Annotated in this window: 53 protein-coding genes (2 of these 53 running past the window's edge); 35 read left to right on the top strand and 18 right to left on the bottom strand. The window is 74.0% G+C overall.

Features of this window, described 5'->3' with window-relative positions:
- Nucleotides 1–1,117 carry the 3' portion of an amino acid permease gene (locus tag ACFZCF_RS24240; RefSeq protein WP_391288700.1) on the top strand. The gene continues 407 nt to the left of window position 1, outside the view, so 1,117 of the gene's 1,524 nt are visible here — the last part of the coding sequence; its start codon lies off the left edge, out of view; its stop codon occupies nt 1,115–1,117.
- Nucleotides 1,118–1,142: 25 nt separating this feature from the next.
- On the top strand, nt 1,143–2,774 hold the full coding sequence (locus ACFZCF_RS24235; RefSeq protein WP_391288698.1) for an FAD-dependent oxidoreductase: 1,632 nt from the start codon (nt 1,143–1,145) through the stop codon (nt 2,772–2,774).
- A 3-nt stretch (nt 2,775–2,777) separates the two neighbouring features.
- On the opposite strand, the gene ACFZCF_RS24230 is transcribed toward ACFZCF_RS24235, so the two are convergent.
- Nucleotides 2,778–4,166, bottom strand: a complete 1,389-nt coding sequence (locus tag ACFZCF_RS24230) for an FAD-binding protein (RefSeq protein WP_391288696.1) — start codon at nt 4,164–4,166, stop codon at nt 2,778–2,780.
- 69 nt (nt 4,167–4,235) lie between these two features.
- On the bottom strand, nt 4,236–6,038 hold the full coding sequence (locus tag ACFZCF_RS24225; protein ID WP_388447325.1) for a glycoside hydrolase family 15 protein: 1,803 nt from the start codon (nt 6,036–6,038) through the stop codon (nt 4,236–4,238).
- A gap of 534 nt (nt 6,039–6,572) precedes the next feature.
- Between ACFZCF_RS24225 and ACFZCF_RS24220 the strand changes: the two genes are divergently transcribed.
- The 14 genes from ACFZCF_RS24220 to ACFZCF_RS24155 all read left to right on the top strand — a co-directional run bounded on the left by ACFZCF_RS24220 (nt 6,573) and on the right by ACFZCF_RS24155 (nt 21,631).
- Nucleotides 6,573–8,225 carry a CTP synthase gene (locus tag ACFZCF_RS24220; protein WP_388447323.1) on the top strand — a complete coding sequence of 551 codons (1,653 nt, stop codon included), beginning with the start codon at nt 6,573–6,575 and terminating at the stop codon, nt 8,223–8,225.
- An 85-nt stretch (nt 8,226–8,310) separates the two neighbouring features.
- Complete coding sequence (locus ACFZCF_RS24215; RefSeq protein ID WP_388447321.1) at nt 8,311–8,937, top strand: NUDIX domain-containing protein; 627 nt, start codon at nt 8,311–8,313, stop codon at nt 8,935–8,937.
- Nucleotides 8,938–9,200: 263 nt separating this feature from the next.
- Nucleotides 9,201–11,186 (top strand): NB-ARC domain-containing protein, encoded by a 1,986-nt coding sequence (locus ACFZCF_RS24210; RefSeq protein WP_391288692.1) that lies wholly within the window; start codon nt 9,201–9,203, stop codon nt 11,184–11,186.
- 146 nt (nt 11,187–11,332) lie between these two features.
- Nucleotides 11,333–12,448, top strand: coding sequence for an alanine dehydrogenase (ald, locus tag ACFZCF_RS24205; RefSeq protein WP_388447317.1), 1,116 nt, complete (start codon nt 11,333–11,335; stop codon nt 12,446–12,448).
- Nucleotides 12,449–12,900: 452 nt separating this feature from the next.
- The gene (locus ACFZCF_RS24200; RefSeq protein ID WP_226651714.1) at nt 12,901–13,944 is read left to right on the top strand and encodes a ParA family protein; all 1,044 of its coding nucleotides are present in this window, start codon (nt 12,901–12,903) and stop codon (nt 13,942–13,944) included.
- Entirely contained in the window at nt 13,929–14,438 is a 510-nt protein-coding gene (locus ACFZCF_RS24195; protein WP_391288689.1) for a hypothetical protein, read from the top strand. The genes ACFZCF_RS24200 and ACFZCF_RS24195 overlap by 16 nt, the downstream gene beginning before the upstream one ends.
- 49 nt (nt 14,439–14,487) lie before the next feature.
- The gene (locus ACFZCF_RS24190) at nt 14,488–15,468 is read left to right on the top strand and encodes a segregation/condensation protein A (protein ID WP_391288687.1); all 981 of its coding nucleotides are present in this window, start codon (nt 14,488–14,490) and stop codon (nt 15,466–15,468) included.
- Entirely contained in the window at nt 15,465–16,085 is a 621-nt protein-coding gene (gene scpB, locus ACFZCF_RS24185; protein WP_391288685.1) for an SMC-Scp complex subunit ScpB, read from the top strand. The genes ACFZCF_RS24190 and scpB overlap by 4 nt, the downstream gene beginning before the upstream one ends.
- On the top strand, nt 16,085–17,206 hold the full coding sequence (locus tag ACFZCF_RS24180; RefSeq protein ID WP_391288684.1) for a pseudouridine synthase: 1,122 nt from the start codon (nt 16,085–16,087) through the stop codon (nt 17,204–17,206). Before scpB ends, ACFZCF_RS24180 begins: the two co-directional genes overlap by 1 nt.
- Nucleotides 17,207–17,328: 122 nt before the next feature.
- Entirely contained in the window at nt 17,329–17,982 is a 654-nt protein-coding gene (gene pnuC / locus ACFZCF_RS24175) for a nicotinamide riboside transporter PnuC (protein WP_388447307.1), read from the top strand.
- The gene (locus ACFZCF_RS24170; RefSeq protein ID WP_388447305.1) at nt 17,979–19,088 is read left to right on the top strand and encodes an AAA family ATPase; all 1,110 of its coding nucleotides are present in this window, start codon (nt 17,979–17,981) and stop codon (nt 19,086–19,088) included. The genes pnuC and ACFZCF_RS24170 overlap by 4 nt, the downstream gene beginning before the upstream one ends.
- On the top strand, nt 19,085–19,819 hold the full coding sequence (locus ACFZCF_RS24165; protein WP_391288681.1) for an NUDIX domain-containing protein: 735 nt from the start codon (nt 19,085–19,087) through the stop codon (nt 19,817–19,819). The genes ACFZCF_RS24170 and ACFZCF_RS24165 overlap by 4 nt, the downstream gene beginning before the upstream one ends.
- On the top strand, nt 19,816–20,835 hold the full coding sequence (locus ACFZCF_RS24160) for an ADP-ribosylglycohydrolase family protein (protein ID WP_391288679.1): 1,020 nt from the start codon (nt 19,816–19,818) through the stop codon (nt 20,833–20,835). Before ACFZCF_RS24165 ends, ACFZCF_RS24160 begins: the two co-directional genes overlap by 4 nt.
- 25 nt (nt 20,836–20,860) lie before the next feature.
- On the top strand, nt 20,861–21,631 hold the full coding sequence (locus ACFZCF_RS24155; protein ID WP_391288677.1) for a DNA polymerase beta superfamily protein: 771 nt from the start codon (nt 20,861–20,863) through the stop codon (nt 21,629–21,631).
- On the opposite strand, the gene ACFZCF_RS24150 is transcribed toward ACFZCF_RS24155, so the two are convergent.
- The 3 genes from ACFZCF_RS24150 to ACFZCF_RS24140 are packed head-to-tail and all read right to left on the bottom strand — an operon-like array spanning nt 21,611 to nt 23,199.
- On the bottom strand, nt 21,611–22,300 hold the full coding sequence (locus ACFZCF_RS24150) for a DNA polymerase beta superfamily protein (protein ID WP_391288734.1): 690 nt from the start codon (nt 22,298–22,300) through the stop codon (nt 21,611–21,613). The two genes, ACFZCF_RS24155 and ACFZCF_RS24150, sit on opposite strands and share 21 nt — an antisense overlap.
- 25 nt (nt 22,301–22,325) lie before the next feature.
- The gene (locus ACFZCF_RS24145; protein ID WP_391288675.1) at nt 22,326–22,808 is read right to left on the bottom strand and encodes a Rieske 2Fe-2S domain-containing protein; all 483 of its coding nucleotides are present in this window, start codon (nt 22,806–22,808) and stop codon (nt 22,326–22,328) included.
- Between the two features lie 55 nt (nt 22,809–22,863).
- Nucleotides 22,864–23,199 (bottom strand): DUF952 domain-containing protein, encoded by a 336-nt coding sequence (locus ACFZCF_RS24140; protein ID WP_388447295.1) that lies wholly within the window; start codon nt 23,197–23,199, stop codon nt 22,864–22,866.
- Here ACFZCF_RS24140 and ACFZCF_RS24135 point away from each other — a divergent pair.
- From ACFZCF_RS24135 to der, 5 genes are all read left to right on the top strand, one after another.
- On the top strand, nt 23,188–23,391 hold the full coding sequence (locus tag ACFZCF_RS24135) for a hypothetical protein (protein ID WP_391288673.1): 204 nt from the start codon (nt 23,188–23,190) through the stop codon (nt 23,389–23,391). The genes ACFZCF_RS24140 and ACFZCF_RS24135 overlap by 12 nt on opposite strands.
- A 130-nt stretch (nt 23,392–23,521) precedes the next feature.
- Nucleotides 23,522–24,610: a prephenate dehydrogenase gene (locus ACFZCF_RS24130; RefSeq protein WP_388447291.1), complete on the top strand. Its 1,089-nt coding sequence runs from the start codon at nt 23,522–23,524 to the stop codon at nt 24,608–24,610.
- Nucleotides 24,611–24,774: 164 nt separating this feature from the next.
- A complete protein-coding gene (gene cmk / locus ACFZCF_RS24125; protein ID WP_388447289.1) occupies nt 24,775–25,449 on the top strand; it encodes a (d)CMP kinase in 675 nt (224 codons plus the stop codon).
- A 53-nt stretch (nt 25,450–25,502) separates the two neighbouring features.
- Nucleotides 25,503–26,090: a lysophospholipid acyltransferase family protein gene (locus ACFZCF_RS24120; protein WP_388447376.1), complete on the top strand. Its 588-nt coding sequence runs from the start codon at nt 25,503–25,505 to the stop codon at nt 26,088–26,090.
- 75 nt (nt 26,091–26,165) lie between these two features.
- Nucleotides 26,166–27,614 (top strand): ribosome biogenesis GTPase Der, encoded by a 1,449-nt coding sequence (gene der / locus ACFZCF_RS24115; protein ID WP_388447287.1) that lies wholly within the window; start codon nt 26,166–26,168, stop codon nt 27,612–27,614.
- A gap of 88 nt (nt 27,615–27,702) precedes the next feature.
- On the opposite strand, the gene ACFZCF_RS24110 is transcribed toward der, so the two are convergent.
- Together ACFZCF_RS24110 and ACFZCF_RS24105 are read right to left on the bottom strand one after the other, a co-directional pair.
- Complete coding sequence (locus ACFZCF_RS24110) at nt 27,703–27,993, bottom strand: hypothetical protein (protein ID WP_388447285.1); 291 nt, start codon at nt 27,991–27,993, stop codon at nt 27,703–27,705.
- 179 nt (nt 27,994–28,172) lie between these two features.
- Nucleotides 28,173–28,955, bottom strand: coding sequence for a hypothetical protein (locus ACFZCF_RS24105; RefSeq protein ID WP_189953283.1), 783 nt, complete (start codon nt 28,953–28,955; stop codon nt 28,173–28,175).
- Between the two features lie 271 nt (nt 28,956–29,226).
- Here ACFZCF_RS24105 and ACFZCF_RS24100 point away from each other — a divergent pair, with 271 nt between their 5' ends.
- Entirely contained in the window at nt 29,227–29,955 is a 729-nt protein-coding gene (locus tag ACFZCF_RS24100) for a transglycosylase family protein (RefSeq protein ID WP_391288670.1), read from the top strand.
- Between the two features lie 364 nt (nt 29,956–30,319).
- Nucleotides 30,320–31,603 (top strand): glycosyltransferase, encoded by a 1,284-nt coding sequence (locus ACFZCF_RS24095; RefSeq protein ID WP_391288669.1) that lies wholly within the window; start codon nt 30,320–30,322, stop codon nt 31,601–31,603.
- A 21-nt stretch (nt 31,604–31,624) separates the two neighbouring features.
- Here the strand turns inward: ACFZCF_RS24095 and ACFZCF_RS24090 are convergent, their stop codons facing one another.
- Nucleotides 31,625–31,801 (bottom strand): hypothetical protein, encoded by a 177-nt coding sequence (locus tag ACFZCF_RS24090; protein WP_391288736.1) that lies wholly within the window; start codon nt 31,799–31,801, stop codon nt 31,625–31,627.
- A gap of 262 nt (nt 31,802–32,063) precedes the next feature.
- Here ACFZCF_RS24090 and ACFZCF_RS24085 point away from each other — a divergent pair, with 262 nt between their 5' ends.
- A complete protein-coding gene (locus ACFZCF_RS24085) occupies nt 32,064–32,279 on the top strand; it encodes an I78 family peptidase inhibitor (protein WP_388447277.1) in 216 nt (71 codons plus the stop codon).
- 129 nt (nt 32,280–32,408) lie between these two features.
- Here the strand turns inward: ACFZCF_RS24085 and ACFZCF_RS24080 are convergent, their stop codons facing one another.
- A complete protein-coding gene (locus ACFZCF_RS24080) occupies nt 32,409–33,233 on the bottom strand; it encodes a phosphatase PAP2 family protein (RefSeq protein WP_391288668.1) in 825 nt (274 codons plus the stop codon).
- Nucleotides 33,234–33,707: 474 nt separating this feature from the next.
- Here ACFZCF_RS24080 and ACFZCF_RS24075 point away from each other — a divergent pair, with 474 nt between their 5' ends.
- The gene (locus ACFZCF_RS24075; protein ID WP_391288666.1) at nt 33,708–35,480 is read left to right on the top strand and encodes an MFS transporter; all 1,773 of its coding nucleotides are present in this window, start codon (nt 33,708–33,710) and stop codon (nt 35,478–35,480) included.
- 112 nt (nt 35,481–35,592) lie between these two features.
- Here ACFZCF_RS24075 and ACFZCF_RS24070 read toward each other — a convergent pair whose 3' ends face one another.
- Nucleotides 35,593–36,024 (bottom strand): cell division protein SepF, encoded by a 432-nt coding sequence (locus ACFZCF_RS24070; protein ID WP_388447271.1) that lies wholly within the window; start codon nt 36,022–36,024, stop codon nt 35,593–35,595.
- Between the two features lie 310 nt (nt 36,025–36,334).
- Between ACFZCF_RS24070 and ACFZCF_RS24065 the strand changes: the two genes are divergently transcribed.
- On the top strand, nt 36,335–37,630 hold the full coding sequence (locus ACFZCF_RS24065; protein WP_391288664.1) for a DUF5685 family protein: 1,296 nt from the start codon (nt 36,335–36,337) through the stop codon (nt 37,628–37,630).
- Nucleotides 37,631–38,182: 552 nt separating this feature from the next.
- On the top strand, nt 38,183–39,037 hold the full coding sequence (locus tag ACFZCF_RS24060) for a S1 family peptidase (protein ID WP_388447265.1): 855 nt from the start codon (nt 38,183–38,185) through the stop codon (nt 39,035–39,037).
- A gap of 98 nt (nt 39,038–39,135) precedes the next feature.
- On the opposite strand, the gene ACFZCF_RS24055 is transcribed toward ACFZCF_RS24060, so the two are convergent.
- On the bottom strand, nt 39,136–40,173 hold the full coding sequence (locus ACFZCF_RS24055) for a DUF3533 domain-containing protein (protein WP_388447263.1): 1,038 nt from the start codon (nt 40,171–40,173) through the stop codon (nt 39,136–39,138).
- 187 nt (nt 40,174–40,360) lie between these two features.
- On the opposite strand from ACFZCF_RS24055, the gene ACFZCF_RS24050 reads away from it, so the two are divergent.
- From ACFZCF_RS24050 to ACFZCF_RS24040, 3 genes are all read left to right on the top strand, one after another.
- Nucleotides 40,361–43,822, top strand: a complete 3,462-nt coding sequence (locus ACFZCF_RS24050; protein WP_391288661.1) for a DNA polymerase III subunit alpha — start codon at nt 40,361–40,363, stop codon at nt 43,820–43,822.
- Nucleotides 43,819–44,775, top strand: coding sequence for a hypothetical protein (locus ACFZCF_RS24045; RefSeq protein WP_391288659.1), 957 nt, complete (start codon nt 43,819–43,821; stop codon nt 44,773–44,775). The genes ACFZCF_RS24050 and ACFZCF_RS24045 overlap by 4 nt, the downstream gene beginning before the upstream one ends.
- Before the next feature lie 166 nt (nt 44,776–44,941).
- A complete protein-coding gene (locus tag ACFZCF_RS24040; RefSeq protein WP_391288657.1) occupies nt 44,942–45,817 on the top strand; it encodes an alpha/beta fold hydrolase in 876 nt (291 codons plus the stop codon).
- 171 nt (nt 45,818–45,988) lie between these two features.
- On the opposite strand, the gene ACFZCF_RS24035 is transcribed toward ACFZCF_RS24040, so the two are convergent.
- The gene (locus ACFZCF_RS24035) at nt 45,989–46,984 is read right to left on the bottom strand and encodes a lytic polysaccharide monooxygenase (RefSeq protein WP_391288655.1); all 996 of its coding nucleotides are present in this window, start codon (nt 46,982–46,984) and stop codon (nt 45,989–45,991) included.
- A gap of 150 nt (nt 46,985–47,134) precedes the next feature.
- Entirely contained in the window at nt 47,135–47,803 is a 669-nt protein-coding gene (locus tag ACFZCF_RS24030; protein ID WP_388447253.1) for a response regulator, read from the bottom strand.
- A 193-nt stretch (nt 47,804–47,996) separates the two neighbouring features.
- On the opposite strand from ACFZCF_RS24030, the gene ACFZCF_RS24025 reads away from it, so the two are divergent.
- The 4 genes from ACFZCF_RS24025 to ACFZCF_RS24010 all read left to right on the top strand — a co-directional run bounded on the left by ACFZCF_RS24025 (nt 47,997) and on the right by ACFZCF_RS24010 (nt 51,561).
- Complete coding sequence (locus ACFZCF_RS24025) at nt 47,997–48,980, top strand: Bug family tripartite tricarboxylate transporter substrate binding protein (protein WP_388447252.1); 984 nt, start codon at nt 47,997–47,999, stop codon at nt 48,978–48,980.
- The gene (locus ACFZCF_RS24020; RefSeq protein ID WP_391288652.1) at nt 48,977–49,483 is read left to right on the top strand and encodes a tripartite tricarboxylate transporter TctB family protein; all 507 of its coding nucleotides are present in this window, start codon (nt 48,977–48,979) and stop codon (nt 49,481–49,483) included. Before ACFZCF_RS24025 ends, ACFZCF_RS24020 begins: the two co-directional genes overlap by 4 nt.
- 3 nt (nt 49,484–49,486) lie before the next feature.
- The gene (locus ACFZCF_RS24015) at nt 49,487–51,025 is read left to right on the top strand and encodes a tripartite tricarboxylate transporter permease (RefSeq protein ID WP_391288650.1); all 1,539 of its coding nucleotides are present in this window, start codon (nt 49,487–49,489) and stop codon (nt 51,023–51,025) included.
- Nucleotides 51,026–51,108: 83 nt separating this feature from the next.
- Complete coding sequence (locus tag ACFZCF_RS24010) at nt 51,109–51,561, top strand: DUF6299 family protein (RefSeq protein WP_388447246.1); 453 nt, start codon at nt 51,109–51,111, stop codon at nt 51,559–51,561.
- Here the strand turns inward: ACFZCF_RS24010 and ACFZCF_RS24005 are convergent.
- Together ACFZCF_RS24005 and ACFZCF_RS24000 are read right to left on the bottom strand one after the other, a co-directional pair.
- Nucleotides 51,554–52,039, bottom strand: coding sequence for a DUF402 domain-containing protein (locus ACFZCF_RS24005; protein WP_391288647.1), 486 nt, complete (start codon nt 52,037–52,039; stop codon nt 51,554–51,556). The two genes, ACFZCF_RS24010 and ACFZCF_RS24005, sit on opposite strands and share 8 nt — an antisense overlap.
- A complete protein-coding gene (locus ACFZCF_RS24000) occupies nt 52,020–52,940 on the bottom strand; it encodes a GNAT family N-acetyltransferase (RefSeq protein WP_388447242.1) in 921 nt (306 codons plus the stop codon). Before ACFZCF_RS24000 ends, ACFZCF_RS24005 begins: the two co-directional genes overlap by 20 nt.
- Before the next feature lie 73 nt (nt 52,941–53,013).
- Here ACFZCF_RS24000 and ACFZCF_RS23995 point away from each other — a divergent pair, with 73 nt between their 5' ends.
- A complete protein-coding gene (locus ACFZCF_RS23995) occupies nt 53,014–53,391 on the top strand; it encodes a GntR family transcriptional regulator (RefSeq protein WP_189953319.1) in 378 nt (125 codons plus the stop codon).
- Between the two features lie 66 nt (nt 53,392–53,457).
- Here ACFZCF_RS23995 and ACFZCF_RS23990 read toward each other — a convergent pair whose 3' ends face one another.
- The 3 genes from ACFZCF_RS23990 to ACFZCF_RS23980 all read right to left on the bottom strand — a co-directional run.
- Nucleotides 53,458–54,573, bottom strand: coding sequence for a DUF5925 domain-containing protein (locus ACFZCF_RS23990; protein WP_388447239.1), 1,116 nt, complete (start codon nt 54,571–54,573; stop codon nt 53,458–53,460).
- A gap of 132 nt (nt 54,574–54,705) precedes the next feature.
- Entirely contained in the window at nt 54,706–55,470 is a 765-nt protein-coding gene (locus tag ACFZCF_RS23985; RefSeq protein ID WP_388447374.1) for a polysaccharide deacetylase family protein, read from the bottom strand.
- A gap of 107 nt (nt 55,471–55,577) precedes the next feature.
- Nucleotides 55,578–56,101 carry the 3' portion of a glycosyltransferase family 2 protein gene (locus ACFZCF_RS23980; protein ID WP_388447237.1) on the bottom strand. Its footprint extends 523 nt past the window's final position, so only the last 524 of its 1,047 coding nucleotides appear in the window; its start codon lies beyond the right edge, outside the window — the gene reads right to left on this strand; the stop codon is at nt 55,578–55,580.

Raw genomic sequence — 56,101 nt, 5'->3', positions numbered from 1 at the left:
CGACCTGCCGTGGATCCTCTACGCGGCCGCCATGCTGGCCGTCACCGCCGTCCTGTCGTACTTCGACATCAACCTGACCGCCAAGGCCCTCGGCGTCATGCTCATCGCGGAGATCGCCGTCCTCTTCGCGGTCGCCACCGCCGTCCTCCTCCACGGCGGCGGCCCCGACGGCATCCCCGTCGAGCCGATCAACCCGAAGAACGCCTTCACCGGCGCCTCCGCCGGACTCGGCCTCTTCTTCGCCTTCTGGTCCTGGGTCGGCTTCGAGTCGACGGCCATGTACGGCGAGGAGTCCCGCGACCCCAAGCGCGTCATCCCCCGCGCCACCCTCATCTCCGTCGTCGGCGTCGGCCTCTTCTACATCTACGTCTCCTGGATGGCGATCGCCGGGAACGGCCTCACCGGCTCCGTGGAACTGTCGTCCTCCAGCAGCCCGCTCGACCTCTTCTTCGCGCCGGCCCGCACCTTCATCGGCGCCTGGGCCGTCGACGCCTTCCAGTGGCTGCTGCTCACCGGCTCCTTCGCCTGCGGCATGGCCTTCCACCAGTGCGCCTCGCGCTACCTCTACGCCATCGGCCGCGAGGGCTTCCTCCACCCCGCCCTCGGCCGCACCCACCCGAAGCACGGCTCCCCGTACCTCGCCTCCTTCGCGCAGAGCGTCATCGCCGTCGCCCTCGTCGGAGCCTTCTGGATCACCGGCCAGGACCCCTACATCCACCTCTACACGCTGCTCGCGATCCTCGGCACGATGGCGATCCTCATCGTGCAGACCCTCTGCTCCTTCGCCGTCATCGGCTACTTCCGCAGGAACCACCCCGAGGACCGGCACTGGTTCAGGACCCTCACCGCCCCCCTCCTCGGCGGCATCGGCATGACCGCCGTCGTCCTCCTCCTCGTCGTCAACATGGAGACCGCGGCCGGGCTCGCCGCCGACTCCCTCTTCTTCGAGGCGATCCCGTGGATCGTCGGCGGAGTCTTCCTCGGCGGCCTCGCCCTCGGCCTCTACCTGAAGGCCCGGCGCCCCGAGCGGTACGAGATCATCGGCCGGATCGTCCTGGAGGACGCCGCCGAACGCGACGACGAGCAGGCGGAGCCCGTACCCGCAGCGCACAGCTGACCCCTCATCCCTCCAGGAGCGCCCCATGGCACGCACCCGCCCGATGCACCTCCTGAACCGCCTCGCCGCCGACCACGCCGACGCCCGCCGGCTCGGCCTGCCCGTCGACGAGCTGCGCGGCCTGCGGAACGACCCGCTCGGCCGCCGCACCCTCCTCAAGGCCGCGGCCGCGGCCGGCCTCGCGGTCTCCGCCGCGGCCGCGCCCGCCGTCGCCGCCGTCCCCGACCCCCCGGTGCGGTCCGACGCCCGGATCGCCGTCGTCGGCGCCGGCATCGCCGGACTCACCGCCGCCCTCACGCTCCAGGACGCCGGCCTCGCCCCCGTCCTGTACGAGGCCGACCCGGCCCGCGTCGGCGGCCGCATCTGGACCCAGCGCACCCACTGGGCCTACGGGCAGACCTCCGAGATCGGCGGCGAGCTCATCGACACCGGCCACAAGAAGATGCTGGAGCTCTGCCGCCGCTTCGGCCTCCCCGTCGAGGACTTCCTCGGCGGCGGACCCAACGGCGCCGAGGAGGTCCTCTGGTTCGACGGCGGCTACTACCCGCGCCACCAGGCCGACGAGGACTTCAACGGCGTCTACCAGGCCCTGCGCCGCGACCTGTCGGAGGCCGGGGAGGTCTCCTGGAACCGGACGACGCCCACCGGCACCGCCCTCGACAACCTGTCGGTGTACGAGTGGATCGAGAGCCGCGTCCCCGGCGGGCACGCCTCGCCGCTGGGGAAGTTCATCGACGTCGCCTACAACGTCGAGTACGGCGCCGACACCACCGAACAGTCCTCGCTCGCCCTCGTCCTCCTCATGGGCTACCAGACCAATCCCGGCAACTTCAACATCTGGGGCCTGTCCAACGAGCGCTACCACATCACCGGAGGCAACGACCGGCTCCCGAACGCCATCGCCGCCGCCCTCGCGCCCGGCACCCTCCGCATGGGCTCCTCCCTCCAGGGCGTACGGGCCAACGCCGACGGCACCCAGACGCTGACCTTCACCGAGGGCGGCACCACCCGCACCGTCACCGCCGACCACACCGTCCTGTGCGTCCCGCTGCCCGTCCTCCAGCGGCTCGACCTCACCCGGGCCGGCTTCGACCCGCTCATGACGAACCTCCTCCGGGACGCCCGCATGGGCTACTGCACCAAGCTCAACATGCAGTTCGGCACCCGCCCCTGGCGCGGCACCGGTCCCTGGCCCGGGGTCTCCGCCGGCGACTGCTTCACCGACCTCGACGTCCAGCAGACCTGGGACACCACCAAGCTCCAGGGCGGCACCGGCGGCATCCTCATCCAGTACAACGGCGGCAGCCTCGCCCGGAGACTCGACCCCGCCGGCCCCTTCTCCACCGAGTCCGACCCCTACGTCCGGAACCTGGTGAACCGCCACCTCGCCGGCGTCGACGCCTTCTTCCCCGGCACCTCCCGCGCCTGGAACGGCCGCGCCCAGCTCTCCGCCTGGCACGAGAACCCGAACGCGCTCGGCGCCTACTCCTGCTGGCCGGTGGGCTACCTCCACCGCTACGCGGGGTACGAGGGCACCGCCCAGGGCAACGTCCACATCGGCGGCGAGCACTGCTCCTACGACTTCCAGGGCTTCATGGAGGGCGGCGCCACCGAGGGCGAACGGGCCGCGCGGGAGGTGATCGACGCCCTGCGGTAGCGGTCAGGCCGCCGGCCTGATGTTGTGGTTGTGGCGGAAGACGTTGTCCGGGTCGAAGGCCGCCTTCACCGCGGCGAGCCGGGGGAGGTTCTCCTCGCCGAACCCGGCGACGACCCGCGGCTCGCCCTCCGCCCCGATGAAGTTGAGGTACACGGCGTCCGTGGTCCACGGCCGCATGTCCGCGCGGACGTCGTGCACCCACTGCACCGCCCGCCCGTCGTCCGCCGGGTCCTCCCAGGTCGCGAACGGGTGCACCACCCACGGCGCGGTCCGCCACGGCAGCGGATAGCCCGACGGACCGGCCGCCACCGCCCCGCCCATCATGAAGAGCACGTGCTGCGTCTGCGTCCCGGCCGGGATCCGCTCGCCGCGCGCGCAGAAGACGTCCACGGCCTCCTCCGGGAAACCGCTCAGATACTCCGCCGACCAGTAGTTCCGCAGCCCCGGCGGGTCGTCCAGCATGCTCTGCAGCTCCGCGTACGGGATGTCGGAGACGACCTCCACCACCGGCCGCAGCGCCACCAGCGACTCCACGACCTCGCGGACCCGGGACATCGGCCCCGCGCACGTCACCAGCGCGCCGCAGACCAGCTGCCCCACCAGATGGCCGGGCACGAACGGCTCGGGCGGCGCCGGGAAGTAGATCACCCCGCCCCCGATCTCGTCCGGCGCCCACCCGGCCAGCTCCCGGTAGGCGCGCACCACCTCGGGGCCGGACCGGGGCGGGAAGAGCAGCAGCGCCATGCTCATCCGCGGCAGCTCGTGCAGCCGCAGCGTCAGCGAGGTCGCCACCCCGAAGTTGCCACCGCCGCCGTGCAGCGCCCAGAACAGCTCCGGGTTCTCCTCCGCGCTCGCCACCACGTGCTCGCCCCCGGCCGTGATCAGCTCGACGGAGAGCAGGTTGTCGCAGGCCAGCCCGAACTTCCGCTCCAGCCAGCCGGAGCCGCCGCCGAGCACGAAGCCGCCGACGCCGGTCGTGGACACCCGCCCGCCGGTCGTCGCCAGACCGAACGGCTGGGTCGCGCGGTCCAGGTGGCTCATGAGCGCCCCGCCCTCGACCCGCACCGTCAGGTGCTCCGGGTCGGCGACCACCGCGTGCATCCGGCGCAGGTCGACCACGAGCCCACCGTCGACGACGGAGGCACCGGCGACGCTGTGGCCGCCGCCGCGCACCGCGATCGGCAGCCCGGTCTCCCGGCCGAAGAGGACCGCGTTCGTGACGTCGGCCTGGGTCGCGCACTGGGCGATGACCGCCGGACGCCGGTCGATCATCCCGTTGTGGACGGCCCTGGCCTCGTCGTAGCCCGGATCCCCGGGCACGTACACCTCACCGGCCAGATCCTCGCGGAGCCCGGCCAGGGCGCTCGGCGGAACGGTGGTGTGGGGAGCCATGGCCGCCCCCCTTTCGGTACGGGGGCCAGAACTCCTCTCATCGTAGGTCCGGGCCCCCGGGGCCGCCGCTCAGCCGCCGTACGCGCCGCTCGCCGTCAGCCGCAGGGCCGTGTCGATCAGCGGGACGTGGCTGAACGCCTGCGGGAAGTTCCCGACCTGCCGCTGGAGCCGCGGGTCCCACTCCTCGGCGAGCAGCCCCAGGTCGTTGCGGAGCGCCAGCAGCTTCTCGAAGAGGGTGCGGGCCTCGTCGACCCGGCCGATCATCGCCAGGTCGTCCGCGAGCCAGAACGAGCAGGCGAGGAACGCGCCCTCGTCGCCCTCCAGGCCGTCGACGCCCGCCTCCTCGCCGGCCGTCGGATAGCGCAGCACGAAGCCGTCCTCCGTGGACAGCTCCCGCTGGATCGCCTCGATCGTGCCGATCACCCGCTTGTCGTCCGGCGGCAGGAAGCCCATCTGCGGGATCAGCAGCAGCGAGGCGTCCAGCTCCTTGGAGCCGTACGACTGGGTGAAGGTGTTCCGCTCCTTGTCGTAGCCCTTCTCGCAGACGTCCCGGTGGATCTCGTCGCGCAGCTCGCGCCAGCGCTCCAGCGGCCCGTCCGCGTCCCCGGCCTCGATCAGCTTGATCGTGCGGTCGACCGCCACCCAGGCCATCACCTTGGAGTGGGTGAAGTGCCGGCGCGGGCCGCGGACCTCCCAGATGCCCTCGTCGGGCTGGTTCCAGTGGGTCTCCAGGTAGTTGATCAACTTGATCTGGAGCAGGGACGCGTAGTCGTTGCGGGAGAGGCCCGTCATGTGCGCGAGGTGCAGGGCCTCGGCGACCTCGCCGTACACGTCCAGCTGGAGCTGGTTCGCCGCGCCGTTGCCGACCCGGACGGGGCCGGAGTTCTCGTACCCCGGCAACCAGTCCAGCTCCGCCTCGCCGAGCTCCCGCTCGCCCGCGATGCCGTACATGATCTGCAGGTTCTCCGGGTCGCCCGCGACCGCGCGGAGCAGCCAGTCCCGCCAGGCGCGGGCCTCCTCGCGGTAGCCGGTGCGCAGCAGCGAGGAGAGGGTGATGGCCGCGTCCCGCAGCCAGGTGTAGCGGTAGTCCCAGTTCCGCACGCCGCCGATCTCCTCCGGCAGCGAGGTCGTCGGCGCGGCGACGATCCCGCCGGTCGGCGCGTACGTCAGCGCCTTCAGGGTGATCAGCGAGCGGACCACGGCCTCCCGGTACGGGCCGTGGTACGTGCAGTGCTCCACCCAGTCGCGCCAGAAGCCGGCCGTCGCCTCCAGGGACCCCTCGGGATCCGGCAGGGCCGGCGGCTCCTTGTGCGAGGGCTGCCAGGAGAGGGTGAAGGTGATCCGGTCGCCGGGGGCGACGGTGAACTCGGAGTAGGTGGTGAGGTCCTCGCCGTGGGTCTCGGCGTCGCTGTCGAACCAGACGGAGTCCGGCCCGGCGACCGCGACCGTCCGCTCGCCGACCTTGTGGACCCAGGGCACGATCCGGCCGTAGCTGAACCGCATCCGCAGCGCCGAGCGCATCCGCACCCGGCCGCTGACGCCCTCCACGATCCGGATCAGCTGCGGCGCGCCGTCGCGCGGCGGCATGAAGTCGGTCACCCGGACCGTGCCGTGCGGGGTGTCCCACTCGGACTCCAGGATCAGCGAGTCGCCCCGGTAGCGGCGGCGGTCCGCGGGGGCGGGCTCGGAGTCAGGGGGCCCGGCCGGGCCCACTCTCCAGAAGCCGTGCTCCTCGGTGCCGAGCAGGCCCGCGAAGACCGCGTGCGAGTCGAAGCGGGGCAGGCAGAGCCAGTCGACACTGCCGTCCCGGCAGACCAGCGCCGCGGTCTGCATGTCTCCGATGAGTGCGTAATCCTCGATACGCCCGGCCACGTGCTTCACTCCAGTCGAACGGCCCGTCCGCCCCTCGGGGCGCGTGCAGCAGATGTTGCGAGATGCGAGTTGCGGGAGTGCCCGCGGTGCCAGTGTGCGGGATGGCCGGCCCCGGCAGCGGATCGAGGGGAGCCGACACGGGCTCCCGGTCCGGTTCCGCGGGCGGGGGCGGTGCCGTCGGCCGGCCGCCCGGCGACCCGGCCGGGCGGGACGGTCCGCACCGTGGTGACCGTGGCGATCACCCGTGCGAGGCGCTGCTCCACCCGGGTGAACAGCGGTTTTCGATCCGCCCCCGGGGCCCCGTCGGCGGCGTACGACGGCCCCGCGGCGGCCCGTCCCACCCGGTCGGCGGGCGCGCCGACCGTGTGGCCGGAAGCGGTCTCCTGATGTCACTGATACCCTGGTACCCCGTGGACCGGTGGGAAACGGCGCCAGCCGAAACCCCCGAAACCGCAGCGACGGCACCCCCGATTCTTCCGGAGGACCTGCCGCTTCGCACCTCCAGAACGCGACCACGGGAGCCCCCTCTTGGCGATGCCGCCCAAATCCACGACGACCAAGCACATCTTCGTCACCGGGGGTGTCGCCTCCTCGCTCGGCAAGGGCCTCACCGCCTCCAGCCTGGGTGCGCTCCTCAAGGCCCGGGGCCTGCGGGTCACGATGCAGAAGCTCGACCCGTACCTCAACGTCGACCCGGGCACGATGAACCCCTTCCAGCACGGTGAGGTGTTCGTCACCAACGACGGCGCCGAGACCGACCTGGACATCGGCCACTACGAGCGCTTCCTCGACGTCGACCTCGACGGCTCGGCCAACGTCACCACCGGCCAGGTCTACTCGCAGGTCATCGCCAAGGAGCGGCGCGGCGAGTACCTCGGCGACACCGTGCAGGTCATCCCGCACATCACCAACGAGATCAAGTCGCGGATCCGCCGCATGGCCACCGACGACGTCGACGTCGTCATCACCGAGGTCGGCGGCACGGTCGGCGACATCGAGTCGCTGCCGTTCCTGGAGACCGTCCGCCAGGTCCGCCACGAGGTCGGCCGCGACAACGTCTTCGTCGTGCACATCTCGCTGCTGCCCTACATCGGCCCCTCCGGCGAGCTGAAGACCAAGCCGACCCAGCACTCGGTCGCCGCCCTGCGCAACATCGGCATCCAGCCCGACGCGATCGTGCTGCGCGCCGACCGCGAGGTCCCCACCGCCATCAAGCGCAAGATCTCGCTGATGTGCGACGTCGACGAGGCCGCGGTCGTCGCCGCCATCGACGCCCCGTCGATCTACGACATCCCGAAGGTGCTGCACACCGAGGGCCTCGACGCCTACGTCGTGCGCAAGCTCGACCTGCCCTTCCGCGACGTGGACTGGACCGTCTGGGAGGACCTCCTGGACCGCGTCCACAACCCCGACCACGAGGTCACCGTCGCGCTCGTCGGCAAGTACATCGACCTGCCCGACGCCTACCTGTCGGTCACCGAGGCCATGCGCGCCGGCGGCTTCGCCAACAAGGCGCGGGTCAAGGTCAAGTGGGTCACCTCCGACGACTGCAAGACCCAGGCCGGTGCCGAGAAGCAGCTCGGCGACTGCGACGCCATCCTCATCCCCGGCGGCTTCGGCGACCGCGGCGTCTCCGGCAAGGTCGGCGCCATCCAGTACGCCCGTGAGCACAAGGTGCCGCTGCTCGGCATCTGCCTCGGTCTCCAGTGCATCGTCATCGAGGCGGCCCGGAACCTGGCGGGCATCCCCGAGGCGAACTCCACCGAGTTCGACCCGGCGACCGCGCACCCCGTCGTCTCCACGATGGAGGAGCAGCTCGCCTACGTGGAGGGCGCCGGCGACCTGGGCGGGACGATGCGCCTGGGCCTGTACCCGGCGAAGCTCGCCGAGGGCTCGGTCGTCCGCGAGACCTACGACGGCGAGCCGTACGTCGAGGAGCGCCACCGTCACCGCTACGAGGTGAACAACGCGTACCGCGCCGAGCTGGAGAAGAAGGCCGGTCTGGTCTTCTCCGGCACCTCCCCGGACAACAAGCTCGTCGAGTTCGTCGAGTACCCGAAGGAGATCCACCCCTACCTGGTCGCCACCCAGGCGCACCCGGAGCTGAAGTCCCGCCCGACCCGCCCGCACCCGCTCTTCGCGGGCCTGGTGAAGGCGGCCGTCGAGCGCAGGACGGGCAAGAAGTAGCCAGGCGTTAACGTTGCCGGGGTACGGGTCCTGACGGGCCGGTGCCCCGGTTTTCGCATGTGGTTTCGGGTACGGGAGGACAGAGATGAAGGTGCAGGACACCCCGGAGGAGTGGCAGGTCGTCGCCACCGCCACCCCCTTCAAGGGGAACAAGACGAGTGTCCGCACGGACGACGTGGTCATGCCGGACGGTTCGGTCGCCCGCCGCGACTACCAGGTCCACCCCGGCTCCGTCGCCGTGCTCGCCCTGGACGACCAGGGCCGGGTGCTCGTGCTGCGCCAGTACCGCCACCCGGTGCGGCAGAAGCTGTGGGAGATCCCGGCGGGCCTGCTCGACGTGCCCGGGGAGAACCCGCTCCACGCCGCGCAGCGCGAGCTGTACGAGGAGGCGTACGCCAAGGCGGGGGAGTGGCGGGTCCTCGCGGACGTCTACCCCACGCCGGGCGGCTGCGACGAGGCCGTACGGATCTTCCTGGCGCGGGACCTCGCCGACGCGGAGGGGGACCGGTACGCGGTCTCCGAGGAGGAGGCCGACATGGAGGTGGCGCGGGTCCCGCTCGACGAGCTGGTGCGCGGGATCCTCGCGGGCGAGCTCCACAACACCTGCCTGGTGGTGGGCGTGCTGTCGCTCGTCGCGGCCCGTGCCGGCGACGGTCTCGACGCGCTCCGCCCCGCCGACGCCCCCTGGCCGGCCCGCCCCTTCGAGGCGTAGCACCCGCGCGGGGCGGCGCGCCGTCCCTGCGGGACGTCCGCCCGCAGGGACGGCGGGTGCGCCACAGGGACGGCGTGCGACACCGGGACGGCGGGGGCGACACCGGGACGGCGACTCCGGTGTGACTGTCTGCTGATCCGATCGGGGGACGTGCTCGTCGTGCTCCACCGGGCCCGCCCGGGGGGCTGAACTACGCTCGTACACGCCCGTGCGGAGTCCCCCGCGGGGATCGGCTCGTGCGCAGGTGGACGGGAGCGTGGCCCGTGACGGATCAGGCGGTGGCAGCGGCCGGCAGCCGGCAGTTCTACGGCCGGCAGCGGGAGTTGAAGGCCCTCCGCGTCGACATCGAACGGACCGGTCTCGACACCCTCACCGGCCGCAAGGAGCCCCGCGCCCGTGTCCTCCTCGTCGCCGGCCGGCCCGGCTCCGGGCGGACCTCGCTCGCCGAGGAGCTGATCGCCTCGATCGCCTCCCGCTACCCCGACGGGGTCTACCGGGCGCGGCTCACCGAGCCCGGCGGCGAGCCCGTCCCCACCGCCAGGGCCGCCCGCGAACTCCTGCGCGACCTCGGGGTCGCCGAGCCGCCGGGCGCGGCGGAGGACGAGCTGACCGAGCTGGTCCGCGAGGCGCTCGGCACGCGCCGGGCGATCCTGCTGCTCGACGACGCCGTCGACGCCGAGCAGGCCGATCCGCTGCTCCCCGACAACCCCGACGCCCTGGTCGTCGCGGTGGCCCGGGGGCCGCTCACCGGCATCCCCGACGTCCGGCCCTGCACGCTGGGCGGGCTCGACCCGAAGTCCGCGATCGAGCTGCTGACCTCGGCCACCGGCTCGGTCCGCATCACCGTCGACCCGCAGGCCGCCGAGGCGCTGGTCGAGGAGTGCGGCGGCCTGCCCGCCGCGGTGGTCCTCGCCGGCGGCTGGCTGGCCGGCCGGCCCGAGACCTCCGTCGCCGACCTCGCCAAGCGGCTGCGCGGTCTGAGCGGAGACCCCCTCACCCGCACCTTCCTCCTGGCTCACCAGGCGCTGCCGCAGCCGGCCGCCCGGATACTGCGCTTCCTGGCGCTCGCCCCGCTCGGCCGGGCCGACGCCCACACCGCCTCCGCCCTGGCCGGCTGCTCGGTCTCGGCGGCGGCGACCACGCTCGCGGACTTCGCCCGCCTCGGCCTGGTGACCGAGCACACCGACGGGCGGTACGAGGTCCCCGGCCATCTCGTCCCCCTGCTCCGCGCCCAGCTGGAGGAGCGCGACCGGCCCGCCGAGGTGCAGCTCGCCCGGGCCCGGATGCTGGAGCGGACCGTGCGGCTCCTCCAGTCCTGCCGCGCGGTCACCGAACCCGAGGGGTCCCCGGCCCGCCGCAGACTCGCCGGCCTGCCGCGCGCCCTGCGCTTCCCCACCCCCGAGGACGCCGCCGACTGGCTGGCCTCCCGCCGCACCGAGCTGCTCGCCTGCGCCCGGCTCGCGGTCGCCGACGGAGAGCTGGACACCCTGGCCCGCCGGCTCATCGCGTCCCTGGTGCGGGCGCTCACGGCGCACCGTGGGGCCGAGGCGGCGGCGCCGGACCTCTACGGGCTGCACCGGCTCGTCCTCGACGTCGCCGAGCGGCGCGGCCTCCACCGCGAGCGGGCCGCCGCCCTCCTCAACCTCGGCGACCTCGACGCCAAGACCGGCCGCACGAAGGACGCCCTGCTGCGATATCGGTTGGCTTGGGAGGTCGGAAGGCAGGCAAATGATCCGTACGCCACCGGTCGCGCGATGGAATCCGTAGGTGGCAGCTATCAGGAGCTGGGTGACTGGCACCGGGCCGGCGACTGGTACGGCCGCGCCCTGGCGCAGCGCCTCGCCCATGACGAGCGGGCCGACCAGGCGCGCCTGTACGCCCGCCTCGGGGCGGTGCAGACCTATGCGGGGCGGTACGGGGAGGCCCTGCGGCACTGGCGGGCGGCCGCGGCCGGCTACCGCAGGCTCGGTGATCTCCCGGGCCACGCACGGGCGTTGAGCGAGGCGGCGCGGGTGCAGGAGTACGCCGGTCGCCCGGAAGAGTCGCTGCGGACCTGCGAGGAGGCGGTCGAGTGGGCCCGCCGCGCCCAGGACACCCGGCTCCAGGCGGCGCTCCAGCTGAGGCTCGCCGACACCCTCGACCGGCTCGGTGACCCGGCCGCGGCGCGACTGCACCGGGCCGCGGCGGACCGTCTGCTGGAAACCGACCACTGTGCCTACGAAATCCGCAGTGGGTCTGCGGAAGATTAGTACTTTGAAAGGCTAGACAGCGGGAACTCCTTCATTAGACTGGTTCCGCCGCGTTCGAACGTGGTCTGCTCCGGTGTGCCGCAGTGCCTCCGGGTATGTATCGCAGTGCACCAGTTATCCCCCCGATTCAAGGACCGTGATCGACGATGAAGGTCGGCATCCCCCGCGAGGTCAAGAACAACGAGTTCCGCGTGGCCATCACCCCCGCCGGTGTCCACGAGCTCGTCCGCAACGGCCACCAGGTCTTCATCGAGCAGAACGCCGGCGTCGGCTCCTCGATCACGGACGAGGAGTACGTCGCCGCGGGCGCCGAGATCCTCGCCACCGCCGACGAGGTCTGGGCCACCGCCGACCTGCTCCTCAAGGTCAAGGAGCCGATCGCGGAGGAGTACCACCGCCTCCGCAAGGACCAGACGCTCTTCACCTACCTGCACCTCGCGGCCTCCAAGGAGTGCACGGACGCCCTCCTGGAGTCCGGCACCACCGCCATCGCCTACGAGACGGTCGAGACCGCGAACCGCGCGCTCCCGCTGCTCGCCCCGATGTCCGAGGTCGCGGGCCGCCTGGCCCCGCAGGTCGGCGCCTACCACCTGATGCGCTCGGCCGGCGGCCGCGGCGTCCTCCCCGGCGGCGTCCCCGGCACCCACGCCGGCAAGGCGGTCGTCATCGGCGGCGGCGTCTCCGGCTGGAACGCCACCCAGATCGCCGTCGGCATGGGCTTCCACGTGACCCTGCTCGACAAGGACATCAACAAGCTCCGCGAGGCCGACAAGATCTTCGGCACCCAGGTGCAGACGATCGTCTCCAACGCCTACGAGCTGGAGAAGGCCGTCGTCGAGGCCGACCTCGTCATCGGCGCGGTCCTCATCCCGGGCGCCAAGGCCCCGAAGCTGGTCACCAACGAGCTCGTCGCCAAGATGAAGCCCGGAAGTGTCCTTGTCGACATCGCGATCGACCAGGGCGGCTGCTTCGAGGACTCGCACCCGACCACCCACGCCGAGCCGACCTTCAAGGTGCACGACTCGGTCTTCTACTGCGTCGCCAACATGCCCGGCGCGGTCCCGAACACCTCCACCTACGCGCTCACCAACGCCACGCTGCCCTACATCGTGTCGCTGGCGAACAACGGCTGGGTCGAGGCGCTGCGCCGCGACGCCGCCCTCGCCCTGGGCCTCAACACCCATGACGGCAAGGTGGTTTACAAGGAGGTCGCCGAGGCGCACGGCTACGAGCACGTCGAGCTGAGCAGCCTCGTCGGCTGACGCGGGAGCCGCCCTCGCGAGGGCTCCGGCGGCGGCCGTCAACGCCCGCCGTCAATGTCACACACCCGGCCGGACCTTGTTCGACAAGGTCCGGCCGGCTGTGTCTCGGGCCACGCCGAAACGTTCGGTCAACTCGCCTCGAACGTAACCCTTTAACCGTTTCGCACACCCCTGAAACGCGTGGATGGGTGGTCGCGCACCCTTGACAGAGCCGTGTTCGGTTGCCGACACAACGGGCCGGGTCCGGGCGATTGTGTTGCTGCGGACCGGTGACACGCCATAGAGTCGCCAACCGTCGGCATGGTGCCACGCTGACAGATCGATAAATGTTCCTGGTCACATCCAAGGAGGTAAGACGACTTGTGAATGAGTCGACATTTACTCCCGGGAGCGGTGCGCCAGGTGCCCCGGTCGGCTCCGTCGCGGTGCGGACCTTCGCGACGCACCAGCCCATGACGACAACCCACACGCTGAAGACGATGGACGGCCTACACGTGAACGCCACGGCCGGCAACGAGATGGGCCGAGAGTCCACCCACTTCGCCGCCTACGACGAGCTGCCCGAGGGGCACTTCTACGACCCCGACGCCGAGTACGAGCCCGACCCGGAGTACGCGGCCACCCTCGCGCCCGACGCTGCCCGCCAGCGCCGCGAGCGGATCGGCCCCACCGGACGGCCGCTGCCGTACTTCCCGATCCCGGGCCCGCTGACCGACCACGGCCCCGCCAAGATCATCGCGATGTGCAACCAGAAGGGCGGCGTCGGCAAGACCACGTCGACCATCAACCTGGGCGCCGCGCTCGCCGAGTACGGACGACGGGTGCTGCTCGTCGACTTCGACCCGCAGGGTGCCCTGTCGGTCGGCCTCGGCGTGAACCCGATGGAGCTCGACCTCACCGTCTACAACCTGCTCATGGAGCGGGGCATGTCGGCGGACGAGGTGCTGCTCAAGACGGCGGTCCCCAACATGGACCTGCTGCCGAGCAACATCGACCTCTCCGCCGCCGAGGTGCAGCTGGTCTCCGAGGTCGCGCGCGAGTCCACGCTCCAGCGCGCCCTCAAGCCGCTGATGAACGACTACGACTACATCGTGATCGACTGTCAGCCCTCGCTCGGCCTGCTGACCGTGAACGCCCTGACGGCCGCTCACAAGGTCATCGTGCCGCTGGAGTGCGAGTTCTTCGCGCTGCGCGGCGTCGCCCTGCTGACCGAGACCATCGAGAAGGTCCAGGAGCGGCTCAACCCGGAGCTGGAGCTCGACGGCATCCTCGCCACCATGTACGACTCCCGGACCGTGCACTCCCGCGAGGTGCTCGCCCGGGTCGTCGAGGCCTTCGACGACCACGTCTACCACACGGTGATCGGCCGGACGGTGCGCTTCCCGGAGACCACCGTCGCCGGCGAGCCCATCACCACCTACGCCTCCAACTCCGTGGGCGCCGCCGCCTACCGCCAGCTCGCCAGGGAGGTGCTCGCCCGGTGTCACGCCGAGTGAGTCTGCCCGGAGCCGACGAACTCTTCCGTACGACCGGGGGGACGGCACTGCAGTCCTCGTCGCCCCGCCGAACCGTTCCCGCTCCGGCGGGAGAGAGCGACACGGCGGCCGGCGCGGACGGCGGCTCCGCCGAGCACACGGCCGCCGGCTCGGAGGCGGCCGAGCCGCGCGCCCGCGAGACCGAGGCAGTCCCCGCGCAGCAGCCCGCCCCGGTGAAGGCGGCCGCCCAGGCCGGCGCTCCGGCGCGGCGCCGCGGCGGCCGGGCCGCCGCGCGGCGGCCCAGCGGCCGGGAGCGGCACGACGAGAAGATCACGGTCTACGTCTCCGCCGAGGAGCTCATGGACCTGGAGCACGCCCGTCTCGTGCTGCGCGGCGAGCACGGCCTCGCCGTGGACCGCGGCCGGATCGTCCGCGAGGCGGTCGCCGTGGTCCTGGCGGACCTGGAGTCCCGCGGCGAGGCGAGCATCCTCGTCCGCCGTCTGCGCGGCCGCTGACGGTAGCCTGCGGGCGGCCCCGCCCCCGCACCCCCTGGAACAGCCCCCGATGCACCCGCACGCCGACGTGACGTCCCGCCCACCGCGCCGCCGCGCGCTGGGCCGGGGCGGCGGCCCCGACGGACCCCCTGCGGCCCCCGCGCCGGAGCCGGTGGCCGTGCCCATACCCGATCCCGTATCCGTGCCCGAGGCGGAGCCCGTGGCGGACCCCGCGGCAGGGCCCGCGGCGGATCCGGAGGCCGGGGACGGGCGGTTCACCGTGCGGCTCGCGAACTTCGAGGGGCCGTTCGACCTGCTGCTCCAGCTGATCACCAAGCACAGGCTGGACATCACCGAGGTCGCGCTCTCCCAGGTCACCGACGAGTTCATGGCCCACATCCGCGCCCTCGGGCCGGACGGGGACCTCGACCAGACCACCGAGTTCCTGGTCGTCGCCGCGACCCTGCTCGACCTCAAGGCCGCCCGGCTGCTGCCCGCCGCCGAGGTCGAGGACGAGGCCGACCTCGCCCTCCTGGAGGCCCGCGACCTGCTCTTCGCCCGGCTCCTCCAGTACCGCGCCTACAAGCGGATCGCCGAGATCCTCGCCGAGCGCTGGGAGGAGGAGGGCCGCCGCCACCCCCGGACCGTCGGCCTGGAGCCGCACCACGCCGAACTGCTGCCCGAGGTGATCCTCTCGATCGGCGCCGAGGGCCTCGCGCGGCTCGCCGCGCAGGCCATGCGGCCCAAGGCCGCGCCGCAGGTGTACGTCGACCACATCCACGCGCCGCTGGTCAGCGTCCGCGAGCAGGCCGGGATCGTCGCCGCCCTGCTGCGCGAGCGCGGCACCGCGGACTTCCGGGAGCTGGTCGAGGACGCCGGTGACACCCTGACCGTCGTCGCCCGCTTCCTCGCCCTCCTGGAGCTGTACCGGGAGAAGGCCGTCGCCCTCGACCAGGAGGACCCGCTGGGCCGCCTCGCGGTCTCCTGGACCGGCGGCGACGGCGAGACCCGGGTGACCGAGGAATTCGACACGGAGGACCAGCCGGAATGAGCGACCTCAAGCCCGCCCTCGAAGCCGTCCTGATGGTCGTCGACGAGCCCGCCACCGAGGCCCACCTCGCCAAGGTCCTCGACCGCGCCCCCGCTGAGGTCGCCGACGCCCTCCACGAGCTGGCCGACGAGTACACCGCCGACGGGCGCGGCTTCGAGCTGCGCCGGGTCGCGGGGGGCTGGCGCTACTACACCCGGCCCGCCCACGCCGCCGCCGTCGAGGCCTTCGTCACGGACGGCCGGCAGGCCCGGCTGACCCGGGCGGCCCTGGAGACCCTGGCGGTGGTCGCGTACCGCCAGCCGGTCAGCCGTTCCCGGGTCTCCGCGGTCCGCGGGGTCAACTGCGACGGCGTGATGCGGACCCTCCTCCAGCGGGGTCTCGTGGAGGAGACGGGCGCGGAACCCGAAACAGGTGCGATCCTGTACAGGACGACGAACCACTTCCTGGAGCGGATGGGCCTGCGCGGCCTGGACGAGCTCCCGGAGCTCGCGCCCTTCCTCCCCGAGGCGGACGCGGTCGAAGCGGACTCCCTGGAAGGCGTTCCGTCGTTCGATCCCGACCGGGACGAAGAACCCGGCGCGGACGGACCAGCGGACGAAGAGACGACGGAAGTTTGATGCGAAGCAGCAGCGGCAGGAACAGCGGAAACAACGGCGGGAGCCGTGGTGCCAAGAGCGGCGGCCGCGGCAACGACTACCGGGGCGCGGGCAACAACCGCGACGAGCGCGGCCAGAGCGCCGGGCGCCCCCGGAAGACCCGCCCCGAGGAGCGCAGCTACGACGTGAGCATGCCCTCCGACGCCCCCCGCAAGGGGCGCGGCGACACGGCCCGCGGCGGCGCCAAGGGCGGCCCCAGGCAGTCCCCGAAGCAGCCCACCGGGCAGCCTCGCCGGGGCGGCGGCGGCCGTACGGCCCCGGCGCGCTCGCGCGAGTACGACGCCAGGACCGAGGAGCGCAACCGCGAGCGGTACGCGAACAAGCCCCAGGTCAAGACCCCGAAGACCTTCCCGGGCGCCGAGCAGGAGGGCGAGCGGCTGCAGAAGGTCCTGGCCCGGGCCGGCTACGGCTCGCGCCGCGCCTGCGAGGAGCTGATCGAGCAGGCCCGCGTCGAGGTCAACGGCGAGATCGTCCTGGAGCAGGGCCTCCGCGTGAAGGACAGCGACGAGATCCGCGTCGACGGCCTGTCCGTGGCGACCCAGTCGTACCAGTTCTTCGCGCTGAACAAGCCGGCCGGCGTCGTCTCCACCATGGAGGACCCGGACGGCCGCCAGTGCCTGGGCGACTACGTCACCAACCGCGAGACCCGGCTCTTCCACGTCGGCCGGCTCGACACCGAGACCGAGGGCATCATCCTGCTCACCAACCACGGCGAGCTGGCCCACCGTCTCACCCACCCCAAGTACGGCGTGAAGAAGACCTACCTGGCCGCCGTCACCGGCCCGCTGCCCCGCGAGGTCGGCAAGCGGCTCAAGGAGGGCATCGAGCTGGAGGACGGCTACGCCCGCGCCGACCACTTCCGCGTGGTCGAGCAGCTCGGCAAGAACTACCTGGTCGAGGTCGTGCTCCACGAGGGCCGCAAGCACATCGTGCGCCGGATGCTCGCCGAGGCCGGCTTCCCGGTGGAGAAGCTGGTCCGCACCGCCTTCGGCCCGATCGGTCTGGGCGACCAGAAGTCGGGCTGGCTGCGCCGCCTGTCCAACACCGAGGTCGGCATGCTGATGAAGGAAGTCGGCCTGTAGGACCCGACCCTTCCGGCAGGGCCCCGTATCCGCGACGCGGACACGGGGCCCTCGCCGTTTTCCGGGCTTGTGCGCGACCCCCGCCACCTTTTATAGTCAAGATGACTCTTAAGGAGGCGGGCGTGAGCCTCGCGGATGTACTCGAACCCCTCCAGCGGCCGCTCTTCACGCTGCTGGACACCCCCGTCAGCTGGACCGAGGTCCTCGGCTTCGGCAGCGGCGCCCTCTGCGTCTGGCTCGTCGCCCGGCAGCACCTCGCCAACTGGCCGATCGGCATCGCCAACAACCTCTTCTTCGTCCTGCTCTTCACCCAGGCCGGCCTCTACGCCGACGCCGGCCTCCAGATCGTCTTCATCGTCCTCGCCGCCTACGGCTGGTGGACCTGGACCCACGGGGGTGGACCAGGCTCCGCCGGGGCCCTTCCGGTGCGGCGCACCACCCGCACCGAATGGACCTGGCTGCTCGCGGCGGGGGCGGTGGGGACCCTCGCCCTCGCCCTCCTCCTCGACCGGGCCACCGACTCCACCGTCCCCTTCTGGGACGCCCTCACCACCGGCCTCTCCCTCATGGCGACCTACGGCCAGTGCCGCAAGCGCCTGGAGTCCTGGTGGCTGTGGATCGCCGCCGACGTCGTCTACGTCCCGCTGTACGCGTACAAGGGCCTCTACCTGACCGCCCTGCTGTACCTCGGCTTCATGGCCCTCTGCGTGGCCGGCCTGCGCGGCTGGAGCCGCGACCTCGCCGCCGCCCGCCGCCCGCTGGAGGCCGCGGCATGACCGGCACCCGCACGACCGGCACCCGCACGGCCCCGTACGGCCACGGGCTCGTCCTCGGCAAGTTCTATCCCCCGCACGCCGGCCACCACCACCTCGTCCGCACCGCCCTCGCCGCCTGCGAGCGCGTCACCGTCCTGGTCTGCGCCTCCTCCGTGGAGTCCCTGCCGCTGGAGGAGCGGGTCGCCTGGATGCGCGAGGTCCACCCCGACGCCCTCGTCGTCGGCGCCGTCGACGACATCCCCGTCGACCTCACCGACCCCGCCGTCTGGGACGCCCACATGGCCGTCTTCAGGGCCGCCGTCCCCGAGCCCGTCGACGCCGTCTTCACCTCGGAGCCGTACGGCGAGGAGCTCGGCCGCCGCTTCGGCGCCGCCTCCGTCGCCGTCGACCCCGAGCGGACCCGCTTCCCGGTCTCCGGCACCGCCGTCCGCGCCGACCCCGCCGCCGCCTGGGACTTCCTGGAGGCGCCCGTACGGGCCGCGCTCACCCGCCGGATCGTCGTCCTCGGCGCCGAGTCCACCGGCACCACCACCATGGCCCTCGCCCTCGCCGACCACTACCGGCGCCGGGGCGGGATCTGGGCGCGCACCCGGTACGTCCCCGAGTACGGCCGCGAGTACAGCGAACTCAAGCTCGCCGAACTGCGGGCCGTCCGCCCCGGCGCCGACTGGTCCGAGGTCGCCTTCCACACCACCGACTTCCCCGTCATCGCCCAGCGCCAGGCCGAACTGGAGGAGGAGGCCGCCCGCGACGGCTCGCCCGTCCTCTTCTGCGACACCGACGCCTTCGCCACCACCATCTGGCACGAGCGGTACCTCGGCACCACCAGCGCCGCCACCGGCGAGATCGCCGCCCGCGGCCGCCAGCACCTCTGGCTGCTCACCGACCACCGGGGCGTCGACTTCGAGGACGACGGCCTGCGCGACGGGGAACACCTCCGCCCGTGGATGACCGCCCGCTTCCTCGCCCAGCTCGCCCACACCGGCCGCCGCACCGTCGTCCTCACCGGCCCCCACGAGGAGCGCCTCGCCACCGCCGTCGCCGCCGTCGACGCCCTCCTCGCCGAGGGCTGGCACCTCGCCGACCCCCTCCCGGAGCGCCGATGACCCCGCCGCGCCCCGAGGGGTACGACCCCCGGGCCTTCGAACCCTTCGCCGTCACCGTCGACCTCGCCGTCCTCACCGTCCGCGCCGGCCGGCTGCACGTCCTGCTCGTCCAGCGCGGCCAGGAGCCGTACGCCGGCGCCTGGGCGCTCCCCGGCGGCTTCGTGCTGCCCCGCGAGTCCGCCGGCACCGCCGCCCGCCGCGAACTCGCCGAGGAGACCGGACTGCCCGACGCCACCGTCGCCGGCCTCCACCTCGAACAGCTCCGTACCTACACCGAACCCGACCGCGACCCCAGGATGCGGGTCGTGTCGGTCGCCTACACCGCCCTCGTCCCCGACCTGCCCGAACCGCGCGGCGGCGGCGACGCGGCGGAGGCCCGCTGGCTGCCCTACGACGAGGTCCCGCCGCTCGCGTTCGACCACGACGTGATCCTCGCCGACGCCCGCGGGCGCGTCGGCGCCAAGCTGGAGTACACCTGCCTCGCCACCGCCTTCTGCCCGCCCGAGTTCACCCTCGGCGAGCTGCGCGAGGTCTACGAGACGGTCTGGGGCGTCCCGCTCGACCGCCCCAACTTCCGGCGCAAGGTCCTCACCACCCCCGGCTTCGTCGAACCGGTGGAAGGACCGCCGCGCCGCACCGGCGGACGGGGGAAACCGGCCGCGCTCTACCGGGCGGGCGAGGCCACCGCTCTCCACCCGCCGCTGCTCCGACCGGAAGGACGATCCGCATGACCACGCAGAAGCAGGCCGCCACCGGGACGCTGATGGGACTGGCGCTGGGGGACGCGCTGGGTTTCCCGACCGAGTTCCATGACGTGCCCGCGATCCTCGCCAAGTGCGGGCCGTGGCGGACGATGGAGCTGCCCGTGACGCGGGGGACCGCCTACATCACCGACGACACCCAGATGACCCTCGCCCTCGCCCGGGGCATCCGGACCGCCATGCAACGGGGCCCGCTCACCCCGCTCCGGCTCGCCCGGCCCGTGCGCGACGAGTTCGTCGACTGGTACCACTCCCCGGAGAACAACCGCGCCCCCGGCAACACCTGCCTGCGGGCCTGCATGCTCCTCGACGGCGACCGCCCCTGGCAGGACGCCAGCCAGATCGGCTCCAAGGGCTGCGGCGCCAACATGCGCGTCGCGCCCCTCGGGCTCGTCCCCGGACTGAACGAGGAACAGCGGGCCGGCGCCGCCCAGCTCCAGGCCGCGCTCACCCACGGGCACCCCACCGGGCTCGCCGCCTCCGACCTCACCGCGCGCGCCGTGTGGCTGCTCGCCCAGGGCGTCGACCCGGCCGGGCTCGTCGGAAGGCTGCGCTCCTACGCGTACGAGAACCGCGACACCTACCACGAGCGCTGGCTCGGCGACCTCTGGACCCGCTCCCAGGACCCGAGCGTCCGGCACTTCGTCCGGCGCGGCTGGGACGAGTGCCTGGCCGTCCTCGAACGGCTCGACTCCGTGCAGCGCACCGCCGACCCGGAGCTCGACCCCTGTACGTACACGGGCGACGGCTGGATCGCGGAGGAGGCGCTCGCCACCGGGCTGCTCTGCTTCCTGCTCTTCCCCGGTGATCCGCTGACCGCCCTGCGCCGGGCCGCCTGCACCCGCGGCGACTCCGACTCGATCGCGGCCCTCGCCGGCGCCTTCGCCGGCGCCCACCTGGGCGCGGACGCCTGGCCCACCGAGTGGACCGACCGCGTCGAGCACCGCGACGAGCTGCGCGAACTCGGGGCCCTCTGGGACGCCTGAGCGGGATCTGGGAGGCTTCGGTCCCATGACGCTCACCATCGAGGCCCACAAGGCCGACCTGACCGCCGTCGTCGCCGAGGAGCCGGACCCCCTCCTCTTCGCCACGGTCTCCGGCGCCCACCTCTACGGCTTCCCGTCCCACGACTCCGACGTGGACCTGCGGGGAGTCCACCTGCTGCCCGCCGAGGCGCTGGTGGGACTCCGGGAGCCCGAGGAGACCCGGGACCGGATGTGGACGCGGGACGGCGTCGAGATGGACCTCGTCACGCACGACCTGCGGAAGTTCGCCCGGCTGATGCTGCGCCGCAACGGCTACGTCCTGGAGCAGCTCACCTCGCCGCTGGTCGTGCACACCACCCCCGTCCACGCCGAGCTCGCCGCCCTGGTGCCGGGGGTGCTCACCACCCACCACGCCCACCACTACCGGGGCTTCGCGGCCACCCAGTGGCGGCTCTTCGAGAAGAGCGGCGAACTCAAGCCGCTGCTCTACACCTATCGGGCGCTGCTCACCGGCATCCACCTCATGCGCTCCGGAGAGGTCCAGGCCCATCTGCCCACGCTCGTCGGCGAGGTGCCGGAGGCCCCGGCGAGGATCCCGGACCTGGTCGCCGCGAAGACGGCCGCCGAGCACGGCACCGCCGGGCTGACGTCCGAGGACGTACGGGCCGAGGTGGAGGCGCTGCACGGCGTGCTCGACGCGGCACGCGCGGCCTCGGGCCTCGCGGACGGCGTCCGCGCCGCAGACGCCCTCCACGACCTCGTCGTACGGGCCCGTCTAGAGCACCTGAAGGGCTGAGGCGCGGCGGGCGCGGATCAGGAGGTCCTGGACGCGCGCGTGGTCGGGGGCGGGCGGCAGGGGGCTGGTGGCGAGGGAGGCGTCGGCCTCGTCCTGGAGGCGGTTCATCCAGGTCTCGACCTCCGGCCACGGGATCTCGCCGCGCTTGACGGCGAGCAGCCGCTCCCGGTCCGCGCCCACGTCGATCCGCAGCTCGCCCGTGCGCAGCAGGTCCCGGCAGCTGCCGAGCAGCCGCAGCAGGTGCATGGCGTGCTTCCAGCGGGGGTGGCCGTACTGCCGCACGTCCGCCTCCAGCTTGCGGCGCTGGCCGGCCGCGTACCGGACGAAGGTGGCGTGGGCCTGGCGGGAGAGGAAGGCCCCGCGCAGGTCGAGGAGCTCGCGGCCCCACTCGGTGGTGTGGACGACCAGGGGGGAGTGGAGGCACTCCAGGACGTTGGGGTTGTTGCGGAGGGCCAGTTCGCAGAAGCGTTCCAGCTCCCAGCTGAACTGCTCGGGGGCCGGACCCTCCACATGCGCCGGCGGCTTGTCGAAGCGCCAGAAGAGCGGCGTCGGGGCGAGGTAGACGCCCCGGGTGTCGGTGTCGCTGTCCTCCGTCGCCAGTCCGAAGGCGCGCGAGCCCATCACGCAGGCGTAGACGGTGTGTTCGCGCACCAGCGCCTCGGGGGTCATGTCCACGGCGGTCATGGCGGTCAGGCTACGCGAGGATGATCGTCTCCCCGGAGACCGTGATCTCAGCGGCCGGCAGCGGACGCGGAGCGGGCCCGGCCGTCACCGCGCCGTCGGTGACGCTGAACCGCGAGCCGTGACACGGGCAGTCGATCGTGCCGTTCGCGACCTTGTTCACCGTGCAGCCCTGATGGGTGCAGATCGCCGAGAACGCCTTGAACTCGCCCGCCTCCGGCTGCGTCACGACCACCTTGCGGTCGGCGAAGACGGTGCCGCCGCCCACCGGGATCTCCGAGGTGCTCGCCAGCGGGGTGCCACCGGCCGTGCCCGGCGCGGAGGAGGCGCCGCCGGTAGGCTCCGCCGACGCCGGGGTGCTCGACTCCGTACCGCCGTCGCCGCCTCCGCCGTCCGAGCCGCAGCCGGTGGCCGTCGCGGCCGTCGCCGTGGTCAGGGCGGCCGCCGCGAGCAGGACCGTCCGGCGGGGTGTCGTCCGTGTCGTCCGTGAAGTCATGCGGCCCAGCTTCGCGCCGACCGCGCCGCCGCCCCCGCAACACGCCGGGCCCCCGCTACACCCAGGGCACCAACTCCCTCGCACGGCCGTCCGCGTCCCGCAGCACCTCCAGCACGGCCGTCACGGCCGCCCGCTCCACCGGCCCGTACACATGCGGGAAGAGCCGGTCCTCCGACCCCTCCCAGCGGACCTCCCCGGACAGCAGGGACGCGTCGATCACCAGCACCAGGAGCGGGCCCGGCACGTCCCGGTAGTGGGCGTCGGCGATCGCGAGCGCCGCCTGCTCGTCCGGCGAGCAGTGCACGAAGCCCTCGGCGGCGAGCGACGGCGGGGCGAAGGGGACGGCGGGGTCCGCGGACCACTCGTCCAGCGGTACGACATGGAGCAGCATCCGCCCTTTCTACCCGCCCTTCACCCGCGCCCGCACCGGGTGAAGGTCGCCCAGGACGCCGGGGTCACCCCGCAGCGGGCCGCCGACGAGATCGCGCGGTCGCCGCCGCAGGCCGTCGACCGGCCCGCACCGGGCGGATCGCTGCCGCAGGGCGGGTCCCCGGCGGACATCAGCCGGGCGCGGAAGCCCTGACCCCACGGCCGTACGCGTGCGCCCGCCCCGCGCGTCTCGCAGGGCGGGCGCACGCGCGCGTGCCCCCCGCGGGCTGACTAGGCTGGCCCCTTACCGCCACCGCCCTGCCGCGCCCCAAGGACATCCCCCCGTGAGAACAGCGCTCGTCATCGGAACCGGACTGATCGGCACCTCCGCCGCACTCGCCCTCGCCGGCCGGGGCGTCACGGTCCACCTGCGCGACCACGACCCGGCGAGCGCCCGGACCGCCGCGGCGCTCGGCGCGGGCACCGACGCGGAGCCCGAGGGCCGGGTGGACCTCGCGATCGTCGCCGTACCGCCGGCGCACGTCGCCGCCACGCTCGCCGACGCCATGCGCGCCGGGGCGGCCCGCGGCTACCTCGACGTGGCCAGCGTCAAGGGCGGACCGCGACGGGACCTGGAGGCGACCGGGCTCGACCTCGGCGCGTACATCGGCAGCCACCCGATGTCCGGCAAGGAGCGCTCCGGCCCGCTGGCGGGCACCGCCGACCTCTTCGAGGGCCGGCCCTGGGTCCTCACGCCGACCCGGGACACCGACACCGAGGTGCTCAACCTCGCGCTGGAGCTCGTCGCCCTCTGTGGCGCCGTGCCCGTCGTCATGGACGCCGACGCCCACGACCGGGCGGTCGCCCTCGTCTCCCACACCCCGCAGCTCGTCTCCTCGATGGTCGCGGCGCGCCTGGAGGAGGCGGAGGAGTCGGCCGTGCGGCTCTGCGGACAGGGGATACGGGACGTCACGCGGATCGCCGCGTCGGACCCGCGCATGTGGCTGGAGATCCTCGCCGCCAACCCCGGGCCGGTCGCCGACGTCCTCGCCGGGGTCGCGGCGGACCTCGACGAGACGGTACGGGCGCTGCGGGCCCTCCAGTCCCCGGACGAGGAGGAGCGGCGGGGCGGCGCGGCCGGGGTCGAGGACGTGCTGAGGCGCGGGAACGCGGGGCGGGCGCGGGTGCCCGGCAAGCACGGGGCGGCTCCGACGGCCTACGAGACCGTCGCGGTGCTCATCAGCGACCGGCCCGGGGAGCTGGCGCGGATCTTCGCGGACGCGGGGCGGGCGGGGGTCAACATCGAGGACGTGCGCATCGAGCACGCGACGGGGCAGCAGGCGGGCCTGGTGCAGCTCATGGTCGACCCCAAGGCCGCCCCCGCCCTCTCCCAGGCCCTCCAGTCCCAGGGCTGGTCCCTCCGCACCCCCTGACCGCCCGGCGCCGCGCCGTTCCGCTCCGTACGCCCACGGGGACGGCGGGCGCGCCGGCCGTAGGGGGGTGTGGGGCGTGGGCGCGGGGGTGTTCGGGGACTCGGTAACCTTGTAGGGGTCCGGGCTGTCGCCGGGGCCCCGAACACCCAGGAAGGTCACCCACCGTGGAATCCGTGATCGTCGCCATCGACGGCCCCTCCGGCACGGGCAAGTCGAGCACCTCGAAGGCGGTCGCCGCCAAGCTGGGCCTCGCCTACCTGGACACCGGTGCCCAGTACCGGGCGATCACCTGGTGGATGATCGGCAACGGCGTCGACGTGGACGACGCCGAGGCCGTGGCGAACGCCGCCGGCAAGCCCGTCATCGTCTCGGGCACGGACCCGTCCCGCCCCACGATCACCGTGGACGGCGTCGACGCGGCGGGTCCGATCCGCACGGAGGAGGTCACCTCCCGGGTCAGCGCGGTCAGCGCCGTCCCCGAGGTCCGCGCGCTCATCACCGACCTCCAGCGTCGCATCGCCCGCGAGGCCGAGCGCGGCATCGTCGTCGAGGGCCGGGACATCGGCACCACCGTCCTCCCCGACGCCGACCTCAAGATCTTCCTCACCGCCTCGCCCGAGGCCCGCGCCGCCCGCCGCTCCGGCGAGCTGAAGGGCGCCGACGTGCGGGCCACCCAGGAGGCCCTGGTCAAGCGGGACGCGGCGGACTCCAGCCGCAAGACCTCCCCGCTCGCCAAGGCCGGGGACGCGGTGGAGGTCGACACCACCGAGCTCACCCTCGACCAGGTCATCGAGTGCGTCGTCACCCTGGTGGAGGAGAAGAGGGCGGCCGTCAAGTGATCCAGCCGTCCGCGAAGGGTGCGGCGGTCGGCCGCCGCATCGGCATCGGACTGATGTACGGCTTCTGGAAGCCGCGCGTCCTCGGCGCCTGGCGGGTACCGGCCGCCGGACCCGTCATCCTGGCCGTCAACCACGCGCACAACATCGACGGCCCCATGCTCATGGGCACCGCCCCGCGCCCCGTGCACTTCCTCATCAAGAAGGAGGCGTTCGTCGGGCCGCTGGGCGGCTTCCTGGAGGGCATCGGCCAGGTGAAGGTCGACCGGGACTCGACCGACCGGAACGCGATCGGCAACGCGCTGGGCGTGCTGGAGCGGGGCGGCGTCCTGGGGATCTTCCCCGAGGGCACCCGCGGCGAGGGCGACTTCGCCTCCCTGCGCGCCGGCCTCGCCTACTTCGCCGTCCGCTCGGGCGCCCCGATCGTGCCGGTCGCGGTCCTCGGGAGCACCGATCGGCCCGGACGCCTCGTCAAGGGGCTGCCGGCCCTCCGCAGCCGGGTGGACGTCGTCTTCGGGGACGCCTTCGAGGCCGGCGACGGCAGCGGGCGGCGTACCCGCAAGGCGCTCGACGAGGCCACGCTCCGCATCCAGGAGCACCTCACCGGCCATCTGAAAAACGCCAGGCGCCTCACCGGGCGCTGAGCCACACTCTCAGTAGTGGGCCCACGGCTCCGGCCGCCGGGACCACCGACCACGAATGATCAAGGAACGGACTTCATGAACGACCAGCACGACCACGGGGCACTTGGCGACGCCGAGTACGCGGAGTTCATGGAGCTCGCCGCGGAAGAGGGCTTCGACGTCGAGGACGTCGAGGAGGCGATCGAGGAGGCCGGCCACGGCCCGCTCCCCGTCCTCGCCGTCGTCGGCCGTCCGAACGTCGGCAAGTCGACCCTGGTGAACCGCATCATCGGCCGCCGCGAGGCCGTCGTCGAGGACAAGCCGGGCGTCACCCGCGACCGCGTCACCTACGAGGCCGAGTGGGCCGGCCGCCGCTTCAAGGTCGTCGACACCGGCGGCTGGGAGCAGGACGTCCTCGGCATCGACGCCTCCGTCGCCACCCAGGCGGAGTACGCCATCGAGGCCGCCGACGCCTGCCTCTTCGTCGTGGACGCCACCGTGGGCGCCACCGACACCGACGAGGCCGTCGTCAAGCTGCTCCGCCGCGCCGGCAAGCCGGTCGTCCTGGCCGCCAACAAGGTCGACGGCCAGTCCGGCGAGGCCGACGCGGCCACGCTGTGGTCCCTCGGCCTCGGCGAGCCCTTCCCGGTCTCCTCGCTGCACGGCCGGGGCACCGGCGACCTCCTCGACGAGGTGCTGCGGAAGCTGCCCGAGGCCCCCGAGCAGACCTTCGGCAAGGCGATCGGCGGCCCCCGCCGCATCGCCCTGATCGGCCGCCCCAACGTCGGCAAGTCCTCCCTCCTCAACAAGGTGGCGGGCGAGGACCGCGTGGTCGTCAACGAGCTGGCCGGCACCACCCGCGACCCGGTCGACGAGCTGATCGAGCTCGGCGGCACGACGTGGAAGTTCGTCGACACCGCCGGCATCCGCAAGAAGGTCCACCTCCAGGCCGGTGCCGACTACTACGCCTCCCTCCGCACGGCCGCCGCAGTGGAGAAGGCCGAGGTCGCGGTCATCCTCATCGACACCACCGACCAGATCTCGGTGCAGGACCAGCGGATCATCACGATGGCCGTCGAGTCCGGCCGCGCCATCGTCATCGCGTACAACAAGTGGGACGAGCTCGACGAGGAGCGCCGTTACTACCTGGAGCGCGAGATCGAGACCGAGATGCAGCAGGTCTCCTGGGCGCCCCGGGTCAACGTCTCCGCCAAGACCGGCCGCCACATGGAGAAGCTGGTCCCGGCGATCGAGACCGCCCTCGCCGGCTGGGAGACCCGCGTCCCCACCGGCCGGCTGAACGCCTTCCTCGGCGAGCTGGTCGCGGCCCACCCGCACCCGGTCCGCGGCGGCAAGCAGCCCCGCATCCTCTTCGGCACCCAGGCCGGCACCAAGCCCCCGCGCTTCGTGCTCTTCGCCTCCGGCTTCCTGGAGGCCGGCTACCGCCGCTTCATCGAGCGCCGGCTGCGCGAGGAGTTCGGCTTCGAGGGCACCCCGATCCACATCTCGGTCCGCGTCCGCGAGAAGCGCGGCAAGAAGAAGTAACCCGGGCCCCGGGCACGGCCGAGGGCCGGAGTCGTACCGTACGCGGACGACTCCGGCCCTCGGCCGTTCCTCGTGCTCCCGGCCGCGCTCAGAGGCCGCGGCGGGGCGCCGGCGGCAGCGCCGCCTGCGGGGGATGGTGCTGGGGGGCCGACCAGGCCGGCGGATGTGCCGCGTGGTGCCGGCCCTGGAGTCCGGTGAGGCCGGTGAACCCGGACAGGCCCGTACTCGTCACCGTGCCGAAGGCCCGGAACGCCAGCTCCTCCTCACCGCTGCGGTCACCCGGAAGCGTGCGGAACGACCGGCGGTACTCCGAGTACAGGGCGTCGAAGATCGGCGTCGCCGAGTACCCGGCCGGAACGTCCTGCGACGCCGGGCGCATGGCGGGGATCGGACTCGGATACGGCTGGGGGAAAGGGTCGTATGCGTGCACGTAGGTGCCAACGACCCCGCCGTCCGTCGGATGCGGGCGGCTCTCCGAAAGAGGGGCCCGCCGGGGACGCGGAACGGTCGGGACCCTCGGCCCGCGCACCGGCCCTATCCCCGGACGTCCGTCGTCCATCAGGTCCCGGCCAGCGGCATCGCGGCGGCGACCAGGCGCCCGTTGGCCGCGGCCTTCTCCAGGGCGTCCCGCAGCAGGTCCTCGCGCGGCTGCTGGCCGATGGAGCCGACCGGCGCGGCGAAGACGAGCACCGTGTGCGACTTGTTGGCCGCCGCGCGCCAGCCCTCGGTGACCTGGAGCGGCTGGTGCGCCTGCCACCAGGCGGACTGGCCCGCTCCGCCGGGGCCGGGCTGGAGCACCGAGTGCAGCTGGCCCATGGCGACGAGGACCGACCAGCCGGGCAGCGCGGCCGGCTTGGTGTTCAGGTCCTCGACGGGGTGGAAGCCCTGCTCCGAGAGGAGCGACAGGAACTCGTCGGTGAGCCCGCCGGAACCGGGCCGGGCGACCGGCGCGGTCGGCTCCACGACCAGCGCCGGGTGCAGCTCGCCGTCGATCAGGACGAGGCCGCTGGTGACGCCGAGCACGGCCTGCTCGGGGTGGGCCGCGGAGAGGGCGTCGGCGGCGTCGGCCGCCGTGATGGAGGCGACGGCGCCCTGGAGCTGGTCCTCGGCGACCTGGACCACCTGCGAGGGGATGCAGCTGGCGTGGGCGAACGCCAGGACCGCGGTCTCCTCGCCGACGAACAGCACCGTGGAGGTGCGCTCCTGCTCGGAGTCGCCCGGCGTGCGGCAGGAGGTGCAGTCGTAGCTGCCCGGGGCGTTGTCGCCGGCGAGCAGCCGGTCGGCTTCTTCGTCGCCGATCTCGGCGCGTACGTCCTCGCTGACGTCGAGCATGCGCGGCACGGAGGGCTCCCTGGATTCGGTACGGACGGACCCCGGGCCTTTCCCGGGCGTCTCATGCCGAGTTCAACGGGTCAGGCGCGGGCGGGGTCACGCGCCGAAGCGAGGCAAGTTGCCTCTGGCGCGTGCGGGCACCCCCGCGGAACGGCCGCGGCGGGCCTCCGGCGGGGACGGCGCCGGGGGACGGCGGGGGGTGACTCCGACCGGGTGGGAAGTGAACGGTGTTCCGCGCGGCACGGGGGCCGGGTCCGGGCGGCCGACCTAGCCTGCGGCGATGTCGATGATCCGATTTTGGACAGCCGGCTCGCTCGCGGCGGCCTCCGCGGCGGCGCTGCTCGCCCTCCACCAGGCGCCCGTCGCCCTGGCCGCGCCTCGCGACGACGGGCCCGGCACGGCCGGTGCGCCCGGAGTGCCCGGCGTGCCGGCCGTCCCCGTGCTGCCCGACGCGGCGGCCGGCGCGGTCGCGGAAGCGCTCGCCGAGGCAGCGGCCGCCGTCGAGGCCGCCCAGGGCCCGGGCGCCGGGAACGCCGGGGCGGCGCCCCCGCCCCCCGCGGCGGGACCGGCGGGCGCGCCTGCGTACCCCTGCGCCGAGGACCAGTGGCCCTGGGGATGCGTCGCCGAGTGCGAGAGCAGCGGACGCTGGGACGCCAACACCGGCAACGGCTACTACGGCGGGCTCCAGTTCTGGCAGCCCACCTGGATCGACTACGGCGGCCTCGCGTACGCCCGCCGCGCCGACCTCGCCACCCGGCAGCAGCAGATCACCGTCGCCGAGGACGTCCTGCGCGTACAGGGCTGGGGCGCCTGGCCCGTCTGCTCCAAGCGGTACGGGCTCAGCGGCCGCGCCCACACCGTCCAGCCCGGCGACACCCTCGCCGGCATCGCGCGCCGCTTCGCGATCAAGGGCGGCTGGCAGCGGCTCTACGAGGCCAACAAGACCGTCATCGGCCCCGACCCGAACCGCCTGTACGTCGGCATGATGCTGCGCATCGCACCGCTCTGAGCGGCCGGGGGGGGCGGCCGAGCGGGGCGGCGCCCTTCCGTCGCCCCGCCGCGACCGCGGGCCCGGCCGCCGTGTCTCCCTGAGGGTGTCCCGGAGGGGCCGCGACGGCGACGGGGCCGGGATCGCCGCGGTCCGCGCCGGTGCTGCGCGGGCCGGCCGCCCGGCCCCGTCAGCCGCCACCGGGAGGTGCCCGCTCCCCGTACGGTCTCCGGGGCCGGTCGGCGGGACGGGCGCGGCGGGGTGGGCACGGGGGAGACGACGCGGAGCCGCGTGCTCGTCCCGGCGCTCGGTCACCGGCCGTGAGGAGCGCCGCCGGAGCAGTACAGTCGCCCCGACCTACCAACTGACCGGGGGGAACCGGCAGATGCGTATTTCCTTCCTGCTCCACAACGGCTATCACTACGGCGGCACGATCCGGACCACGTTCACGCTCGCCGAACACCTCGCGGAACGTCACGACGTGGAGATCGTCTCGGTCTTCCGTCACCGTGACCGGCCCCGACTCGGCCTGCCCGCAGGGGTGACCCTCCGTCACCTCGTCGACCTGCGGAAGGACTCGCCGGAGTACGACGGCGACCACCCCGACGCCCACCGTCCCGCCCGGGTCTTCCCGCGCGGCGACGGCCGGTGGAAGCAGTACAGCGCGCTGACCGACGCGCGGATCGGGGACCTGCTGCGCGGGGTCGCGGCCGACGTCCTCGTCGGCACCCGGCCGGGGCTCAACGTCCAGATGGCCCGGCAGGCGGGGGCGGGGCCGGTCCTCGTCGCCCAGGAACACCTCGTCCTCGACGGGCACAGCCGCCGGCTGCGCCGGGACATCGCCCACGAGTACGGGCTCCTCGACCTCGTCACCACCGTCACCGAGGCCGACGCGCGGTCCTACCGGCGGCTCGGGCTGCCCGGGACCGTCCGCGTCGAGTCGGTGCCCAACGGGGTGCCCGCGCCGTCCGTGCCGCCGGCCGACCCCTCCTCCCGGGTGGTCGTCGCGGCGGGCCGGCTCACCCGGGTCAAACGTTTCGACGTGCTCGTCGACGCCTTCGCCGAACTGGCCGGCGACCACCCGGACTGGAGCCTGCGGATCTACGGCAGCGGGGACGCGGCGCAGGACCTGCGGGCTCCGCTGACCCGGCAGATCGAGGCCCTCGGGCTCGGCGGACGGGTCCGGCTGATGGGCCAGGTCCACCCCATGGAACCGGAGTGGGCGAAGGGTTCGATCGCGGCCGTCACCTCCGAGCGGGAGGCCTTCGGCATGACCATCGTGGAGGCGATGCGGTGCGGCCTGCCGGTGGTCGCCGCGGACTGCCCGCACGGGCCGCGCGAGATCGTCGAGGACGGCGTCGACGGCCGGCTCGTCCCGGTCGGGGACCCGCGCGCGGTGGCCCGCGCGCTCGGCGAGCTGATGGCCGACGAGGAGCTGCGGGCGAAGGCGGGCCGGGCCGCGCTCGCGGCGGCGGAACGCTTCGACCCGGCCCGCATCGCCGCCCGCCACGAACAGCTGTGGACCGAGCTCGTGGCCCGCGCCGCACCCCGCCGCGCCCACTCCCCGGCGGCCGTCGCCCGGCACGCCCGGACGGGCCGGGCCTACGACGCCGCCTACGCCGCCAAGGCCGCCGCGGGCCGCACCCTGCGCCGCCTCGGCCTGCGCTGACGCCGCCCCGCCGCCGCGGCCCTACCGGCCCGGCGGCGGGCTCCTGAGCCCGGCGAGGAGGAAGAAGGCGAAGGAGGTCGCCGGAGAGAGGTGCCCGATCTTCTTGTGGTCGGTGGTGGTGAGCCGGTCGACCAGGATGCGACCGAGCCGCTCCCGTCCGCCCGATTCCGCCGTGGTGGCCGCGGCCTCGGTCCTCATCGGTGCCTCCGCCCCGTGTTCCGTTCTCCGGCGTCCGGCCGGCGTAGGCATTGTGTAAGGGAACGGTGGGGGAGCGGCGCGCGGACGCTTCCCGTATTTCTCCGGTGAATTCGCCCGAACGGTTCGTGTGAACCTCCGGGCGTCTTTTCGAATTACCGAAGAAACGGCCGGAAAGCGACGTTCCGCCGCAACCGTGCCCAGCGCGCCGGCTGTCGAGAAGTTGTGACGCAAGCGTGACCGCGGGGGGACTAACGTGAACCCCATGGCATCCACGTCGCGCAGCCCCGAACCCTCCCGAGACGCGCCCGAGTCCTATGTGGGCCTCGACGCCGACGGCGCCGGCCGGCTCGCCCGGACGCGCGGCTGGCACGTCGTCCGGACCCTCCCGCCCGGCGCGATCGTCACCATGGAGTACGTCGCCGGGCGGCTCAACTTCGAGGTCGAGGACGACACGGTCACCCGCTGCTGGATCGGCTGATCCCGGCCTTCCCGCACCGGAGCCGTCTACGGACCGGCCCCGGGCGGCCCCGGACACGGCGAGGGCCCCGGCCGCGATCCGTGCGGCCGGGGCCCTCGCCGCACGCGCTCGCGTACGGACGGGGTCGGGTCAGGCGGTGAGGCGGTCCGACGAGGGGCGGGCCGGCCGGGCGCGGCTCGCGGCCGCCCCGACGGTCTCCCTGGTCGGCTCCTCCACCGGCGGGGCCGGGAAGAGCCGCGGCCCGCCGGAGGCCACCGGCAGCGAGGGCACCAGGCGGCGCCGGGCCCGCAGCCGCTCCCTGATCCGGTCCCGCCGGTCCAGGAGCCAGGCCTCCACGACGGCGATGACCGGCTCGCACCAGGGCAGCGCGAGCAGGATCAGCAGGCCGGCGGCCCAGCCGAGCAGGACGTCGCTGAGCCAGTGGGTACCGAGGTAGACCGTCGTCAGGCCGACGCCGAGGGCGACCACCGCGGAGAGCGCCGACAGGTAGCGCCGGGCCCGCGGGGTGGTGGCGAGGTAGGCCAGGATGCCCCAGGTCACCACCGCGTTCGCGGTGTGACCCGAGGGGAATATGTCGCCGCCCGCGAACAGCTCGGCCGAGCCGACCTGTGTCGCGTAGTGGGGGCCGAGCCGGCCGAGTCCGAGCTTCACCGCGCCGACGGTGACGTTGAGGAGCAGCAGCGCCGCGCCGAGGGAGAGGAGCGGCCGCAGGGTGTGCTGGCGCCAGGAGCGCCAGCCCAGCCAGGCGGCCACCATCACCGCGGTCGGACCGCGCTGGCCGAGGACGACGTAGTAGTCGAGGAAGGCGTGCAGCTCCGGCCACTGCTGGTAGGGACGGAAGAGCATGATCTTCCAGTCGAGGGTCACCAGCCAGGTGGACAGCAGCACCGCCACCACGACGATCAGGTAGAACGCCGACGTCCCGCCGAAGAGGGCGAGACGCGTCCGGGTCATCCGCGGGACCTCTATCTTCGGCGGGACCGGCTCCCGGTCCAGCCGGGCAAAGATGTCGGTACGCACCCAATCGACGTTACAGGGGGTGAGGAGACGACCCGTGCGATCCGCTCCCTTCGTGATGACGATGTGATGTGGAGTGTGTCTCAGCGGCCCGCCTTTTCCGGACTCCCGTCGGAAAATCCGATGACCTTCAGCCCTATTGCCGTCGGGGGTGATTCCGGAAGCCTGTTTGCGTGGCGCCGAATTACTTCACACACCCGTCCGTACGGAATTCCGCGCGACGCGCGGGGCCGGCGGAGTGGCGTACGACACACCGGGAGCCTCGCCGGGGTGAGAGGTGCGCCACCCCCCAGGGGTCCTTCCTCGCGTACGCTGACGGCTCACTCGCCCCTCTTCGCCGCGCCGCCCCCGCACATCAGCCCAGGTCGGCGGCGTCTGCCGAGCGCGAGAGCGTCACTTGGAGGTACGCACATGTCGCGGACGATCACGGCCCGAGCAGGACGGCGGGCCGCCGCCGGCGGCGGCGCCAACCGCTGGGCCGTCCTCGTCGTCCTCTGCGTCAGCCTTCTCCTGGTCGCCCTGGACGCGACCATCCTCCACGTCGCCGTCCCCTCGCTCACCGAGAACCTGCGGCCCGGCGCGACCGAGCTGCTCTGGATCGTCGACGCCTACCCCCTGGTCTGCGCCTCGCTGCTGATTCTCTTCGGCACCCTCGGCGACCGGATCGGCCGGCGCCGGGTGCTGCTCCTCGGGTACGGGATCTTCGGCCTCGCCTCGGCCGTCGCCGCCCTCGCCACCGAGCCGTGGGTCCTCATCGCGGCCCGGGCGCTGCTCGGCGTCGGCGGCGCCATGATCATGCCGGCGACGCTCTCCATCATCCGGACCGTCTTCCCCGACCGGCGCGAGCGGGCCACCGCCATCGGCGTCTGGACGGCGGTGGCCGCGATCGGCGCGGCCACCGGGCCGGTGCTCGGCGGCTTCCTCGTCGAGCACTACTGGTGGGGCTCCGTCTTCCTCATCAACATCCCGCTGATGGCGCTGATCCTGCCGCTCGCCCGCCGGCTCCTGCCCGAGTCCCGGGGGAGCGCGGAAGGGCCCTGGGACGTCCTCGGCGCGCTGATGGCCGCGGCGGGCGTGCTCGGCTGCGTCCTCGGCGTGAAGCGGCTCGGCGCGGGCGAGGACGTGCTCGCCCCGGCCACTGCGGCACCCCTGCTCGCCGGGGCGCTGCTGCTCGTCCTCTTCGTCCGGCGCCAGCGGCGCAGGCCGCACCCGCTGATCGACACCCGGCTCTTCTCCCGGCCCGCCTTCACCACCTCGGTCGGCTGCATCGTCCTCGCCATGCTGGCCCTCGTCGGCCTGGAGCTCATCGCCGTCCAGTACCTCCAGCTGGTCCTCGGGCTCACGCCCCTGGAGACCGGGCTGCGGCTCCTCCCGCTCACCTTCGCCGCGATGGCGGCCGGCGCCACCGGCTCGTACACCCTGCGCCGGATCGGGCCCCGGCGGATGGTCGGCTGGGGCTTCCTGCTCACCGCCGGGGCGGTGCTGCTGCTCACGCTGATGGGCCAGCACGACCGGCCGCTGCTCCTCACCGCCGGCTTCGTGCTGCTCGGCTTCGGCCTCCAGACGACCCTCTTCTCGGCGTACGAGTCGATGCTGAGCGAGGCGCCGCCGCGCAGCGCGGGCGGGGCCGCGGCGATCGGCGAGACCTCGTACCAGCTCGGCGCGGGCATGGGCATCGCCCTGCTCGGCAGCGTCATGAACGCGGCGTACGCCCCCGGTCTCGCGGACGTGCCCGGGGTGCCGGCGGCGGCGAGCGGCGCCGCCGCGAACTCGCTCGGCGAGGCGTACCAGGTGGCCGACCGGCTCGGCGGCGCGGCCGGCCAGGCCCTGCACGCGGCCGCGCGCCACGCCTTCGTCGACGGCCTGCACCTCACGCTCCTCGTCAGCGCGGGCCTGCTCCTCGCCGGGGCCGTGATGGCCCTGCGGCTGCCCCGGGTGATGGAGTGCCCGGTGGACGTCGAGGCGGCGGTCGAGGAGGCCGCGGCGGCGGCGCTCGCGGAGGCGGAGGCGGCGGCTCGGTGCGCGCCTCCGGCGGAGTCCCGGCCCGCGGGCTCGGCCAAGGTCCCCGGCCAGCCGGCGTCCTCCCCGGCCGACCGGCTCGCGCCCGCCGTGCCCTGCCCGGGGCCGCACCCGGCGTCCGGCCCGGCGGAGCCGTTGCCCCGCGCGGCCACGGGCGGCCACTGATCACGGGCGGCCGCCGAGGCCGCCCGCCGGGTTCCCGACATGCGGCCGGCCCGGTCCGCTTGGCGGGTCCGGGCCGGAAGGCGTCGGTGGGGGCGGGGCGCGGCGGGCGGGATCAGCTCTGGTTGAAGAAGCCGTCCTGCCGGCGGCGGCCGGACTCGCTGACGATCTCGGTGTCGGCGGGGGTCAGCAGGAAGACCCGGGTCGCGACGCGCTCGATCGAGCCGCGCAGCCCGAAGGCGAGGCCGGCGGTGAAGTCGACGACCCGCTTGGCGTCGTTCGGCTCCATGGCGGTCAGGTTCACGATCACCGGCACGCCGTCCCGGAAGAGTTCGCCGATGGCCCGGGCGTCCCGGAAGCTGTCGGGCGAGACGGTGGCGATCCGGCGGCCCCGGTCCTCCGCGGTGTCCGAGGCGACGCGGACCCGGGGGTCCGTCACCCAGGCGTCGCCGCTCTCGGCACCGTCGGCGTACTCGTCGTCGTAGTAACGCTCGTCGTTGTCCTCGACGAGTCCCAGCCAGGCGCTCGCCTTGCGCACCGATCCCATGGACGCCTCCTTTCACGCGGTCACTGCGGTCACTTGTGGTTCCGCATATCCCTATCGTCGTCCATGATGCGGATCGCGCGCCAAGTGGATAGGCGCCGCGCAGGGGATTCGTGACGGTACTGGTGCAGAACGTGAGGCCCGAAATCTGGCGATTCGTCAGGAAACTTGGGGTATGCGGGGCCTGAGGGAGGGCCATGTTGCTGAAAATATGAAAGTCGGTCTGGAAGGGTGACGTCGGGCGCGTACGGGTGAACGCCCCCCTCGCTACGATGCCGCGACACGCTCACGCACCGCACCACGGGGGATGGAATTGTTCGGCATAGTCCGACCCTGCACGCACCGGCTCACCGACCACCTGAAGACCCAGTGGATGGCCCATCTCTGCGGCCTGTGCCTGGCCCTGCGCGCGGACCACGGCCAGTTCGCCCGGATCGTCACCAACTACGACGGGCTCATCGTCTCGGTCCTGACGGAGGCTCAGACCGGCGTCACCGACTCCGGCCGCCGCACCGCGGGCCCCTGCCCGCTGCGCGCCATGCGCACCGCTCCCGTCGCGCGCGGCGAGGGCGCCAGGCTGGCCGCCGCCGTCTCCCTCGTCCTCGCCTCGGCCAAGGTCCGCGACCACGTCGCCGACCGGGACGGCCTCCTCGCCCGCCGCCCGGTCGCCGCCGCGGCCCGCCGGGTCGCCCGCTCCTGGGACAAGGCCGGTGCCCGCGCGGGCACCGCCGTCGGCTTCGACACCGCCGTCCTCGTCGACGCCGTCGACCGCCAGACCGGGATCGAGGCCCTCGCCGGACCCGGCACCCCGCTCCTCGTCGTCACCGAGCCCACCGAGACCGCCACCGCCGCCGCCTTCGCGCACACCGCGCTCCTCGCCGGCCGGCCCGGGAACGCCGAACCGCTCGCCGAGGCCGGCCGGCTCTTCGGCCGCCTCGCCCACCTCCTCGACGCCGTCGAGGACCAGGCAGCCGACGCCGCGGCGGGCGCCTGGAACCCGCTCACCGCCACCGGCACCTCCCGCGAGGAGGCCCGCCGGCTCGCCGACGACGCCCTGCACGGCATCCGGCTGGCCCTCAAGGACGCCGACTTCACCGACGGCAAGCTCGTCCACCAGCTCCTCGCGCACGAACTGCGCGTCTCGGTCGACCGCGCCTTCGGCACCACCACCTGCTCCCACACCGGCGGCGGCGCCCCCGCGCACGCCCACGGCCCGGTCCCCGGCAACCCGTACGCCCCCGGCGGGCCGGCCCCCGGGAACCCTTACGCCCCCGGCCCCGGCGGACCGGCGGGCCCCGGCGGCCCCTGGAACCCGGGTCCGGGCGGCGGCGGAGGCGGCTTCGGCCCCCTCCCGCCCGGCCCGCCCCGCAACCGGCGCGGGCTGATCGCCGGCTGCGCGGTCTGGGCCGGCCTCGCCTGCACCTGCCAGATGTGCTGCGGCACCTACGAGGACCCGTGGAGCAGGGAGCGCAAGGACGGCCTCTGCCAGCAGTGCGACTGCGGCAACTGCTGCGACGGCTGCGACTGCTGCTCCAACTGCTGCTCGTGCGGCGGCGACGACGGCGGTTGCTGCGGCTGCGACTGCAACTGCGACTGCGGCAGCTGCTGACCCGGGGACGCCGGGGCGGAGCCGTACGCCCCCGCCCCGGCGGCACGCGCGCTCGTCACTCGTCGAGGCCGGGCTGCCCGCCACCACCGTCACCGGCGCCGCCGACCCGCTGTCGCGCGGCCTGTACGAGGACGGCGCCCGGGCCGCCCCGGGCGGGCGGGCCACCTTCCGCTTCCGCTTCCCGCGCCCGGTGGCGCCGGGCGCGGGCGGCGCGGTGACGGCGGACCTCGACCGGGCTCCGCTGCCGCCGCGCGCCTTCGTGGACCACTTCATCTGCCCTTCCCGCCCCCGGGCAACACCCTCGACGTGGCCGCGGAGGCGGGGGAGCGGCGGGTGCCGACGGGCTGACCTCGGGGCTTCCGCAATCCGGACGACGGGCGCCCCGGACCGGTACGGTCGGGGCGCCGGTGCGTGCGGCGGTCTTGTGCACCCGGCCGGGAGGCGGCACCATCACTGGCGGTGCATGTCAGGGACACATCATCTGACGGCGCCTCACGGGCCTCTCACCCCCCGGGCCCCCTCCGCTTTTCCCAGAAGGATGTGAGGAGCACAGTGAGGATCAAGCGCACCCGTCTGCTCGCCGTCGCCGCAGGACTCGCGGCCGTCACCGCCCTCGGGCTCCCCGGAGCCCAGGCCGCGCCCGCCCCCGGCCCGGCCTCCGCCGCCCAGCTGGCCCGCGCCGAGTCGGCGGTCGACGCCGCCGGGGTCGGCGGCACCGCCTGGTACGTGGACAAGGCCGCCGGCCGGGTCGTCGTCACCGCCGACTCGACCGTCTCCGACGCGGGCCTCGCCAGGATCCGGGCCGCCGCCGGGAACGACGCCGGAGCCCTGCGCGTCCAGCGCACCCCCGGCGTCCTCAAGCCCCTCCTCGGCGCCGGCGACGCCATCTACGGCAACGGCTACCGCTGCTCGCTCGGCTTCAACGTGCGCAGCGGCTCCACGTACTACTTCCTCACCGCCGGCCACTGCGGCAACGTGGTGAACACCTGGTACGCCAACTCGGCCCAGTCCACCCTGATCGGCGCCACCGTCGGCTCCAGCTTCCCGGGCAACGACTACGCCCTGGTCCGCTACGACAACACCTCGCTCGCCCACACGGGCGGCTTCACCGCCGCCGACGCCTACGTGGGCGAGTCCGTCAAGCGGTCCGGTTCCACCACCGGCACCCGCAGCGGCACCGTCACCGGCCTCAACGCCACCGTCCGCTACTCCGGCGGCGGCACCGTGAAGGGCATGATCCAGACCAACGTCTGTGCCGAGCCCGGCGACTCCGGCGGCGCGCTGTACGACGGCACCAAGGCGCTCGGCCTCACCTCCGGCGGCAGCGGCAACTGCTCGACCGGTGGCACCACGTTCTACCAGCCGGTGCCGGAGGCCCTGGCCAAGTACGGGGTCAGCCTCTACTGACGCCAGGGGCCCCCGGCCGCGCCGCGTCCGGCGGCCGGGGGGTCCGCCGGACGCGAGGAGGCCCCCGCCGCGGCGGGGGCCTCCTCGCGTCTCCGGGTTCAGCGCGCGGTCTCGTCCAGCTCGGCGGCGATCGGCTCGCCCTCCGGCTTCCGCCTCAGCGAGGACAGCACCAGCGTGACCGCCGCGCCGACCACCGCCCAGGCGGAGAGCACCAGCATCGAGGCGGTCATGTCGTTGCCCTTGAAGTACGCGATCGAGCGCGCCGCCCAGGTGCCGGCGCCCGGCGGCAGGGCCGGGCCGATCGCCTTCCAGAACGGCGGCAGCATCGGCGCGGGGAAGGCGCCGCCCGCGCTCGGGTTGCCCAGGACGACCACGAGGAGGATCGCCAGGCCGATGCCGACGATCCCGAAGACCGACTGGAGGGCGAGGGTGGCCGCGCCGACCGCGAAGACGACCAGGGTGCCGAGCCCCCACAGGGCGGCGACGGAGCCGGGCAGGGCGCCCAGGATCGGGCCGACGATGACCGCCCCGCCGAGGCCGCCGAGGACCGAGTAGAGCGCGAGGACACCGAGCCGGATGATCGCCCGCTCGCGGTTGGCCGGCCGGGAGCCGGCGCTGATGGCGAGGATCGCGGCGCAGATGTAGCCGCCGACGCACCAGCCGACCACCAGGTAGAAGGCGGAGAGCCCGTCGAAGTCCTGCCGCGAGGCGGGGGCCACGTCGACCGTCCGCACCTCCCGCCGCTGGGTCTCCTCCACCCGCGTGACGATCTTCTCCAGGGCGGAGGAGAGCACGGTGCCGCCGCCGGAGGCGACGAGCAGGGTGTCGGTGCGGCCCGCCGGGTCCACGATCAGGGCGCCGTCGATCTCCCGGTTCATGATCTTGTCCCGGGCCTCGTCGGCGCCGGCGACCGGCCGCGGGTCGAGCGGGTCGCCGGGCAGCTTCTCCAGCTCGCCGACGAGGGTGGCGGACACCTGCGGGGGCGCGACGACGCCGAAGGGCACGTCGGCCGGCTTCGGGTTGTGCAGCGCCCCGACGTACGAGGCGATGAAGAGGAGCTGGAGGGCGAGGACCCCGACGACGAGCAGGGCGGCTCGGGGGGTGACGGCGCTTTTCAGTTCGTCGACGAGACTCATGCCCCCAGGCTGTGGCCGCAGGGGCGTTTGCGCAGGTGGGAGGGGGCCGAACGGCTGACGGGGGTGGACCGCGCGCCGTATATCGTACGCACGTTCGAAATGGGCTAGGGTGGTGTGTGGGGGTGGGAACGTCTGTACGAATATCGGCGCGGGAGCGCCGCCGGAGCAGGAACGCGGGAGGTGCGCCATGACGGGCTTCACCCATCTGCACACCGCCTCCGGGTACTCACTCCGGTACGGCGCCTCCCACCCCGGCGCCCTCGCCGCCCGCGCCGCCGAGCGCGGCCTGGACGCCCTCGCCCTCACCGACCGCGACGGCCTCGGCGGCGCGATCCGCTTCGCCAAGGCGTGCGAGAAGCAGGGCGTCCGCCCCCTCTTCGGCGTCGACCTCGCCCATGAGCCGCTGACCGCCCCGGCCGGACGGAGCGGGCCGGACGGCCCCGGCGGCGGGGCGACCTCCGCCCGCCGGATGCCCGTGCGCGGCGGCGCCTTCGTCGACGAGTCCGCGCCCCGGGCCGTCTACCTCGCCCGCTCCCGGACCGGCTGGGCCTCCCTCTGCGCCCTCGTCACCGCCGCCCACGCCCGCCCCCGGGACGGCCGGCCCGTCCTGCCCGCCTCCGCCGACCCCGGCGCGGACCTCTTCGTGCTGCTCGGCCCCGACTCCGACGTCGGCCGCGCCCTCGCCGCCGGCCGCCCCGACCGGGCCGCCCGGCTGCTCGCCCCCTGGCGCGAGCGGTACGGCGACGCGCTCCGCCTCGCCGCCGTCGACCACGGCCGCCCCGGCCCCGGCCCCGGCTCGCTGCGGCTCGCCGCCCGGACCCTCGGCTTCGCCGCCGAACAGGGCGTCACGCCCGTCCTCACCAACGCCGTCCGCTACGCCGATCCCGGCCAGGGCCCGGTCGCCGACGTCCTCGACGCCGCCCGCCGGCTCGTCCCCGTGGACCCCCGCAAGGGCCTCGACAGCGGCGAGGCCTGGCTCAAGGACACCGCCGCGATGGCCGCCGCCGCCGACCGGATCGCCCAGGCCGCCGGCTTCCGCCCCGACGCGGCCCGCCGACTGCTCGACCGGACCGCCGAGACCGCCGCCGCCTGCCTGGTCGACCCCGAGGACGACCTCGGCATGGGCTCCGCCCACTTCCCCGAGCCGCACCTGGTCGGCGCCGCGCACCGCACCGCCCAGCGCGTCCTCGCCTCCCGGGCCGCCGCCGGCATGGTCCTCAAGGGGTACGGGAAGCGGGCCGCCTACTGGGACCGGATGCACCGCGAGCTCGACATCATCGCCCACCACGGCTTCGCCAGCTACTTCCTGACGGTCGCCCAGGTCGTCGACGACGTGAAGGCGAGGGGCATCCGGGTGGCCGCCCGCGGCTCCGGCGCCGGCTCCCTCGTCAACCACCTCCTCGGCATCGCCCACGCCGACCCCGTCGAGCACGGTCTGCTCATGGAGCGCTTCCTCTCCAAGCGCCGCACCGCCCTGCCCGACATCGACATCGACGTCGAGTCCGCCCGCCGCCTGGAGGTCTACCGGGCGATCATCGACCGCTTCGGCGCCGAACGGGTCGCCGCCGTCTCCATGCCCGAGACCTACCGGGTCCGCCACGCCGTCCGGGACGTCGGCGCCGCCCTCTCCCTCGACCCCGCCGAGACAGACCGGATCGCCAAGGCCTTCCCGCACATCCGCGCCAGGGACGCCCTCGCCGCCCTCGACGAACTCCCCGAACTGCGCGAACTCGCGGGCGAACGCGAGAAGTACGGCCGGCTCTGGGAACTGGTCGAAGCCCTCGACGCGCTCCCCCGCGGCATCGCCATGCACCCCTGCGGGCTCCTCCTCTCGGACGCCTCGCTGCTCACCCGCACCCCCGTGATCCCCACCAGCGGCGAAGGCTTCCCCATGTCCCCGTTCGACAAGGAGGACGTCGAGGACCTCGGACTGCTCAAGCTCGACGTGCTCGGCGTGCGGATGCAGTCCGCGATGGCCCACGCCGTCGCCGAGGTCGGCCGCGCCACCGGCACCCGCCCGGACATCGACGCGCTCCCGGCCGGGGACCCCGCCACGTACGCCCTGATCCGCTCCACCGAGACCCTCGGCTGCTTCCAGATCGAGTCGCCGGGCCAGCGCGACCTGGTCGGCCGGCTCCAGCCCGAGACCCTCCACGACCTCGTCGTGGACATCTCGCTCTTCCGCCCCGGGCCGGTCGCCGCCGACATGGTCCGCCCCTTCATCGAGGCCCGGCACGGCCGCGCCCCCGTCCGCTACCCCCACCCCGACCTGGAGGAGGCCCTGAAGGAGACGTACGGCGTCGTCGTCTTCCACGAGCAGGTCATCGAGATCGTCCGGATCATGACCGGCTGCGACCGGGCCGAGGCCGACCAGGTGCGGCGCGGGCTCTCGCACCCCGAGGAACAGGGCCGGATCAAGGCATGGTTCGCCCAGCTGGCCACCCGCCGGGGGTACGCGGACGAGGTCGTCGCCCGCACCTGGGAGATCGTCGAGGCCTTCGGCTCGTACGGCTTCTGCAAGGCGCACGCGGTGGCCTTCGCCGTGCCCACCTACCAGTCGGCCTGGCTCAAGGCGCACCACCCGGCCGCCTTCTACGCGGGGCTGCTCACCCACGACCCCGGCATGTACCCGAAGCGGCTGCTGCTCGCCGACGCCCGCCGGCGCGGGGTGCCGGTGCTGCCGCTGGACGTGAACCGGTCGGCGGTCGCCCACCATATCGAACTGGTGTCCGATGAACCTCCGGTGTGGGGGCTCCGGCTCGGCCTCACCGACGTGCACGGCATCAGCGAGGCCGAGTCCGCCCGCATCGAGGCCGGGCAGCCCTACGCCTCCCTCCTCGACTTCTGGGAGCGCGCCCGCCCCGGCAAACCCGTCGCCGAACGCCTCGCCCAGGTCGGCGCCCTCGACGCCTTCGGAGCCAACCGCCGCGACCTCCTCCTGCACCTCACCGAACTCCACCGCCTCCAGCGCGGCGCCGCCTCCTACGGCGGACAGCTCCCGCTCGCCCGCGGCCGCAAGACCGCCCCCGTCGGCCTGCCGGACCTCGACGAGTCGGAGCGCCTCAGCGCCGAACTCGGCATCCTCGGCATGGACGCCTCCCGCCACCTCATGGGCGACCACCACGCCTTCCTCCGCGAACTCGGCGCCGTCTCCGCCGAGCGCCTGCGCTCCACCCCCCACGGGCGGACCGTCCTGGTCGCCGGCGCCAAGGCCGCCACCCAGACCCCGCCGATCCGCTCCGGCAGACGCGTCATCTTCACCACCCTCGACGACGGCACCGGCCTCGTCGACCTCGCCTTCTTCGACGACGCCCACGAACGGTGCGCCCACACCGTCTTCCACTCCTGGCTGCTCCTGGTCAGGGGCGTGGTGCAGCGGCGCGGCCCGCGCAGCGTCAGCGTCGTCGGCGCCGCCGCCTGGAACCTCGCCGAACTCGCCGAACTCCGGGCCACCGGCGGCCTGGAGGCGGTGGGGGAGCGGCTCGCGGAAGAGGCGGCCACCCCCGGGAAGGGCACCGACGACGGCCGCCGCATCCGCATGGAGACCGGCTACGAGATGAACCCCTGGGCCGACCTCAAGCCCGCCGGCGAGGGCGCCGCCACCCCGGCGCGCAAGCTCTGGCACAGCAGCCCCGGGAGCGCCGGATGATCCTCTGCGTACGCTTCGGACCGGCGGCGGGAGAGGCCCTCCTGCCCCGACTCGTCGACCTCCTCGGCGAGTTCACCCCGGTCGTGGAGGCCGTCCCGCCGCACGAGGCGCTCGCCGACGTGCGCGGCGCGCTGCGCTACTTCGACCGCGAGCCCGCCGAACTCGCCGCCGTCATCCGGGTCCGGGCCCTCGCCCTCCACGGCGTCGACTGCGTCATCGGCGCCGGACCCAACCCGATGCTCGCCCGCATGGCCGCCCGGGAGGCCCGGCCCGGCCGCACCCTCACCGTCGACGACCCGGCGGCCTTCCTGCGCGACCGTCCCGTCGCCGCCCTCGACGGCGTCGGCCGCGCCACCGCCCGCACCCTCTGCGGTTACGGACTCGACTCCGCCGGCCGGGTCGCCGACGCCCCGCTCGCCGTCCTCCAGCGGCTCGTCGGCGCCAAGGCCGGCCGTGAGCTGTGGGAACGGGCCCGGGGCATCGACCGCACCCCCGTCACGCCCCACGCGGCCGCCCGCTCCCTCGCCGCCGAGCGCTCCTTCCCGTACGACGAGACCGACCGCACCGCACAGCGCAGGGCGCTCCTCTCGCTCACCGAGGAGCTCGGCGCCCGGCTGCGCGCCGAGGCCCAGGTCTGCCGCTCCCTCGCGCTCACCGTGCGGTACGCCGACCGCAGCACCACGACCCGGAGCCGCACCCTGCCCGAACCGACCGCCCACACCACCGCGCTCACCGCCCTCGCGTACGCCCTCCACGACTCCCTCGCCCTCCAGCGCGCCCGGGTCCGCGGCATCGCGCTGCGCGCCGAGGGCCTCGGGCCCGCCGAACGGGCCGCGCACCAGCTCACCTTCGACCCGGCGGACGAGAAGGCCCGGCGGATCGAGGCGGTGGTGGACCGGGCCCGGGCGAGGTTCGGACCCCGGGCGATCGTGCCGGGTTCGCTGGCGGCCTGAACCCCCGCCGTACCAGGCCGTGGTGACGGCGCGACAGTTTTTACCGACGCGTAACTTCCCAGTCGGTAACACCCGTGCGTAACGTGGCCGAAGAGCATCCCCACTTGTGGTCCGGACCGCAGGGCATCGCACCCCCACCTCCCTTGAGCCGCAAGGAGACCGCCCGATGCTGCCCCGGAACCGCCGCAACCCCTGGAAGCACCTCGCCAGAGTCCTGTCCGTCCTGCTCCTGACGGTCGCCGCCGTCCTCGCCCCCACCGCCGCCCAGGCCGCCGACGCGCCGAGCCGGGGCTGGAACGACTGGTCCTGCAAGCCCTCCGCCGCCCACCCGCGCCCGGTCGTCCTCGTCCACGGAACCCTCGGGAACTCCGTCGACAACTGGCTCGCCCTCGCCCCCTACCTGGTGAACCGCGGCTACTGCGTCTACTCCCTCGACTACGGCCAGCTGCCGAACGTGCCCTTCTTCCACGGCCTCGGCCCCATCGAGAAGTCCGCGGGACAGCTCGACGCCTTCGTCGACCGGGTCCTCGCCGCCACCGGCGTCCCCGAGGCCGACCTCGTCGGCCACTCGCAGGGCGGCATGATGCCCCGCTGGTACCTCAAGTTCCTCGGCGGCGCCGAGAAGGTGAACGCGCTCGTCGGCATCGCCCCCGACAACCACGGCACCACCCTGCTCGGCCTCACCCGGCTCCTGCCGCACTTCCCCGGCGCCGAGGACCTCATCACGTCCTCCACCCCGGGCCTCGCCGACCAGATCGCCGGCTCCGCCTTCCTCACCAAGCTGAACGAGGGCGGGGACACCGTGCCCGGCGTCCGCTACCACGTCATCGCGACGCGGTACGACCAGGTCGTCACGCCGTACCGCACGCAGTTCCTCGACGGGCCGAACGTCACCAACGTCCTCATCCAGGACAGGTGCGCGCTCGACCTCTCCGAGCACGTGGCCATCGGCACGGTGGACCGGGTCGCCTTCCACGAGGTCGCCAACGCCCTCGACCCGGCCCACGCCACCCCGACCACCTGCCTGTCGGTGGTCGGCTAGGGCCTGTCGTCAAACTCGCGCCGTCGCCCGGAGGGCGGCCCCGCGGCGTCAGGTGCGTGCTCTCGGCGTGCCGGGCGCCAGGCCTCGTACTGGACGTACTTGGCCTTGTGCCCGGTGCGGCGAGAGTGCGTGCATGGCGTCGTGGGGCAGGCGGGAGTTTGACGACAGGCCCTAGCCCCGCCGGGCCCGCCGGCCCGCCGCGAACAGCACCGCCGCGCCGACCGCCAGCACACCGGCGCCGCCGAGCGCCAGGTACGGAGTGCCGCCGTCCCCGCCGGTCTCGGCCAGCTCCACGGCCTCCCCGGCGGGAGCGGGGGCGGGCGGCGCCTGCGTCGCGGCCCGCGGCTCCGGGCCCGTCGACGCGTCGGCGTCCCCGTGTCCGCCGTGCTCGACCGTGGAGTGCTCCCGGCCCTTCTCGATCTGTTCGTCGGAGGGCGCGGAGGCGGTCGGCGCGGGCGCCGGCTCGGTGGTGGCGGGCGGGGCGGCCGGCGCGGGGGCCGCCGTCGTCGGAGCCGCAGCCGTACCCCCGCCACCGCTCTGCCGCTCCCCGTCGAAGACCACGTCGGAGCAGGTGTAGAACGCCTCGGGGGAGTCGGAGCGCTGCCAGATCGAATAGATCAGGTGGCGGCCCGACTTCCGGGGGACCGTCCCCTCGAAGACGTAGTCGCCGTCCCGCATCGCCGGGTCGGTGACCGTCAGGAACGGCTCCGCCTCCAGGTCCGACCAGGCCAGCGGCTTCGACGGGTCGTAACCGTCCTTCGTCACGTACAGCGCGAACGTGCCCCTGTGCGGCGCCGTCCCCTTATAGCGGAAGGTGTGGCCGCCGGACGTCAGCGGCGACACCGGCCAGTCCGCCCGGGCGAGGTCGAGCCCCCGGTACTTCTCGTTGCCCGCGCTGCACAGCTTCCCGTCCGGGATCAGCGCCCGGTGCCGCCCGGCCGCGTTCGCGACGTTCACACCGTTCCAGTCGTAGAGCGCCTGCGGCCCGCCCGCGGCCACCGCGGCCTTGCACGCCGCCGACGACGGCGACTCCGGCCCCTCCGCGTAACAGGCCGCGACCCGGCTCACCGGGTCCGTCATCGAACCGTGCGCGAAGGCGGGAGCGCCGGCGGACCCGGCGAGGACCAGAGCGGTGGCGGCGACCGCGACCGTACGACGAGACATCATGGGGGGACACTCCTGAACGAGGGCGGGTGTGGGGGGTGCCCCGCACGCTAGCCCCCGCAACCGCCCGGACCGGCCCCGGAGAAGGGCGGACGGCGATTCTTAGGACCGCTTTAAGGCCCACGAAAGCGCCGCCTCAGGAACGGCCCGGCCTCACCCCGCCGGCCGGTACCGCCGCTCCGGGCGGCCCGTCCCCCCGTACCGCAGCGTCACCTCGGCCCGGCCCGTGGCCGCGAAGTGCTCCAGGTAGCGGCGGGCGCTGACGCGGGAGAGGGAGCCGGCCTCCGCGCACTCGGTGGCCGAGAGGCCCCCGGGGTGAGCCCGCAGGATGCCCTCCACCAGCTCCGCCGTGTGCGCGGCCAGGCCCTTCGGGAGCTCGCGGGAGCCGCGCGGTCGGGTGCCGAAGATCTGGTCCACGTCCTCCTGCCGCGCCTCGTCCAGACCGTCGAGGCGGGTGCTGAGGGAGGCCACGTGGCGCAGCTGCTCGTGGAGGGCGGCCTGGTGGAAGGGCTTGATCAGATAGTGCAGGGCGCCGGCCCGCAGCGCCGCGCGGACCACGCCCGCGTCCCTGGCGGCCGTGATGAAGAGCGCGTCCATCGCGAGACCGGCCCCGCGCAGCTCCCGCAGGACCCCGATGCCGTCCATGTCGGGCAGGAAGACGTCCAGGAGGACCAGGTCGGGGCGGAGCCGATGGGCGGCGCGCAGCGCCTCCGCGCCGGTGTGCGCGACACCGACGACGGAGAAGCCCGGCACGGCCGACACGTAGCGGCTGTGCAGCTTGGCCACCATGAAGTCGTCGTCGACCACCAGCACCTTCGTCACGCCGGACACGGTAGGTCGCGACCGCAAGGACCACAACGTCCGTTGGTTGCGGAAGAGCGACAGCTTCCTCACGCGCGGGCAACATGTGGGCACCCCCCCACCACGCACTTCCCCGCACTCCCCCCATCACGCACTTCCCCGCACCACGCACCCCCACCACACACGTCCACCCAACCACCGAGAGGCGGCCGCGTTGCGTCTTCGCACCCCCTTCGCCCTGCTCGGGGCGGCGCTGCTGGTGCTCGTGGGGCCGCCGCTGCTCACCCCCGGCAGCGGCCCCGACACCGGCACCGACATACCCGGCCTGAGGTTCATGGTCCCCAACACCCCCGGCGGCGGCTACGACATCACCGCCCGCACCGCCGCGAAGAACGCCGAGGAGGCCGGGCTCACCGGCGACATCGAGGTCTTCAACCTGCCCGGCGCGGGCGGCACCGTCGGCCTCACCCGGCTCGTCGGCGAGCGCGGCGACGGCCGCGTCGCCATGTCGATGGGGCTCGGCGTCGTCGGCGCCGTCCACACCAACAAGACCCCCAGGACCCTCGCCGACACCACCCCGATCGCCCGGCTCACCGAGGAGCAGGACATCGTCGTGGTCTCCAAGGACTCCCCGTACCGGACCATCCAGGACCTGCTCGCCGCCTGGAAGAAGGACCCCGGGAAGCTGCCCGTCGGCGGCGGGTCCTCGCCCGGCGGCCCCGACCACCTCGCGCCCATGCTGATGGCCCAGGCCGCCGGCATCCCGCCCAAGGAGGTCAACTACATCCCCTTCGACGGCGGCGGCGAGCTCCTCGCCTCCATCCTCGGCTCCAAGGTCGCCTTCGGCGTCTCCGGCGTCGGCGAGTACCTCGACCAGATCGAGGCCGGCGAGCTGCGCCTGCTCGCCGTCACCGGCGCCGAGCGGGTCCCCGGCCTCGACGCCCCCACCCTCCGCGAGGCCGGACTCGACACCGAGTTCACCAACTGGCGCGGCATCGTCGCCCCGCCCGGCCTCACCGACGCCGAGCGCGACCGGCTCGTCACCCTCGTCACGAAGCTGCACGACTCGCCCCAGTGGCGCGAGTCCCTGAAGACCCACGGCTGGACCGACGCCTTCCTGCCCGGCGAGGAGTTCGGCGCCTTCCTCACCGAGCAGAACACCCGCGTCGACACGGTGCTGAAGGAGCTGGGACTGTGACCACCGAACCGAAGACCCGGCTCAAGGATCGCTCCGAACTCGGCGTCAGCGCCCTGCTGCTGCTCCTCGGCGTCCTCGTCCTCACCGACGCCCTCACCCTCGACGTCGACGTCTCCGCCCGCGGCCCCGTCGGCCCCGCCACCGTCCCCCTCCTCGTCGGCTGCGGCCTCCTCGTCGTCGCCGTCCTCCTCGCCGTCGACGTCTTCCACGGCGGCCGGGGCGAGGCCGAGGGCGGCGAGGACATCGACCTCGACGCCCCCGCCGACTGGCGCACCGTGCTGCTCCTCGTCGGCGTCTTCCTCGGCTTCGCCGTCCTCATCGGCCCGCTCGGCTTCCCCGTCTCCGGCGCCCTCCTCTTCTGGGGCGCGGCCTACGCGCTCGGCAGCCGCCATCCGGCCCGCGACCCGCTGATCGCGGCCGTCCTCTCCCTCCTCACCTACGGCGTCTTCGACCGGCTGCTGGGCGTTCCGCTGCCCGGTGGACCGCTGATGGGAGTGCTCTGACCCATGGATTCCCTGACGTCCCTGATGGACGGCTTCGCCACCGCCCTCACCCCGGTCAACCTGCTGTGGGCCGCCGTCGGCGTGCTCCTCGGCACCGCGATCGGCGTCCTGCCCGGCATCGGCCCCGCGATGGCCGTCGCCCTGCTGCTGCCGGTGACGTACGGCCTCGAACCGACCGGCGCGTTCATCATGTTCGCCGGCATCTACTACGGCGCCATGTTCGGCGGCTCCACCACCTCGATCCTGCTGAACACCCCCGGGGAGAGCGCGGCCGTCGTCGCCGCGATGGAGGGCCATCCGATGGCCAAGGCGGGGCGGGGCGCGCAGGCGCTCGCCGCCGCCGCGATCGGACACTTCGCCGGCGGCATGATCGGCACGATGCTGCTGGTCGTCCTCGCCCCGACCGTCGCGGCCCTCGCCGTCGACATCGGCGCCCCCGACTACTTCGCCCTGATGGTCCTGGCCTTCATCGCGGTCACCTCGGTCCTCGGCTCCTCCCGGATCCGCGGCGTCGCCTCCCTGCTCATCGGCCTCACCCTCGGCCTCGTCGGCCTCGACCAGCTCACCGGCCAGCAGCGGCTCACCTTCGGCTCGCTCCAGCTCGCCGACGGCGTCGACGTCGTCATCGTCGCGGTCGGCCTCTTCGCCATCGGCGAGGCCCTGTGGGTCGCCGCCCACCTGCGCCGCACCGCCGGCCGGCCCGTCCCCGTCGGCCGTCCGTGGCTGGGCCGCGAGGACCTGCGGCGCACCTGGAAGCCGTGGCTGCGCGGTCCGTTCCTCGGCTTCCCGTTCGGCGCCATCCCGGCCGGCGGCGCGGAGATCCCGACCTTCCTGTCGTACGTGACGGAGAAGCGGCTCTCGAAGCACCGGGACCAGTTCGGCAAGGGCGCCATCGAGGGCGTCGCCGGACCCGAGTCGGCCGCCTCGGCCTCCGCCGCCGGCACCCTCGTCTCCATGCTGACGCTCGGCCTGCCGACGACCGCCGTCGCCGCCGTGATGCTCGCCGCCTTCCAGCAGTACGGCATCCAGCCGGGCCCGCTGCTCTTCGAGCGGGAGCCGGAGCTGGTGTGGGGCCTGATCGCCTCGCTCTTCGTCGGCATGGTGCTGCTGCTCGCGCTCAACCTGCCGCTCGCGCCCGTCTGGGCGAAGCTGCTGCGCATCCCGCGCCCGTACCTGTACGCCGGCATCCTGTTCTTCGCCGCCGTCGGGGCGTACGCGGTCGGCGGCGAGGCCCTCGACCTGGTCGTCCTGCTCGTGGTCGGCCTCCTCGGCCTCGGCATGCGCCGCTACGGCCTGCCGGTGCTGCCGGCGGTCATCGGCGTCATCCTCGGCCCGGCCGCCGAGCAGCAGCTGCGCCGCGCCCTGCAGATCAGCGACGGCTCCGTCACCGGCCTGGTGAACACCCCGTTCGCGGTGACCGTCTACGCGGTCGTGCTGCTCCTGCTGGTGTGGCAGCCGCTGCGGAAGGCGCTGGTCCGCCGGCGCGCCGGGGCCCGAGCGGCGGAGTCGTACGACGATATAGAGGGCCCAACGCGCCGATGAAGGAGTGAGATTCGGACAACCGGCGGCCGGATCCGGTATCCCTGGCGGGCGAAGTCTCCCCCCACCTCGAAGGGACACCCCCCATGCGCGTCCGACTCGCCCTCGCCGCCACCGCACTGCTCGCCGCGGCCGCCGCCCCTCCCGCCCACGCGGGAGGGGAAGACGACGGCCCCGCCCTCGACCCGGCCGGCCGGATCGCCGACTTCCTCACCGTCGACCCGGCCGGCCTCCTCGGCGCCGACGGCACCGTCACGCTGTCCGGCACCTACCGCTGCCTCGACGACACCGCGGGACCGGTCCTCGTCGGCTCCACCCTCCACCAGCAGGACCGTTCCGCCGGGATCGGCGGCAGCCGGGCCGTCTGCGACGGGCTGCTGCGCACCTGGACCCACACCGCGGTGGTGAAGGACCCCGCCTATCAGCCGGGCGAGGCCCGCGTCGAGGGCTCCCTCGTGCAGCTCACCCCCCTGGGCGACCTCGGCCTGCCCACCCCCGCCTTCCTCGCCCGGCAGGAGTTCAAGGTGACGCTCAACTAACCCCGAGCAGCTCCACCAGCCCGCGACGGCCCAGCCGCTCCAGCTCGTCGAGGGCGGCCACGGCCCGCTCGGCCGCCTCCGGATCGGAGACGGCGAGCCCGCTCGCCGCGAACTCGTCCTCGTCGAGCCGGAGCACCTCGCTGCCGTCCGCCGACACCCACAGGTCCAGATCCAGGTCCTCGACCGTCACCCCGGCCGCCCCGATCACGGCCGGCCGGGTGATGTCGCAGTACCAGCCCTTGAGCCCGCCCTCCGCCGACCACACCTCCTTGACCGTGTACCAGCGGTCGGTCCAGTAGTGCTCGACGAACACGTCACCCGGTTCGAAACGCACGAAGCCGAAGTCCCGCACCCCCGGCGCCGCCCACGGGGCGCGCACGGACAGCCGGTTCGCCGACTCCGTCACCACCTCGGCCGGGTAGCGGATCTTGAGCCGCCCCGCCTTCCACAGCGCCACCTCAACCGAGCGCCCTGACATAGCGCACCTCCGTCGCCCCGATCTCGTACCCGAACCACTCGTTGATCGCCAGCATCGGGGCGTTCCCCGCGTCGTTCCCGGTGAACGCCTCCGTGCAGCCGGCCGCCCGCGCCCGGTGCAGGGACGCGTTCTTGGCGAGCTTGGCGAGCCCGCGCCCCCGGTGGGCCGGCGCCGTGCCCGTCATCCCCGTCGCGTACCGGCCGAGGCCGTCGGTCCGTGCCGCGCTGAACGCCGCCGGCACCCCGTCCACGACCGCTACCACCGTCAGCTCCCGGTCGAACAGCGGATGGTTCCAGGTGGTCTCCAGCCAGTGCGGGTAGTCGTCCAGCTCCGCCCCCACGTCCCCCGGCTCGTCGGCGGTCGTCACCGCGTCCAGCTCGAACAGCGGGCGCGGGTCGGCCGCGAACTCCTCGGCCGTCAGCAGCCGGACACCGGCCGGCGGGTCCTGGAGCGGCGGCAGCCCCGCCGTCAGGTCGAGCCGCAGGAAGTGCGCGGTCCGGCTCGCCGCGTACCCCCGCCGCTCGGCGTAGGCGCGGTTCGACGGCTCGTCCATCGCCCAGCTGTACAGCTCCGTCGCGCCGCGCTCGGCCAGGTACTCCTCGGCCGTCCGCACCAGGAGCGTCCCGGCGCCGAGCCCCTGCCGGTCCGGGTGCACGTACACGTTGAGGTAGCCGACCCCGGGGCGCGGGGCGTCGTGGGCGATGCCCACCTGCGCGGTGCCGATCACCTCCCCGTCCTCCGACACGGCGACGAGCGGTCGGGAGCGGGCCTCGGGATGGGCGTGCGCCCAGTCGAACGCCACCTGCTCGGCGGTGGCCAGCATGAAGGGGACGGCCGCGCGCCGGACGCGGGCGAAGCCCTCGGCGTCCTCGGGCCGTACGTCACGGACGATCACAGTCATGGGGCCGCAGGCTACGTGCGGGGCCGCGCCGCCGCCTCCCATTTTCCGGCGGGGTGAGGGCAGAATCGGGCGGGTGACACTGACAATCGCCGTGGACCACCAGTCCACCACCGCCCCCTACGAACAGCTGCGCGCCCAGATCTCGGAGCGCGCCCGGTCGGGCCGACTGCCGGTCGGCTACAAGCTGCCGACGGTCCGGGGACTCGCGGAGCAGCTGGGGCTCGCCGCGAACACGGTCGCCAAGGCGTACAAGGCGCTGGAGTCCGACGGGGTCATCGAGACCCGGGGCAGGCACGGCACCTTCGTCGCGGCGGCCGGTGACGCCGCCAGCCGCAGGGCCGCCTCGGCCGCCGCCCAGTACGCCGAGGAGGCCTACCGCCTGGGGCTCACCCGGGACGAGGCCGAGGCCGCCGTACGCGACGCGTTGCGGGCCGCGTACGACTCCGAGTGACGCACCGCGCACACCGTTCCGAGCGACGGCCGGGCCCGCCGGGGGACTCCCCGCGGGCCCGGCCCCTCACAGATAGAGCCCGGGGGCGGGGGAGCGCTGCTCGGGCAGCTCGGCGGGGGAGACCCCGCGTCGCAGGGCGAACAGCTCGGCCAGCGTGGCGCCCTCGGCCGGCACCCCCTCGTCCCGCCCCAGCCACGCCGCCGACTCGGCGCGGGTGAGCGGCCCGACCTCGATCCGGGCCAGGCAGCGGCCGGGGCGCACGATCGCCGGGTGCAGCCGCTCCAGGTCCTCGTTGGTGGTCAGCCCCACGAGGACCTTGCGACCCTGGCCGAGCAGACCGTCCGTCAGATTGAGCAGCCGGGACAGCGCCTGGCCGGTCGCCTCCTTGGCGCCGCCGCGGATCAGCTCGTCGCAGTCCTCCAGGAGCAGCAGCCGCCACCGCTCCTTCTCCGTGCCGTCGCCCTCCTCGCCGATCGCGATGTCCATCAGATAGCCGATGTCGTTGAAGAGCCGCTCGGGGTCGAGCACGCAGTCGACCTGGCACCAGTCCTGCCAGGACCGGGCGAGGGTGCGCAGGGCGGAGGTCTTGCCGGTGCCGGGCGGCCCGTGCAGCAGCAGGAGGCGGCCGCTGACGTCGTCCGGGGTGAGCCTCATCAGCCGGTCCATCGCCTCGGCCACCGGCGCGGTGTAGTGGGGCCGGGCGTCGGCCCAGGTGTCGGCGCTGATCCGGCGGGTCATCCGGCGCGGGCCGCGCTGCGGGGCCAGGTACCAGAAGCCCATGGTGACGTCCTCGGGCTCGGGCTCCGGCTCGTCCTTGGCCCCGTCGGTGGCCTCGGCGAGGATCCGGGCCGCCAGCTCGGGGTCGGTCGCCGTCACGGTGACGTCGGCGCGGTGGTTCCAGCGGGAGGAGAGGATCGTCCACCCCTCGCCCTCGGCCAGCACCGAGTTGCGGTCCTCGTCCTTGAACCCCCACAGCACCCGGGCGCCGGCCGGCAGCAGGCTCGCGTCGGGCTTCGCCCGCTCCAGGGAGAGACCGTGGGAGTACGGCTGCGTCCCCCTGGTGAACCGGTCGAGGAGGAGCGCGTCCATGACGTCGCCCGGCGAATCGCTGTCGTCGAGGCTGATCACGACCGGCAGCGACGCCTGATGGGGCCCGGAAGGAACGGCGGGGGTGTCTGGCATGCCGCCATGATCCGCCAACCGCCCGGACGGCGCGACGGGTTTTGCCGGGGGCCGGGGGCGCCCCGGGGCACGGGTCCGGGGCGCCGGGACCGGGGCCCCGGTTCGCCTCGTGTGCGGGGCCGGTGCCCCGGATCAGATCCAGTGGCCGCGCAGCGCGCCGCGGGCCCTGCGGGCGAGGGCGTACCCCTTCGTCAGCGCCCGGTCGGCGGCGAAGTTCCGGCCCACGGCCCGTCCTTCGACGAGACGGGTGAACTCCTCGACGGTGGTGGAGCGGCGGACGGTCACCCGCTCCAGGGCGTACGGCCCCTGGCGGCGGCGCGCGAGCGCGTTCCCGACCGCGAGGGCCTGGGCGAAGCCGGCCTCGCGGACGGCGGCCCGCACCCGGCGGCTGGAGTAGCCGTACGGGTAGGCGAAGGAGTCCGGGGCGGTGCCGAGTTCCTCGCCGATGAGCTCGCGGCAGCGCAGCGCCTCGAACCGCAGCCGCCGCGCGTCGAGCTGGTCCAGCTGCGGGTGGCTGTGGCTGTGCCCGCCGATCTCGGTTCCGGAGGCGGCCAGTTCGCGCACCTGGGCCCAGGAGAGCATGGTGTCGAGGGCGCCGCCGGTCGCGTGCCGGCCGGGCAGCCAGCCGCTGGTGACGAAGAGGGTGCTCGGGAAGGAGTAGCGCGCGAGCACCGGCAGGGCGTACCGGTGCACGCCCTCGTACCCGTCGTCGAAGGTGACGAGCACCGGCCGGGGCGGCAGCCGCTCGCCGCTCCGCCAGGCGGCGGCGAGCGCGGCCGTGGTGACGGGCGTGAACCCCCGTCCGGCCACCACGTCCATCTGCGCGGCGAAGGCCTCGGGCGTCACCGACAGCCCCAGCGTCGCGGGCGCCGGATCGGGCGCGACGGCGTGGTACATGAGGATGGGCACGGGCTCGCCGACCGCCCCGGGGCCGGGCGTCCCGTCCGGGCCCGGGGACGCCTGGCTCCGCGTCCGCGCACCGCCCGCGTCCATGGAGGTCGCGCTCATGCGGCGGCCTCCTTCGGTTCCGGGGCCACGGGCGGGCGGGGTGCGGCCTCCGGGGTGATCGGGCCCCAGGAGAAGGTGGGGGAGCCGCCGCGCCGGGCGCGGAGGGTGCCGAGGGCGTAGCCGCCGGCGGCGAGGGCCACGCCGGTGACGATGGCGCCGGCCCGGCCCGCGCCGCCGGCCCGGCCGAGCAGGGTGTCGCGCATCCCGCGGAGCACTCCGGCGGGCAGCACCCGGCTGGTGTAGCGCCGCTCGGACTCCAGGCCCTTGCCGGCGCCGACGCTCTGGGCGACGAGGGCCTTCGAGAGGCCCTCGGCGTAGACGCGGGTGCGGAAGTAGGCGAAGCGCTCGCGGGCGGCAGGCACCTTGTGGTGGATGACCGCGCGGTCGTCGATGAGCAGGACCGCGTTCGGCACCGCGCCGGCCAGCCGGATGCAGAGCTCGGTCTCCTCGCAGCCGAGCGGGCGGCGGTCGCCGTCCCGGCCGATGCCGGTGGCGAAGCCGCCCGCCGCGTCGAAGGCGG

The sequence above is a fragment of the Streptomyces sp. NPDC007945 genome (assembly GCF_042958885.1).
GTDB lineage: Bacteria > Actinomycetota > Actinomycetes > Streptomycetales > Streptomycetaceae > Streptomyces.
Note: the sequence above shows the minus strand (reverse complement) of the source record. Positions and strands in the feature narration are given on the sequence as shown.

Bases quoted from the DNA above. Each gene is read 5' to 3' on its own strand.
- ACFZCF_RS24000 (WP_388447242.1), bottom strand. From the start codon at position 52,940: ATGACTGTGATCGTCCGTGACGTACGGCCCGAGGACGCCGAGGGCTTC.
- ACFZCF_RS24005 (WP_391288647.1), bottom strand. From the start codon at position 52,039: ATGTCAGGGCGCTCGGTTGAGGTGGCGCTGTGGAAGGCGGGGCGGCTC.
- ACFZCF_RS24135 (WP_391288673.1), top strand. From the start codon at position 23,188: ATGGAGCAGCATCCGCCCTTTCTACCCGCCCTTCACCCGCGCCCGCAC.
- ACFZCF_RS24145 (WP_391288675.1), bottom strand. From the start codon at position 22,808: ATGACTTCACGGACGACACGGACGACACCCCGCCGGACGGTCCTGCTC.
- ACFZCF_RS24095 (WP_391288669.1), top strand. From the start codon at position 30,320: ATGCGTATTTCCTTCCTGCTCCACAACGGCTATCACTACGGCGGCACG.
- ACFZCF_RS24110 (WP_388447285.1), bottom strand. From the start codon at position 27,993: ATGCGCCCGGCGTCGCAGGACGTTCCGGCCGGGTACTCGGCGACGCCG.
- ACFZCF_RS24010 (WP_388447246.1), top strand. From the start codon at position 51,109: ATGCGCGTCCGACTCGCCCTCGCCGCCACCGCACTGCTCGCCGCGGCC.
- der (WP_388447287.1), top strand. From the start codon at position 26,166: ATGAACGACCAGCACGACCACGGGGCACTTGGCGACGCCGAGTACGCG.
- ACFZCF_RS24085 (WP_388447277.1), top strand. From the start codon at position 32,064: ATGGCATCCACGTCGCGCAGCCCCGAACCCTCCCGAGACGCGCCCGAG.
- ACFZCF_RS24100 (WP_391288670.1), top strand. From the start codon at position 29,227: ATGTCGATGATCCGATTTTGGACAGCCGGCTCGCTCGCGGCGGCCTCC.
- ACFZCF_RS24200 (WP_226651714.1), top strand. From the start codon at position 12,901: ATGACGACAACCCACACGCTGAAGACGATGGACGGCCTACACGTGAAC.
- ACFZCF_RS24050 (WP_391288661.1), top strand. From the start codon at position 40,361: ATGACGGGCTTCACCCATCTGCACACCGCCTCCGGGTACTCACTCCGG.
- ACFZCF_RS24015 (WP_391288650.1), top strand. From the start codon at position 49,487: ATGGATTCCCTGACGTCCCTGATGGACGGCTTCGCCACCGCCCTCACC.
- ACFZCF_RS24160 (WP_391288679.1), top strand. From the start codon at position 19,816: ATGACCACGCAGAAGCAGGCCGCCACCGGGACGCTGATGGGACTGGCG.
- ACFZCF_RS24220 (WP_388447323.1), top strand. From the start codon at position 6,573: ATGCCGCCCAAATCCACGACGACCAAGCACATCTTCGTCACCGGGGGT.
- ACFZCF_RS24150 (WP_391288734.1), bottom strand. From the start codon at position 22,300: ATGACCCCCGAGGCGCTGGTGCGCGAACACACCGTCTACGCCTGCGTG.
- ACFZCF_RS24090 (WP_391288736.1), bottom strand. From the start codon at position 31,801: ATGAGGACCGAGGCCGCGGCCACCACGGCGGAATCGGGCGGACGGGAG.
- ACFZCF_RS24155 (WP_391288677.1), top strand. From the start codon at position 20,861: ATGACGCTCACCATCGAGGCCCACAAGGCCGACCTGACCGCCGTCGTC.
- ACFZCF_RS24140 (WP_388447295.1), bottom strand. From the start codon at position 23,199: ATGCTGCTCCATGTCGTACCGCTGGACGAGTGGTCCGCGGACCCCGCC.
- ACFZCF_RS24170 (WP_388447305.1), top strand. From the start codon at position 17,979: ATGACCGGCACCCGCACGACCGGCACCCGCACGGCCCCGTACGGCCAC.
- ACFZCF_RS24230 (WP_391288696.1), bottom strand. From the start codon at position 4,166: ATGGCTCCCCACACCACCGTTCCGCCGAGCGCCCTGGCCGGGCTCCGC.
- ACFZCF_RS24235 (WP_391288698.1), top strand. From the start codon at position 1,143: ATGGCACGCACCCGCCCGATGCACCTCCTGAACCGCCTCGCCGCCGAC.
- ACFZCF_RS24180 (WP_391288684.1), top strand. From the start codon at position 16,085: ATGCGAAGCAGCAGCGGCAGGAACAGCGGAAACAACGGCGGGAGCCGT.
- ACFZCF_RS24215 (WP_388447321.1), top strand. From the start codon at position 8,311: ATGAAGGTGCAGGACACCCCGGAGGAGTGGCAGGTCGTCGCCACCGCC.
- ACFZCF_RS24070 (WP_388447271.1), bottom strand. From the start codon at position 36,024: ATGGGATCGGTGCGCAAGGCGAGCGCCTGGCTGGGACTCGTCGAGGAC.
- ACFZCF_RS24190 (WP_391288687.1), top strand. From the start codon at position 14,488: ATGCACCCGCACGCCGACGTGACGTCCCGCCCACCGCGCCGCCGCGCG.
- ACFZCF_RS24165 (WP_391288681.1), top strand. From the start codon at position 19,085: ATGACCCCGCCGCGCCCCGAGGGGTACGACCCCCGGGCCTTCGAACCC.
- ACFZCF_RS24120 (WP_388447376.1), top strand. From the start codon at position 25,503: ATGTACGGCTTCTGGAAGCCGCGCGTCCTCGGCGCCTGGCGGGTACCG.
- ACFZCF_RS23985 (WP_388447374.1), bottom strand. From the start codon at position 55,470: ATGTACCACGCCGTCGCGCCCGATCCGGCGCCCGCGACGCTGGGGCTG.
- scpB (WP_391288685.1), top strand. From the start codon at position 15,465: ATGAGCGACCTCAAGCCCGCCCTCGAAGCCGTCCTGATGGTCGTCGAC.
- ACFZCF_RS24040 (WP_391288657.1), top strand. From the start codon at position 44,942: ATGCTGCCCCGGAACCGCCGCAACCCCTGGAAGCACCTCGCCAGAGTC.
- ACFZCF_RS23990 (WP_388447239.1), bottom strand. From the start codon at position 54,573: ATGCCAGACACCCCCGCCGTTCCTTCCGGGCCCCATCAGGCGTCGCTG.
- ACFZCF_RS24075 (WP_391288666.1), top strand. From the start codon at position 33,708: ATGTCGCGGACGATCACGGCCCGAGCAGGACGGCGGGCCGCCGCCGGC.
- ald (WP_388447317.1), top strand. From the start codon at position 11,333: ATGAAGGTCGGCATCCCCCGCGAGGTCAAGAACAACGAGTTCCGCGTG.
- ACFZCF_RS24035 (WP_391288655.1), bottom strand. From the start codon at position 46,984: ATGATGTCTCGTCGTACGGTCGCGGTCGCCGCCACCGCTCTGGTCCTC.
- ACFZCF_RS24055 (WP_388447263.1), bottom strand. From the start codon at position 40,173: ATGAGTCTCGTCGACGAACTGAAAAGCGCCGTCACCCCCCGAGCCGCC.
- ACFZCF_RS24080 (WP_391288668.1), bottom strand. From the start codon at position 33,233: ATGACCCGGACGCGTCTCGCCCTCTTCGGCGGGACGTCGGCGTTCTAC.
- ACFZCF_RS24045 (WP_391288659.1), top strand. From the start codon at position 43,819: ATGATCCTCTGCGTACGCTTCGGACCGGCGGCGGGAGAGGCCCTCCTG.